38 protein-coding genes (1 of these 38 running past the window's edge) are annotated in these 57,671 nt (G+C 73.2%); 18 read left to right on the top strand and 20 right to left on the bottom strand.

What is annotated here, in order from left to right; all coding sequences use genetic code 11:
* The 5 genes from ACFWTE_RS09755 to ACFWTE_RS09735 form a co-directional block, all read right to left on the bottom strand.
* A protein-coding gene (locus tag ACFWTE_RS09755; RefSeq protein ID WP_378778909.1) for an ABC transporter substrate-binding protein crosses the window boundary here: on the bottom strand, nucleotides 1-238 show its start. It extends 1,277 nt beyond the left edge of the window; only the first 238 of its 1,515 coding nucleotides appear in the window; it begins with the start codon at nucleotides 236-238; the stop codon falls past the left edge of the window.
* Between the two features lie 156 nt (nucleotides 239-394).
* The gene (locus ACFWTE_RS09750; RefSeq protein WP_378778908.1) at nucleotides 395-2,134 is read right to left on the bottom strand and encodes an ABC transporter ATP-binding protein; all 1,740 of its coding nucleotides are present in this window, start codon (nucleotides 2,132-2,134) and stop codon (nucleotides 395-397) included.
* Nucleotides 2,131-3,951, bottom strand: coding sequence for an ABC transporter ATP-binding protein (locus tag ACFWTE_RS09745; protein ID WP_378778907.1), 1,821 nt, complete (start codon nucleotides 3,949-3,951; stop codon nucleotides 2,131-2,133). Before ACFWTE_RS09745 ends, ACFWTE_RS09750 begins: the two co-directional genes overlap by 4 nt.
* Entirely contained in the window at nucleotides 3,948-4,142 is a 195-nt protein-coding gene (locus ACFWTE_RS09740; RefSeq protein WP_378778906.1) for a hypothetical protein, read from the bottom strand. The genes ACFWTE_RS09745 and ACFWTE_RS09740 overlap by 4 nt, the downstream gene beginning before the upstream one ends.
* A 209-nt stretch (nucleotides 4,143-4,351) precedes the next feature.
* Nucleotides 4,352-4,762 carry a Fur family transcriptional regulator gene (locus ACFWTE_RS09735; protein ID WP_378778905.1) on the bottom strand — a complete coding sequence of 137 codons (411 nt, stop codon included), beginning with the start codon at nucleotides 4,760-4,762 and terminating at the stop codon, nucleotides 4,352-4,354.
* A gap of 542 nt (nucleotides 4,763-5,304) precedes the next feature.
* Between ACFWTE_RS09735 and ACFWTE_RS09730 the strand changes: the two genes are divergently transcribed.
* On the top strand, nucleotides 5,305-6,873 hold the full coding sequence (locus tag ACFWTE_RS09730; RefSeq protein ID WP_378778904.1) for a cation:proton antiporter: 1,569 nt from the start codon (nucleotides 5,305-5,307) through the stop codon (nucleotides 6,871-6,873).
* Nucleotides 6,874-7,212: 339 nt separating this feature from the next.
* A complete protein-coding gene (locus ACFWTE_RS09725) occupies nucleotides 7,213-8,640 on the top strand; it encodes an FAD-binding oxidoreductase (RefSeq protein WP_378778903.1) in 1,428 nt (475 codons plus the stop codon).
* A gap of 93 nt (nucleotides 8,641-8,733) precedes the next feature.
* Here ACFWTE_RS09725 and ACFWTE_RS09720 read toward each other — a convergent pair whose 3' ends face one another.
* The gene (locus ACFWTE_RS09720; protein ID WP_378778902.1) at nucleotides 8,734-9,783 is read right to left on the bottom strand and encodes an STM4015 family protein; all 1,050 of its coding nucleotides are present in this window, start codon (nucleotides 9,781-9,783) and stop codon (nucleotides 8,734-8,736) included.
* Nucleotides 9,784-9,952: 169 nt separating this feature from the next.
* Here ACFWTE_RS09720 and ACFWTE_RS09715 point away from each other — a divergent pair, with 169 nt between their 5' ends.
* Nucleotides 9,953-10,747: an SAM-dependent methyltransferase gene (locus ACFWTE_RS09715; protein WP_378778901.1), complete on the top strand. Its 795-nt coding sequence runs from the start codon at nucleotides 9,953-9,955 to the stop codon at nucleotides 10,745-10,747.
* A gap of 182 nt (nucleotides 10,748-10,929) precedes the next feature.
* Here ACFWTE_RS09715 and ACFWTE_RS09710 read toward each other — a convergent pair whose 3' ends face one another.
* On the bottom strand, nucleotides 10,930-11,682 hold the full coding sequence (locus ACFWTE_RS09710) for a class I SAM-dependent methyltransferase (RefSeq protein WP_378778900.1): 753 nt from the start codon (nucleotides 11,680-11,682) through the stop codon (nucleotides 10,930-10,932).
* Nucleotides 11,683-11,707: 25 nt separating this feature from the next.
* Complete coding sequence (locus ACFWTE_RS09705) at nucleotides 11,708-12,499, bottom strand: thioesterase II family protein (protein WP_378778899.1); 792 nt, start codon at nucleotides 12,497-12,499, stop codon at nucleotides 11,708-11,710.
* Nucleotides 12,500-12,720: 221 nt separating this feature from the next.
* Here ACFWTE_RS09705 and ACFWTE_RS09700 point away from each other — a divergent pair, with 221 nt between their 5' ends.
* Entirely contained in the window at nucleotides 12,721-13,941 is a 1,221-nt protein-coding gene (locus ACFWTE_RS09700) for a cytochrome P450 (RefSeq protein ID WP_378778898.1), read from the top strand.
* Here the strand turns inward: ACFWTE_RS09700 and ACFWTE_RS09695 are convergent.
* The 4 genes from ACFWTE_RS09695 to ACFWTE_RS09680 are packed head-to-tail and all read right to left on the bottom strand — an operon-like array spanning nucleotide 13,931 to nucleotide 29,089.
* Complete coding sequence (locus ACFWTE_RS09695) at nucleotides 13,931-15,904, bottom strand: Gfo/Idh/MocA family oxidoreductase (RefSeq protein ID WP_378778897.1); 1,974 nt, start codon at nucleotides 15,902-15,904, stop codon at nucleotides 13,931-13,933. The two genes, ACFWTE_RS09700 and ACFWTE_RS09695, sit on opposite strands and share 11 nt — an antisense overlap.
* Nucleotides 15,901-17,046 carry an NAD(P)H-binding protein gene (locus ACFWTE_RS09690; protein ID WP_378778896.1) on the bottom strand — a complete coding sequence of 382 codons (1,146 nt, stop codon included), beginning with the start codon at nucleotides 17,044-17,046 and terminating at the stop codon, nucleotides 15,901-15,903. The genes ACFWTE_RS09695 and ACFWTE_RS09690 overlap by 4 nt, the downstream gene beginning before the upstream one ends.
* Nucleotides 17,043-22,508 (bottom strand): amino acid adenylation domain-containing protein, encoded by a 5,466-nt coding sequence (locus tag ACFWTE_RS09685; protein ID WP_378778895.1) that lies wholly within the window; start codon nucleotides 22,506-22,508, stop codon nucleotides 17,043-17,045. The genes ACFWTE_RS09690 and ACFWTE_RS09685 overlap by 4 nt, the downstream gene beginning before the upstream one ends.
* Nucleotides 22,505-29,089, bottom strand: coding sequence for an amino acid adenylation domain-containing protein (locus tag ACFWTE_RS09680; protein ID WP_378778894.1), 6,585 nt, complete (start codon nucleotides 29,087-29,089; stop codon nucleotides 22,505-22,507). The genes ACFWTE_RS09685 and ACFWTE_RS09680 overlap by 4 nt, the downstream gene beginning before the upstream one ends.
* Before the next feature lie 168 nt (nucleotides 29,090-29,257).
* On the opposite strand from ACFWTE_RS09680, the gene ACFWTE_RS09675 reads away from it, so the two are divergent.
* The 5 genes from ACFWTE_RS09675 to ACFWTE_RS09655 all read left to right on the top strand — a co-directional run bounded on the left by ACFWTE_RS09675 (nucleotide 29,258) and on the right by ACFWTE_RS09655 (nucleotide 34,618).
* Nucleotides 29,258-30,916 (top strand): (2,3-dihydroxybenzoyl)adenylate synthase, encoded by a 1,659-nt coding sequence (locus ACFWTE_RS09675; protein WP_378778893.1) that lies wholly within the window; start codon nucleotides 29,258-29,260, stop codon nucleotides 30,914-30,916.
* A gap of 170 nt (nucleotides 30,917-31,086) precedes the next feature.
* Nucleotides 31,087-31,284 (top strand): ferredoxin, encoded by a 198-nt coding sequence (locus tag ACFWTE_RS09670; RefSeq protein ID WP_378778892.1) that lies wholly within the window; start codon nucleotides 31,087-31,089, stop codon nucleotides 31,282-31,284.
* A gap of 346 nt (nucleotides 31,285-31,630) precedes the next feature.
* Nucleotides 31,631-32,953, top strand: coding sequence for a salicylate synthase (locus tag ACFWTE_RS09665; protein ID WP_378778891.1), 1,323 nt, complete (start codon nucleotides 31,631-31,633; stop codon nucleotides 32,951-32,953).
* A 59-nt stretch (nucleotides 32,954-33,012) separates the two neighbouring features.
* Nucleotides 33,013-33,870, top strand: coding sequence for a class I SAM-dependent methyltransferase (locus ACFWTE_RS09660; RefSeq protein WP_378778890.1), 858 nt, complete (start codon nucleotides 33,013-33,015; stop codon nucleotides 33,868-33,870).
* 520 nt (nucleotides 33,871-34,390) lie between these two features.
* Complete coding sequence (locus ACFWTE_RS09655; RefSeq protein WP_378778889.1) at nucleotides 34,391-34,618, top strand: hypothetical protein; 228 nt, start codon at nucleotides 34,391-34,393, stop codon at nucleotides 34,616-34,618.
* Nucleotides 34,619-34,758: 140 nt separating this feature from the next.
* Here ACFWTE_RS09655 and ACFWTE_RS09650 read toward each other — a convergent pair whose 3' ends face one another.
* Nucleotides 34,759-36,165, bottom strand: a complete 1,407-nt coding sequence (locus ACFWTE_RS09650; protein WP_378778888.1) for a GH1 family beta-glucosidase — start codon at nucleotides 36,163-36,165, stop codon at nucleotides 34,759-34,761.
* Nucleotides 36,166-36,382: 217 nt separating this feature from the next.
* On the opposite strand from ACFWTE_RS09650, the gene ACFWTE_RS09645 reads away from it, so the two are divergent.
* Together ACFWTE_RS09645 and ACFWTE_RS09640 are read left to right on the top strand one after the other, a co-directional pair.
* On the top strand, nucleotides 36,383-37,984 hold the full coding sequence (locus ACFWTE_RS09645; RefSeq protein ID WP_378778887.1) for a hypothetical protein: 1,602 nt from the start codon (nucleotides 36,383-36,385) through the stop codon (nucleotides 37,982-37,984).
* Between the two features lie 11 nt (nucleotides 37,985-37,995).
* Nucleotides 37,996-38,763: a DUF1266 domain-containing protein gene (locus ACFWTE_RS09640; RefSeq protein ID WP_378778886.1), complete on the top strand. Its 768-nt coding sequence runs from the start codon at nucleotides 37,996-37,998 to the stop codon at nucleotides 38,761-38,763.
* On the opposite strand, the gene ACFWTE_RS09635 is transcribed toward ACFWTE_RS09640, so the two are convergent.
* From ACFWTE_RS09635 to ACFWTE_RS09615, 5 genes are all read right to left on the bottom strand, one after another.
* Nucleotides 38,717-39,781, bottom strand: a complete 1,065-nt coding sequence (locus ACFWTE_RS09635; RefSeq protein ID WP_378778927.1) for a methyltransferase — start codon at nucleotides 39,779-39,781, stop codon at nucleotides 38,717-38,719. The genes ACFWTE_RS09640 and ACFWTE_RS09635 overlap by 47 nt on opposite strands.
* 54 nt (nucleotides 39,782-39,835) lie before the next feature.
* Nucleotides 39,836-40,918, bottom strand: coding sequence for a magnesium and cobalt transport protein CorA (locus tag ACFWTE_RS09630; RefSeq protein WP_378778885.1), 1,083 nt, complete (start codon nucleotides 40,916-40,918; stop codon nucleotides 39,836-39,838).
* Between the two features lie 99 nt (nucleotides 40,919-41,017).
* Nucleotides 41,018-41,671, bottom strand: a complete 654-nt coding sequence (locus ACFWTE_RS09625; protein ID WP_378778884.1) for an alpha-ketoglutarate-dependent dioxygenase AlkB family protein — start codon at nucleotides 41,669-41,671, stop codon at nucleotides 41,018-41,020.
* 104 nt (nucleotides 41,672-41,775) lie between these two features.
* A complete protein-coding gene (locus tag ACFWTE_RS09620) occupies nucleotides 41,776-43,578 on the bottom strand; it encodes a hypothetical protein (RefSeq protein WP_378778883.1) in 1,803 nt (600 codons plus the stop codon).
* Nucleotides 43,579-43,828: 250 nt separating this feature from the next.
* On the bottom strand, nucleotides 43,829-44,845 hold the full coding sequence (locus ACFWTE_RS09615; protein ID WP_378778882.1) for a DMT family transporter: 1,017 nt from the start codon (nucleotides 44,843-44,845) through the stop codon (nucleotides 43,829-43,831).
* Between the two features lie 71 nt (nucleotides 44,846-44,916).
* On the opposite strand from ACFWTE_RS09615, the gene ACFWTE_RS09610 reads away from it, so the two are divergent.
* Complete coding sequence (locus ACFWTE_RS09610) at nucleotides 44,917-45,843, top strand: LysR family transcriptional regulator (protein WP_378778881.1); 927 nt, start codon at nucleotides 44,917-44,919, stop codon at nucleotides 45,841-45,843.
* Between the two features lie 14 nt (nucleotides 45,844-45,857).
* Here the strand turns inward: ACFWTE_RS09610 and ACFWTE_RS09605 are convergent, their stop codons facing one another.
* Nucleotides 45,858-46,787, bottom strand: a complete 930-nt coding sequence (locus ACFWTE_RS09605; RefSeq protein WP_378778880.1) for a LysR family transcriptional regulator — start codon at nucleotides 46,785-46,787, stop codon at nucleotides 45,858-45,860.
* Between the two features lie 314 nt (nucleotides 46,788-47,101).
* Between ACFWTE_RS09605 and ACFWTE_RS09600 the strand changes: the two genes are divergently transcribed.
* The 3 genes from ACFWTE_RS09600 (at nucleotide 47,102) to ACFWTE_RS09590 (ending at nucleotide 51,249) form a co-directional block, all read left to right on the top strand.
* A complete protein-coding gene (locus ACFWTE_RS09600; protein ID WP_378778879.1) occupies nucleotides 47,102-47,644 on the top strand; it encodes a GNAT family N-acetyltransferase in 543 nt (180 codons plus the stop codon).
* Between the two features lie 211 nt (nucleotides 47,645-47,855).
* Nucleotides 47,856-49,064 (top strand): hypothetical protein, encoded by a 1,209-nt coding sequence (locus tag ACFWTE_RS09595; protein ID WP_378778878.1) that lies wholly within the window; start codon nucleotides 47,856-47,858, stop codon nucleotides 49,062-49,064.
* Nucleotides 49,065-49,095: 31 nt separating this feature from the next.
* Nucleotides 49,096-51,249, top strand: a complete 2,154-nt coding sequence (locus ACFWTE_RS09590) for an FUSC family protein (protein ID WP_378778877.1) — start codon at nucleotides 49,096-49,098, stop codon at nucleotides 51,247-51,249.
* A 67-nt stretch (nucleotides 51,250-51,316) separates the two neighbouring features.
* Here the strand turns inward: ACFWTE_RS09590 and ACFWTE_RS09585 are convergent, their stop codons facing one another.
* Complete coding sequence (locus ACFWTE_RS09585) at nucleotides 51,317-51,970, bottom strand: cyclase family protein (protein WP_378778876.1); 654 nt, start codon at nucleotides 51,968-51,970, stop codon at nucleotides 51,317-51,319.
* A gap of 251 nt (nucleotides 51,971-52,221) precedes the next feature.
* Between ACFWTE_RS09585 and ACFWTE_RS09580 the strand changes: the two genes are divergently transcribed.
* The 3 genes from ACFWTE_RS09580 (at nucleotide 52,222) to ACFWTE_RS09570 (ending at nucleotide 57,584) form a co-directional block, all read left to right on the top strand.
* A complete protein-coding gene (locus tag ACFWTE_RS09580; protein WP_378778926.1) occupies nucleotides 52,222-52,905 on the top strand; it encodes a lysophospholipid acyltransferase family protein in 684 nt (227 codons plus the stop codon).
* Between the two features lie 291 nt (nucleotides 52,906-53,196).
* Nucleotides 53,197-54,555, top strand: a complete 1,359-nt coding sequence (locus ACFWTE_RS09575; protein WP_378778925.1) for an FAD-dependent oxidoreductase — start codon at nucleotides 53,197-53,199, stop codon at nucleotides 54,553-54,555.
* Nucleotides 54,556-54,923: 368 nt separating this feature from the next.
* Nucleotides 54,924-57,584, top strand: a complete 2,661-nt coding sequence (locus ACFWTE_RS09570; RefSeq protein ID WP_378778875.1) for a penicillin-binding transpeptidase domain-containing protein — start codon at nucleotides 54,924-54,926, stop codon at nucleotides 57,582-57,584.
* Nucleotides 57,585-57,671: the final 87 nt, after the last annotated feature.

The raw sequence follows: 57,671 nt of genomic DNA, 5'->3' as shown, positions 1-57,671 counted from the left end.
CGGCTCCCTGGTCGTCGGTCACGGTGAGTACGTCGTAGACCATGGCGAAGCGCAGGTAGTCGGCTTCGTTGCCGACCCGGCCGTGGGGGTCGTGGGTGGTGGCGGCGGGTGCCCCCACCGCGGCGTAGCGCAGGGCGGCGCCCGCGGAGGCGTCGGCCTCCTCCCCCGTGCCGCTGCCGCAGCCTGTCGCGGCGAGGGCGAGCGCGCACGCGCCTGCCAGGAGGGATGGTCGTCTCATCGTGGGGCCTTTCGGTTCTGGGCCGTGTCCGTCACGGCCCGGGGGTTCGGTGTCCTGACGCGGGGGTCAGGGGTGTGGCGGGCGCGGCGCCCGGGGGGCGCCACTCGGCCGCTGTCGGGGATCGGTCGCGCACCTGTGCGGGGACGTCGGCGCGGGTCAGGCCGGCTGGGCGCCCAGCCTCCAGCCCTCGGCCCTTGCGCGGGCCCGCACGAACTCGGCGTGGCGCCCCCCGCGTGCGAGGAGCTCACCGGGTGGGCCCTGCTCGGCCACGCGGCCCTCGTCGAGGAACACGACCCGGTCGGCGGCGGCGACGGTCGCCGGACGGTGGGCGATGACCAGGACGGTGTGGTCGCGTGCCAGCGCGCGCGCCGTGGCCGTCACGAGCGCCTCGTTCTCGGCGTCCAGGGCGGCCGAAGCCTCGTCCAGGACGATGACGGGGGCGTCCTTGAGCAGGGCTCGCGCGATGGAGACGCGCTGTTTCTGCCCACCGGAGAGGGCGGCGCCACCCTCCCCGACGCGGGTGTCCCAGCCGTCGGGGAGTTCGGCCAGCACACTGTCCAGGCCGGCTGCGGTGGCGACCCGGTCGAGGTCCTCCTGCGAGGCGGCGGGGTCGGCGAGGCGGATGTTGTCGGCGATGCTCGCGTCGAACAGGTACACGTCCTGGAAGACCACGCAGACGTGCTCGGACAGCTCCTCGCTGCCGATGGAGCGCACGTCGACCCCGCCGAGGCGCACACTGCCCGCGTCGGCGTCGTGGAAGCGCGCCAGCAGGCGCGCGACCGTGGTCTTGCCCGATCCGGACGGTCCCACGAGCGCGGTGAGGGTGGCGGGTTCGGCCCGGAAGGAGACCCCGTCCAGGACCGTGGGCCCGCCCTCGGTGTAGCCGAAGCGCACGTCGTCGAACTCCACCCCCGTGCCCCGGGGAGGGACCGGGTTCTCGGGCTCGGGGAGCGGCCGGGCGTCCAGGACCGCGTTGATGCGGCCCAGCCCGTTGCCGGCCATGCGCAGCGCCGCGCCCTGGTCGGCGGCCCCGACCAGCGGCTGGACGAACCTGGCCACGAGCACGAGCAGCGCGACCGCCAGGGGGGCGTCGATGGTGCCGCCGAGGGCGAGGAGGACCGTGAGGACCAGGACCAGGCCGAAGGACAGGCGCACGGCGAAGGAGTAGCCGAGGAGGGCGGGGACCGCGCGCAGCAGCAGGTGCCGGGAGGCGGCGTGCTCCGCGACCAGGGCTCCGTCCAGGCGCTCGTGGCCGCGCTCGACCCCGCCGAAGGCCCGCAGCACCGCCTGCGCGCGGGCGTACTCCAGCACCCGCCCGGCCGCCTCGTCGGTCACGGCGTCGCGGGCTGCGTCGTTGCGTCCGACCGCCCTGCCGGCCAGGGTGAACACCGCCCACAGCACCGGAGCGCACACGGCGCAGGCCAGGGCCACGCGCCAGTCCCACAGGAACAGGGCGAGCACCGCGACGAGGGGGGTCACCACCGCGTCGGCCAGGGGAGGGTAGAGGTGCACCGGGACGTTCGTGGCGCGGGAGACGCCGTCGGTGGCGACGCGGCTCAGCTCTCCCACGCGGGCGCCGGTGAACCACCCCAGGGGCAGGCGCACCACGTGGTCGCCGAGGCGGTGGTGCAGGGCGCGCGAGATCGAGCCGCCGACACGGAAGCTGAGGAAGAGGCCGGCCGAGCGCAGGAGCGCGTAGAGGGCGGTCGCCGAGAGCAGGAGGAGCGTCCAGGGCACCGCCTCCGAGGGGGTCGGGCCCAGGAGGGCGTCGAGGACGGGGACCAGGAGCGCGAACACCACCCCCTGGACCGCGGAGACCAGGGCGGTGAGCGCGAGGCTCGCGCGCACCGGTCCGGTCCGCTCGGGTCCGAGCGCGTGGAGGAAGGCGCGGATCACAGGGCTTCTCCCTTTTCGGTGCGGTCGTCGCTGTGCTGGGCTTGCCACAGGTGCGCATAGCGCCCGCCGAGGTCGAGGAGTTCTGCGTGGGTGCCGAACTCGGTGATGCGCCCGCCCTCCATCACGGCGATGCGGTCGGCGCCGGTGACCGTGGCCAGGCGGTGGGCGATCACCAGGACGGTGCGGCCGTGCGCGAGCTCGCCGAGCGCGTCCTGGATCGCCGCCTCCGAGACCGGGTCCACGGCGGCGGTGGCCTCGTCCAGGACCAGGACCGGGGTGTCGGCGAGCAGGAGGCGTGCGATGCAGACCCGCTGGGTCTCACCGCCGGACAGGTCGGCGTCCTCGCCCACCACGGAGTCGTAGCCGCGGGGCAGCGCCTCGACGCGATCGGCGATGCGGGCGGCGCGTGCCGCCGCCTCGACCTGGTCCCGCGTGGCACCCGGGCGGCCCATGGCGATGTTGTCCGCGATCGACTCGCGCAGCAGCCGCGCGTCCTGGAAGACGAAGCCCACGGAGCGGTACAGCTCCCGCGCGGGGATGTCGCGCACGTCCGCCCCGCCGACGGTGACGGCCCCGCCGGTGACGTCGTGGAAGCGCGCGGGCAGGGTGGCCAGCGTGGTCTTGCCCGCGCCGGAGGGGCCCACCAGGGCGGTGACGGTGCCCGGTTCCAGCACCAGGTCCACTCCGCGGAGCACCTCCTTCCCCGGTTCTCCCTCCTCCTCGGCCGGGTAGGCGAAGCGCACCCCCTCGAAGGTGACGCGCGCGCCCCGGGGGACGGCTCCGCTGCCCTCCTCCAGGCGGGGCACCGCCAGGAGCCCCGCCACCCGGGTCGCGGCGGCGCCCGCCGCCTGGATCTGCTGGGCCCGGGAGCCGATGACGTTCACGGGGGCGCACAGGGCCGGTGCCAGCAGCGCGAAGGCGACCACCGCCACGGGCTCGCTCCAGCCGAGCGCGGTGGTGGCGACCCCGGCCGCGACGACGGCGACGGTGACCATGGGCGCGGACAGCAGGAGGAAGGATCCGACCGTGACGGGCGTGGTGCTGCGCGACCACGCGAGGAAGAAGTCGGCGAAGGCGTCGGAGGAGCGGGTGAAGCGCTCGTGGGCCCGGCGGTGTCCGCCGAAGTGCTTGACGACCTGGATCCCGTCGACGAACTCCACCGCCGAGGTGTTGATGTCGTTCATGGCCTCGGCGTAGTGGGCCATCTTGCTCCTCGAACCGGCCATCGCACGGGCGAACAGGGCGACGCCCGCCGCGACCAGGGCGACGGAGAGCAGGGCGAGGCGCCAGTCGACGGCGAAGAGGTAGACCAGGGCGACCACCGGGACCGTGACCACGGCGGCCAGGTCGGGCAGGGTGTGGGCGACCAGGGAGTGCACGTCCTCGATGTCGTCGTGCAGGGCCTTCTTGACCCGGCCGGACCCGCGGCCGGAGAACCAGCCCAGCGGGACGCGGCCCATGTGGTGGGCCAGGGAGCGCCGCACGGACAGCTGCATGTCGTTGTCGGCCAGGTGGCCGACCAGGGTGGACGCGGCGCTCGCGGCGAGGGCGGCCACCGAGCCGGCCAGTCCGGCCGCGACCAGCGTCCACACCAGTGCGGTGTCGGTGGGTCCCGCGGCGAGCAGGGCGCCGGCGATCTCGACGAGGCAGATCAGCGGGACGAGGCCGAGCGCGCTCGCCGCACCCTGCAGGGCCACGGACGCGCGGACGCGCCCCCGGACGGGTTCGAGGAGGACGCCGAGCGGGGAGGCGGCGCGATGGTCCCCGGTCTGCGCGGCCTCGGACGTGCGCGGGGCGGTCTCCTGTGCCGTGCTCACCTGGCCAGCGCCCCGGTCCCGGGGGTGGCCACCGGGCTCGTCGCGGGTTCACCGCCGGTGAGGGGGTCGAGGAGGTAGCGCTGCACGTGGTGGACGGGCAGGACGCGGTGGTCGGGGTCCAGCGACCAGCACAGGCGGTTGTCGGGCGGGGTGCCCGGCACGGGACGGGGCTCGATCGGGGGAAGCGGCATCAGGGGTGTCCTCCGGACGGGGTCGGAACGGGCGCGGCCGGCACGCCGGGCACTGCGGGCACTGCGGGCACTGATCCGGGGGTGTTGGGCACGGTGCGGAACCCGGCCCCGGTCACCGGGGCCGCACCGGTGCCTCCTCACCACGGGTCGTGGACACGACCCTCCTCTCATCGGGGTACGGCAGCGGGAACAGCGGGGGTGCGCGCCCCTCAGGCCGGAGTCCTCCGGGTACAGGGCGGGCACACGCCCGAGAGCTCGAAGGAGTAGTCCAGGGAGCCGAAGCCGCTGTCGCGCCGCACGCGGTCGGCGACCGCCGCCAGCTCGTCCGCCTGCGCGATGTCCTCCACCCGACCGCAGACCCTGCACAGCAGGTGGTGGTGGCGGAAGGAGGTCCTGCACAGCCGGTAGAGGCGCTCGCCTCCGGGCGAGTGGACGGTGTCGAGGACGCCCTCTCCGGCGAGCCGGTGCAGGGTCCGGTAGACGGTGGACAGGCTGGGCGGCCTGCCGGCGCGGGAACGCCCTCCGCGGAGGGCGGCGTGGATCTCCTGGCAGCTGCGGAAGTGTGTGCTCCGGCCCAGCGCACCGAGGACCACGTCGTCGTACTGGGACACCCTGGGCATCTCAGCCGACCATCCGGGAACTTCTTACGGCGAACGGCGCGCCCGCCGGCCCCGGCGCACGACGCCGCTCCCTGCCTCCGGACACGTCACGATCCTCCGGTCATGTGACACAACCTGAATGGAAATGATTTTCATAACCATAGCATGGGCATGCCCCTACCCCCTCAAAACCTCCCGAAAGGCACGCCTGCCACCCCCGCACGCAGCCGCCGCAGGCGTACCGTCCACGGGCCCGTGGACGGGGCGGGCGACGCCGGGGTCCCGGCCGGTGAGGCCCCGCCCGGGGCCGTGGAGGGACCGGCCCGTGACGGGGTGCGCCCGGGACCTGTTCCGGGCGCGCGTTCCGTGGCCTCGCGCAGGGACGCGGGTACTGTGTCCTTCTATCCGCGGAAGGTGTGCCCCCGCTGTTCAGAGGGGACGGGCGTCCCGTCCGCGCGGACCCGTGCGGGCACCGCGCCCTTCGACGGCGCGGGTGCCCGCCGGGAGGACCGGCGGTGGCCGTCCCGGTCCGGGCCGCTGCGAACGAGGCGAAGGGCGCGCGCATGGAACCTGCCTTCATCGTGGCCGCGTTCGCCGGAGGGCTCGGGGCCTCGGTACTGCGGCTGCCTCCGCTGGTGGGGTTCCTCGCGGCGGGCTTCGTCCTCAACGCCCTCGGTTACGGGCCCACCCCGGCGCTGGAGACCGCTGCCGGCCTCGGCGTGACCCTGTTGCTCTTCACCATCGGTCTGAAACTGGACGTGCGCTCCCTGCTGCGCCACGAGGTGTGGGGCACCGCCACCCTCCACATGCTCGCCTCCACGCTGCTGATCGCCCTCTTCGTCGGGGCGTTGCGGTTCACCGGACTGGCGGTGCTCCAGGACCTCGGCTGGCCGACCCTGCTCCTTTTGGGGTTCGCCCTGTCCTTCTCCAGCACGGTGTTGGCGGTCAAGGTCCTGGAGGCCCGCAACGAGTCCGGGTCGTTCTACGGGCGCCTGGCCATCGGTGTACTCATCACCCAGGACGTGTTCGCGGTCGTGTTCTTGTCCGCCTCCTCCGGTGAGCACCCCAGCCCCTGGGCGCTGCTCCTGTTCCTGCTGCTGCCGACGGCCCCGCTGCTGCGGCTGCTGCTGGACCGCATCGGCCACGGGGAGATGCAGGTGCTCTTCGGTGTGGCCGCCGCGCTCACGGCGGGCCACGCCCTGTTCGAACTGGTGGGTGTCAAGGGCGACCTGGGCGCCCTGGTCGTCGGGGTCCTGCTCGCCCCCTCCGCCAACGCCGCGTCCTTGGCCAGAACGCTGCTGTCGGTCAAGGACCTCCTACTGGTCGGGTTCTTCCTCAGCATCGGCCTGACGGCCCTGCCCAGCGCCGAGTCACTGCCCGCTGTGCTACTCCTGCTGCTCGTCCCGTTGAAGGGGGCGCTGTTCACGGCGCTGTTCCTGCGCTTCAGGCTGCGCGGGCGCACCTGCCTGCTGGCGGGGACGGCACTGAGCAACTTCTCCGAGTTCGGGCTCATCATCGGTGCCATGGCGGCGTCGCAGGGCCGGCTCCCGGACGAGTGGCTCGTGACGCTGGCGCTGGTCGTGGCGCTCAGCTTCGCCTTGTCGGCTCCGGTGAACTCCGTCGGCGAGGCGCTCTACCGCAGGCTCGGGCCCCGGCTGGCCCGCTACGAGCGCCCCGGGCCTCCGGAGGGGGACCGCCCCATCGACGTCGCCGGAGCCCGCGCGGTGGTGCTGGGCATGGGGCGGGTGGGGCGCGGCGCCTACGACCGGCTGATCGAGGAGTACGGCGTCCCGGTGGTGGGGGTGGAGCACGATCCGCTCACCGTGAGACGGCTGAGGGCGCGGGGGTACCGGGTCGTGGAGGGGGACGCCACCGACCCCGACTTCTGGGAGCGCCTGCGCCCCGACCCGCAGGTGTGGCTGGTGGTTCTGGCCATGCCCCACCAGCGGGGCAACCTGGCGGCGTTGGAACAGCTGCGCGGAGACGACCGCCGCGCCACGATCGCCGGTGTGGTCACCCACGAGGAGGAGATCGAGGAGCTGCGGTCCCGGGGCGCCGACGCCGTCTTCCACCTGTACGGGGAGGCCGGGCGCGCCCTCGTCGACGACGCGGTCGGGCGCCTCGGCGGCTGAGGGCGGTGGGGGCGGTGGGGACCCGGCGCCCGGCCGGGAACTCGGGGCCCGACCGGGCACACCTGGCGGAACCGCGGAGTCCCGGTTCCGCCATGGCCGGGCCACCCCCCGGCAAACCCTCTTCTCTGACGAATCCCCCGGCCAGGGGGGCCTGGCCGATCACGCACAGGTGCAGAACAGTTTCCGGCAACGATCCGCCAAAACAGGGTTATCCGAGCGGCGGCATCCGTCCTACGCTGCCCGGAAGGGGCGTTGAACGCGCGTCGCGCTCCGGCGGCGCCTTGGCGTCCGAGCCCTCCCGGGCCCCGGAGCGCGCCCCGCGCCACGAGGGAGGCAGGCATGACCCAGATCAAGGTGCAGCCCGTGTCCGACGCCGCGCTGGCCTCGCTGAGGTCGGGTTTCAGCGGCCGGGTGTTCGTCCCCGGGGACAGCGGATTCGAGGAGGCGCGCACACTGTTCAACGCCATGATCGACCTGCGACCCGGTGTGATCGCCCAGTGCGCGACCACCGACGACGTGCGCCGCTCGGTCGAGTGCGCACGCGAGGAGGACCTGGAGATCGCCGTGCGCGGCGGCGGCCACAGCGTCGCGGGCATGTCCCTCACCCCCGGCGGCCTGGTCATCGACCTGCGCCACATGAACACCGTGGCCGTGGATCCCGGGGCCATGGCGGTCCGGGTCGGCGGGGGCGCCCTCATGGGCGACCTGGACGCCGCGACCGAGCCGTACGGCCTGGCCACCACCGGCGGCCGGGTGTCCACCACCGGCGTCGGCGGCTTCACGCTCGGCGGGGGGTCCGGGTGGCTGGAGCGCAAGTTCGGTCTGGCCTGTGACAACCTGCTCGGCGCCGACCTGGTCACCGCGGAGGGCGACATGGTGCACGCCGCCGCCGACGAGAACCCGGAACTGTTCTGGGCGCTGCACGGAGGCGGGGGCAACTTCGGTGTGGCCACCCGGATCGAGCTCCGGCTGCACCCGCTGCCGGAGTTCTCCCTGGCCCTTCTGCTGTTCCTCCCCGAGGCCGGGCCCGAGGTCGCCCGCGTCTGGCGCGACATCATGGCGACGGCGCCCGACGAGTTCGGCGGAGGCCTGATCTACCTGGTCGCCCAGCCGGAGCCGTTCATCCCGGAGGAGATGGTCGGCAAGCTGGTGTGCGGTGTGGTGGTGACGTGTGCGGGCGCCGAGTCCGCGCTCCGCGATCTGGCGGCCCCCCTGCTGCGGATGGGGCCGAAGGCCTCGATGCTCACCGACATGCCCTACGCCGCGGCGCAGAAGGCGCTCGACGACCCTCCCGGGTACCGCAACTACTGGTCGGTGGAGTTCCTGGACTCCCTGCCCGATCCCGCCCTCGACATGTTCTGCGCCCAGGGGGAGGGCGTCATCGTCCCCTCTCCGACGGCGAACGCCCTGTTCCCGCTCGGCGGTGCCATGGGGCGGTCCCGGGCCGACTACCCGGTCCCGTGGCGCCACGCCCGGTGGGGCGTGCACCCGCTGGCGATGTGGGAGGACCCCGACGACGACGCCCGCGCCATCCAGTGGGTGAGGGACATCCGGTCGGACATGCGCCCCTGGTCGACCGGTGACGTCTACCTGAACTTCACCGCCGACGAGGGCGAGGAGCGCACCGTCTCCGGGTTCGGCGCCGACAACTACCGTCGGCTGAGCGCGGTCAAGGCCGAGCTCGACCCCGACAACGTGTTCCACCGCAACCACAACATCCGTCCCGCGGGGGCCGCGCCCACGGCCCCCCGCCCCCGACGGGGCTGAGGCGCGGGGACGGGCTCGATCATCTGCAGGCCCCGGCCGATCACGGTTTGACCGACGACCTGTGGGGGCACGCGGTGCGAGGCCGGGGCGTACTCACTCGCCGACAGCCGGGTAGTGGTCCTCCTCCTCAGAGGCCCCCTGCCGGTCGGAGACGTCGACCTCCACCCCCGCCCGCGCGAAGGCCGCCCGTACCCGCTCGGTGGCCTCCTCGCTCAGGTAGTGGTGGTGCAGGTCCAGGCTCTCCAGGTGGGAGAGCACCGGCACGGCGGCGAGCAGGTGCTCGACGTCGCCCTCGCGCAGGGTGCCCAGGGACAGGTCGACCGAGGACAGGCGGGCGGTGATCGGGGCCCCGGCCAGGGCCCGCACCCACTCCCCGGTGCGGCGGGAGTTGCGCAGACCCAGGTGCCGGAGGCCGGGCAGGGCCGCCCCGGACAGCAGGGGTGCCAGGTCGTCGGGGGTGGTGTCGCCGCCGTAGTGCTCCACGCCCAGCCACAGTTCCAGGCGCTCCAGTGCGGGCAGCCCCGAGGCCAGGACCTGGCGAACCACCTGTCCGGGCAGGCCACCGCTCTGGAGGGTGAGCGAGCGCAGGGCGCCGTGTTCGGGCACGTGCAGGGAGAGCATGTCTCCCCCCTGGTAGGTGTCGCCGACCCCGCGAACGGCGAGCTCCTCCAGGCGGGGGTAGGCGGCGAGCAGCGGAGCCAGGTCGCAGTGGTGGATCCAGGAGATCTCGTTCTCCTCGAACGTGATGTCGCCGAGGAAGAGCGAGCGCAGCGCGGGCAGGTCCGCGGCGTGGGAGATCAGGGCGTCCCGGAGCTCGCGGGAGGAGATGTCGCTGCCCTCCTCGAAGCCCCAGTCACCGATCACCAGCGCGGTCACCCGGGAGGTGTCCACCTCCTCGACGAACCTGGCCAGGTAGGGGACCAGCTCCTCGGTGTAGCTGGAGAGCCGGAGCCGCCACGCCGCCGAGCCCGGGTCGAGCCCGGCCTTGTCCATCCTCTCCCGGTGCGGGGTCGAGGCCGGGGCCTCCACCTGTTTCCCGCGCGCGTCGAAGGCGGCCCTCTGGAGGTCGTGCGCCTCCGCGTCCCGGTCGAGGAACTCGACCACGGGGAGCCCGGCGTACTCGGTGAGGTGTTCTCGGATCATGATGTCTCTTCCGTGCTGGCCCGGGGGTGTGCGACATGTCTAGCAGCGCGCACGGACAGGCAGCGGTGCCGATGCCCGCGAAAACCCTTGCGCACAGGGGTTTCCCGTTTGCGAAGAAGGTTCGGGAACGAGGAGAATGACCGATCATCCGCCCATCCGGAAGGCGCTCATGACGAACACCCCGCGTGTCCCCCTGGACACGACCGTCCCCCACTCCGCACGGGTGATGAACTACTGGCTGGGCGGCAAGGACCACTACCCGGTCGACCGCGCCCTGGGGGAGCAGGTCGAACAGGCCTTCCCCGAGATCGTCGAGCTCATGCGCGCCGACCGCCAGTTCATCGTCCGCTCGGTCACCCACCTGGCCAGGGAAGAGGGCGTCCGGCAGTTCCTGGACATCGGCACCGGCCTGCCCACCGCGAACAACACCCACGAGGTCGCCCAGGCGGTCGCCCCCGATTCCAGGATCGTCTACGTCGACAACGACCCCCTGGTGCTCACGCACGCCCGGGCGCTGCTGACCAGCGCTCCGGAGGGCGACACCCAGTACATCGACGCCGACATACTCGACCCGGAGACGCTGCTGGCCCAGGCCCGCGAGTACCTGGACTTCACACAGCCGATCGGTCTGGTCATCATGGGCACGTTCGGCCACTTCCCGGCCGACGAGCGGACCTACGCCGTGGCACGCGCCTACGTGGACGCCCTGCCCCCTGGCAGCTTCCTCGCCCTGTGCGACAGCACCGACACCAGTCAGCAGATCGTGGAGGCGGCCAAGGCCTGGAACGAGAACGCGGCCCAGCCCATCCACCTGCGTACCCCGGAACAGGTCAGCGCCTTCTTCGACGGTATGGAGCTGTTGGAGCCCGGCGTGGTCTCCGTCCCGTTCTGGCGGCCCGAGAAGACCCAGGTGGGCACTGCCAAGGAGGTCGCCCAGTACGGCGGCGTCGCCCGCAAGCCCTGAGCCCGGGCACGGCCCCCTGCGCCCCGCACACGACCCCGAGCGCCCGGAACGCCGACGGCGCAGGTCTTCCCGGCCATACGTGAGGGGTCCCGTGCGCCACCCCCTACCGCACGGGACCGCCTGGCACCACGTGGCTCCGCGGTGCGGACGCCTCCGCCGATCGCGGCGGCAGGGGATGGGGCTCAGCGCCCCCGACCGGACGCCGAAGGGGTGAGAACACCGATCTCCGGTGCCCCGGGCAGATCGGGCTCGCTGAACAGACGCCCGGTCATACCGGCCTCCTCGGCCAGGCGGGCGATGCTGAGGTTCTCCCACAGGTAGGTGTCGCGGGTGCTGCGCACCACCGCGCCGTCGTGGAGGACCTTCCAGGTCGTCTCCCAGCGAAGGACGTCGCCCTCGACGGGTTCGGCCTGCGTCCACCATTCGTAGGTCTGCTCGCCGATGCGTTCGCTGAGCATGCGGAAGGGGGGGATGGCTCTGGTGGAGCCGGTGCCCATGAGTTCCACGACGATCGGGGCGCCGGGTGGGACGTGGTCGCGCAGCTTGTGCCAGAGTGCGATCCGCTCGTCCTTGGTGAGGTGCCCGAGCACACCGAAGACGACCACCGCGCTGACGCGGTCGGGTAGCCGCAGGCGCTGGGCGGGTTCGGCGCTGATGGTCACGCGGTGGCGCAGGTCGTCCTTGCCGACGACGCGGCTGGTGAGCATCGCCCGCATGGGCGTGGACGGCTCCGCGGCGATGATCGAGGCGCTCGGCAGAGCCGATGCGATCACTTCGGTGATGCGGCCCGTGCCCGCTCCGATCTCGACGACGGGGCCGGTACCGGGGTCGACACCGGCCAGCGCGGCGCGCAGTGGTCCGGCGCTGGTGCGCACATGGCGGGCGGCGACCATTTCGTAGAACTCGGCCGAGGCCGTGTAGTAGTCCGCAACCATGGTGATCTCCCTTGTCGTGACGGCGTCAGGGTGTGCTGGGCCAGGTGGGTGCTGTCTCGGTCGGCTCGTGGCCCAGGGCCTGGGCGATGGCCGCTGCGACCAGGCGGCGCTGCTGCACGAGGAAGAAGTGCCCACCCGGGAACACCGCGGTCGTGACCTCACGGGTCGTCGTGGTCCTCCAGGTCGCCGCCGCCTCCTCGGAGCACTCCGGGTCCTGGGCGCCGACGAAGACGTGCACGGGGACGTCGAGCCGTTCCGCCCGGGTCGGGTGATAGGTCTCGATCAGCCGGTAGTCGTTGCGCACATAGCGCAGCACCGCGGTCCGCAACTCCTCGTCGGCCAGGACCTCTGGCGGGGTGCCGCCCAGTCGGGTGAGGTCGGACGCCAGGTGGACGTCGTCGCGCAGGTGGACGTCGCCGCGCTTGGCGTGGTGGGGGGCGGGCCGCCCCGACGCGAACAGTCGGACCGGCGGCGGGATCGACCTGCGACGTACTTCCACGGCCACCTCGTAGGCCACGGCGCTTCCCATGCTGTGGCCCAGGAGCGCATAGGGCCGGTCCAGGAGAGGGTCCAGCGCGTCGACGACGGCATCGACGACCTCGGGCATCGTGTCGACCATGCGGTCGCCGAAGCGGTCCTCGCGCCCGGGATACTGCACGGTCAGCGCTTCGATGCCGGGCGGCAGCAGGTACTGCCACGGTCGCAGCGAGGACGCCGATCCGCCGGCGTGGGGCAGGCAGATGAGTCGCACGTCCGCCCGGGGGCGGTGCTGGGGCCGACGCAGCCACGGGCTGAGTGGCGAATACCGCGAATCCATGGAAATGCTGCTCCTCGCGATCTTTTCAATGAAAAGAGAATGGCTTTAAATGGCGTCGCCATTGGCGGCGCCGGTGACATTGGTCTCGGTTCGCGGATTAGCGATAGTGTTGGAAATCGAATCCGGGCGCTGTAAAGTTATCGCTGAAGATCAGCTGATCCCTCCGTTTTCCCGAGTTTTCTCGTGGTATTTATTAACTGCTCAGAAGGGCTGGTGTTCCTATGTCCGACGCCGACCGCGTGAAGCTCCCGGCTTTTCCCATGCCGCGCGAGTGCCCGTTCTCGGCACCGAGCGCCTATGCCGACCTGCGCCGGCGGGGGCCCGTGGCCCGGGTGCGCCTGCCCACCGGCCGTACGGCCTGGGTGGTCACCGGCTACCAGGAGGTGCGCGCGGTGCTCGCCGATCCCCGCGTCAGCGCGGACATCCGCCGGCCCGGTTTTCCGGCACTGGTGGAGGGTGAGCAGGAGGCCGGCACGAAGACGACGCCGTTCATCCGAATGGATCCGCCCGAGCACTCCCGGTTCCGCCGGATGCTGCTGGCCGAGATGACGGTGCGCAAGGCCCGCCGGATGCGTCGCGACATCCAGCGGATCGTCGACGACCGCATCGACGAATTGCTGGCCTACGGTCCGCCGGCCGACCTGGTGACCCATTTCGCCCACGTGGTCTCCAGTACCGTCATGTGCGAGCTGATCGGACTGCGTCGCGGCGATCAGCTGTTCCGGCGCGTCACCGAGACCCTTGGCTCCCAGGTCTTCGGCGGGGGCTCCAGTACCGCCGAGGGGGCCAGCGAGGGGATCGGCGCCCTGGGAGCCGTGGTGGAGGAGGCCGTGCGCGCCCGGGAGAGCGACCCCGGTGAGGACCTGCTGAGCCGGCTGGTCCACGAGCGGTTGCCCTCGGGCGAGCTGACCCGGCAGGAACTGGTGACCACGATCAGCATTTTGATCGTCGCGGGGTGGGAGACCACCACCAACCAGATCGCGCTGAGCGTGCTCGCGCTGCTGCAGCGGCCCGACCTGCTCGAACGGCTGCGGCGCGACCCCGCGGTGCTCCCGCAGGCCGTCGAGGAGCTCCTGCGGTCCCTGTCCGTGGGCGACTCCATCGCGCTGCGCACGGCCGCGGAGGACATCGAGGTCGGCGGGACCGTGATCCCCGCCGGGGACGGGATCATCCCCCTGCTGGCGGCGGCCGACCACGACCCCGCGGTGTTCCCCGACCCCGAGCGGATCGACTTCGACCGCACCGGCAGGACCCACGTGGCGTTCAGCTACGGGATCCACCAGTGCGTCGGCCAGAACGTGGCCCGCCTCGAACTCGGCGTCGCCATCGGCACCCTGGTCGACCGCATGCCCGGGCTCCGGGCGGCGGAGCCGTTCGAGTCGGTCCGGTTCCGTCACGACGGCATCGCCTTCGGGCCCGAACGGGTACTCGTCACGTGGTGACCTCCCCGTCCCCCGGCACCGTGAGCGTGCCCAGGTAGGGCACGCTCACGGCGTGGGGCGCGGGCGGCGGCGCGACGTGCAGGCCGCTCTCCCGGGCGAGCTGGTCGAGCTCCAGCGTGTACCAGCGGTACTGCTCGCGGACCTCGCGGACGGGCTCGCCTGCCCGGAAGACGCGCCACGCGGTGTCGAGCCGCATCCGGTCGGGACCGTCGGGTTCTCCGGACATCCACCACTCGTACCGCTGTTCGCCGAGTTCGGCGTGGCGCAGCAGGGTGGGGCGGATCCTCGTGGGTTCGCGCATTCCCGTCAGTTCGACCACGATCGGGGCGCCGGGGGCCAGGCGCCGTGCCAGCCCCCGTAGAAGCTCCCGCCGCAGGTCGGGTTCGAGGTGGCCCAACACCCCGCAGACCACGACCCCGCACAACCGGTCGGGCAGCACCCCCGGCTCCAGCAGTCTCTCCGCGGCGTGGGGAAGGACGGTCACCCGTTGTGCGAGCCCGGGGTCGTCGCCGACCCGCGCGGTGAGCAGGGCACGCATTCCCGCAGCGGGTTCGGTGGCGATCAGCCGGCAGTCGGGGTAGGCCGCTGCGACCTGCCGGGTGACCAGCCCGCTGCCCGCGCCGATGTCCACCAGGGGTCCGGTCCGCGGGTCGATCCCGGTCAGGCACGCGACGACCGCGGGGCCGGTGCGCGCGGTGTGCTCGCGCGCACCGAGGTCGAAGAACTCCGCCGCCTCGTTGTAGTCCGACAGGTCCGCCGCGTGCGGGCGGTTCGGCTCGCCGGGAAGGGCCGTGTCCGACTGCGCGGTCGGCGGGGCCGGGGCCGCGGGGCCGGCGGGCCCCGCCGGGGCGTCGGTGCCCGGTGCCGCGAGCGCGGCGGGCGCCAGGGGCTCGGGGTCGGGGGGACGGATCAGCTCCGGCGGTCCCAGACGTGCCATCAGGTCCCGCCAGACCGCGAAGACCGCGAGGTCGTGCTGGGCCGACCGGAGCGGGTCCCCGCCCGCGGCGATCGCCGCGGCGAACCCGTCGAGGGCTTCCCCGATCGCCGCAGGCCACAGCTGCGAGAAGATGTCGGCGATGCGGGGAGGCGGGTCCACCTGGCCCAGGGTCGCCGACGCGGGCAGCCGCAGTGCCTCGGCTCCGGGTTCGGGCGTGAACACCAACCGGTGCCCGGAGTCGCGGGGGGAGTGCATCCGCGGGTGCCACAGCACGGGCCCGTGGGTGTCGGCCAGGGTCAGGACCCCCCCTTCGGTCCCCACGGCCACCCGGTGCCAGAAGAGGGAGTGGTTGTCGCGGTCGCCGGGGTGGATCTGGTTGTGCACCCGCAGTGTCAGCGGGGCACCGGCGATGGCCCCGTGCAGCAGACGCAACGGCGCCTCACCGTTCGCGGCCGCGACGACGTCCTCCGGCAGTGGAGCGGGATCGCCCAGCCGCCAGGGACGGGTGCCGCCCAGGGCGCGCGCCAGGATGTCGATCAGGGGGGCCAGGACGTGGACCGGGGCCGCCGCGTCGACGAACAGGACGCGCTGCCGCTGCCGCAGCCTGCGCGCCGCCTCGATGAACTCGCGCACCGGGGCCACGTGGGGGTAGTGGGTGTTGACCTGGAACTGCCGGTTGGCCCGCCGCGCCGTACGGAGGGACTCCGCCAGCTCGTCGGGGTGCAACGGGTGCTCCTGGAGCACGTGCACGCCCCTGTTGAGCAGGGCGCGCGCGAGCTCCGACCCCTGGCCGCCCATCACCGCCGCGGGAACCGCCACGAAGGCGGCGTCGGTGTCGCCGGGGAGGTCCTCCGGGGAGGTGTGGCAGGGCACACCGTACCGTTCGGCCAGTTCCCGGGAGTAACGGCTGCCGGTGGAGAGGATTCCCGCGAGGGTGAACCCGGGATGGCACTGGACGGCGTCGATGTAGAGGCGGCCGAAATTCGTGCCGCAGACGACGGCGCGCAGCGGCGCCGACGCGCTCACAGCTCACCGTCCTCGACGGCCGCGTCCGCCTCACCCGGGGCGGGTGGCGCGGCGGCGTGCGAGTGGACCGCGAACTCCGCGTCCCCGTTGGCGCGCAGTGCCGCGACCGTGGCTTCCGGGTCCATCGCCTCGGCGGCGAAGTGCAGTCCCCTGCCGATGCGGCCGGCCAGGACGTCCTCGACCGCGAGTGCCGCGACGGCGCCGGTGAGCCGGTAGCTGTTGTCGCTGTACACGACGCAGGTACGTGCCCAGTCCTGGCCCGAGAGGCTGAACACCAGCCGGTAGTAGGGCACGCTGCCCGCGGCGTCGACCTCGGCGGCGCGGCGGATGCGCTCGGTCGCCGCGTCGCGCTGCTCGTCGGTGTCCAGCGGCAGCGTCGGCAGCGAGGTGAACAGCTCGCGCACCTGCGTCCCGGGGAAGACGTTGTACCAGTCGGCCTCCGCCAGGCCCATGCGCGCGGCCAGGCGCTCCACCTCGGCGGTCAGGAGCGGGTGCAGTGCGACCTGCTGGGGGAAGTAGGGGACTTCGGCGCCGTCGGCCACCCGCAGTACCCTGTCGGCGCGGCGGCCGTGCCGCCAGGCCGCCAGGGGGTGGCCGAAGCGCTCGCCGCCGGCCCCTCCGGTGTCCAGGGAGAGCACGATGTCGGCCGCCACACTCGCGGTCGCGTGTTCGAGCCCGCCGGCGTAGCCGGTCATCCTCCGCGCCGGACCGCCCGCGGGGTCGGCCCCGGCGAGCCAGAGGGGGATGAGGCCCGCCAGGCCGGGCACGGTCCCGGCCGACAGGACGACGCAGCGGTCCGGCCCCACCGAGCCCGACTCCGTCAGGGACTCGTGGACGGGGTCGTCGCCGAGGACGTCGACGACGTCGGCGCCCGCGGCCAGTCCGGCCCGCACGACGGTGTCCTTGAGGAGGTAGCTCGGCCCGGCGCAGTTGACCACCAGGGTGCAGCCCGCGCTGAACCGGGCGAGTGAGTCCGGATCCAGCGCGTCGACCGCGACGGTCTCGCTGCCTGCGGGCCACGGCCCGGCGGGGATCGCGGAGGGTCGTCGGGCGCCCAGGCGCAACGGGCCGACTCCGGCTTTGGCCAGGGCGGCGGCGGTGTGGCGCCCGACCGCGCCCGAGGCTCCGATGAGGCCGATCATGACGTCTTCCCTTCGATGATCTCGCGCAGGTGGTCGTCCACCGTGGGGACGTTGTCACCCGTCATGCAGGTGAAGTGCTCGCCGGGGATGTCGCGGGTGCGCAGTTCGCCGAGGCAGATCCGCGCCCAGTGGTCGGCGATGGTGTCGGCGCTGCCGGGGAAGGGGTAGGCGCCGTTGTGCCGTAGGAAGGTGATGTCACCCGCGTAGGGCTCGGCCCGGTGCCGGCTCAGCGCGAAGGTGCTCTGCTGGTAGGTGCGCAGCGCCCTCAGCAGGCCCTCGGGCTGGTAGGTGTCGGCGAGCTCGGGCGGCAGAGCCTCGCACATGCGGCTCACCCGGGCCATGCGCGGTACCGCCTCCAGTGCCGCGAAGGAGGCCGCGACGTCGGCGAACTCTCCGTCCAGGTCGGCGATCGCACCGTCCAGGACGGCCTCGGGAGAGCGGTCGAGTGCGGCGGACACCGCCGCGCCGACGCGCTCGGAGTCGGCGGGGAACCCGATGTGGGCCGGGTCCATGCCCATCATGAGCGCGAAGGAGTACTCGGAGAGCAGCTCGTCGTCGATACGGAAGGTCGGGCTGTGGCTGCTGATGACCGTGAGGCTTCGAACGGTGGCGCCGGCTTCGGCGAGCCCCCGGGCCACCTCGGTGGCGATGACGCCGCCCACGCAGTAACCGACGACGTCGACCCGCGTGTGGCCGGCGTCGAGCAGGGCGCGCACGTATTCGGCGGCCGTGCGGTCGATGAGTCCGTTCGGGTCGGCGTTGCGGAAGTTCTCGGGCACCGGGAGCTCCAGGCCCACCACCCCGTTCCCTTCACCGGAGCGGGCGCGAAGCCGGGTGACCAGAGGCCGGTACGGCAGCAGGGTCCCCGTTCCGGCGTGCACGAGCACGGTCACCGCGGCGCCGGGTTGCGGGGCGATGAGCTCCACCAGCGCCGAGCCCTCGGCGTTGGCCGCCGCTTCGGGGGCGGAGAGGTCGCGCAGGTAGGCGGCGAGACCGGCGATGGTCGGTCGGCGCAGCAGGTGGCGCAGGACGACCTCCCATTCGAGGTCCCATTCGTGCCCGGCCAGCCCGTCGCGCAGCCGCCCGACGATGCGGGCCACCAGCAGCGAGTCGCCGCCCAGCGCGAACAGGTCGTCGTCGCGTCCGATGTGCTCTGCTTCGAGCAGCTCGGCCCACAGGTCCGCCAGCGCGCGTTCGAGATCGTCGCGGGGGCTCTGGTCGCCGGCGCCCTCCGCGGGGCCGGTTCCCAGCTGCAGCGCCCGCTTCTCCAGCGCGCTGCGGTCCAGCTTGCCGTTCTCCGTCCTCGGCAGGGTGTCGACGACCTCCCAGTGCGAGGGCACCGAGTACTCGGGCAGCAGCTCGGTGCTGCGGCGCGTCAGGGACGCCACCGCGACCGGCTCCTGCATCGGTTTGGCCTGGACCAGGTACAGGTGCTGGCCGAAGGCTCCGGCCGCTTCGGTGTCCTCGGGGAACGTGGCGGCGATGCGGCGGCCGCGGCCGCCGAGCAGCTCCCGCCACTGTTCGTGGCGCAGGAACGACTGCTCCTGCGCCTGGCGGACGTCGGTGAACGGCCCCGCGTGCTCAGCCATGAACTCCGCGGAGATCCGCAGCGCATGGTCGTCGTCATCGGTGTTGGCCAGCAGGAGCATCCATCCCCCCGGGGCCACCAGGGTGGTGAGCCGGTCCAGGGCCGCTGCCGCGTCGGGGAGGTTGTCCACGACGCCGACGCAGACCAACAGGTCCACGGAGTTGCGCGCCAGCCCCTGCTCGGCAGGGTCCTGCGCGGGGTCGAAGGCCGCGCAGCGCACTCGCGGGTCGTCGGAGAAGTTCTGCTCGAACGCGGACCGGTTCTGCGCCGACGCGTCGGTCGCCAGGTAGTCGATCGAGTGGTCGGCGAGGGCGGGCAGCAGGTCGGTGGCCACGCCGCCGCCGCGCAGCCCGACCTCCATGATCCGCAGCGGGTCGGAGGTCTCACGGGTCCGTGCGATCTCGGTGGCCGCGGCGGCGAGGACCGACCGCAGCGCCGAGGATCCGGCGTTCGCGGTGTAGGCGGCGGTCAGCGCCTGCGGGTCTGCGCCGGAGAACGGCCGGGCCGCTGCCTCCTCCCGCCCGGCGATCAGGTCGGGCAGGTGCTCGGCGCCGGCACGCACCGTGGCGAACAGCTCGGGACTCCACTGTGCCTGGTTCTGGAGCCGGGCGGCCTCGTCCCAGGCGCGAGCGGTGGCCTGCGGGCCGGGGGCGCGCAGACCGCTCAGCAGCCCCTGGGGGTCGCGGTCCACAAGGCCGGCCGTGACGAGCCCGTGCAGCCAGCGCCGCACCAGCCGGTGGTGGGCGGGGGCCGCTCCCAGCGCGGCGGACACCTGTTCCGGTGAGAGGGTGCCGCCGTCGGCGAAGACCTGCGCGAGCGTGTCGGCGATGGACGCTGCGGCCGCCTCGCTGAGCGCGGCGCGGAACGCGGCGAGTGCCGCGATGTCCACCCGCTTCCCGACCTCCCGCGCGGCGTCCCGGACGGCGGGGAGCAGCGTCTCCGGGACCGGGAGGGGGGTGTCGCGGTGGGCGGGTTCGACGAAGGCCGTCAGGCCCGGCCCCGCGCCCGAGGGAGCGGCTCCGCGCCCGCCGGTGAGCACGACCGCCGCCGCGCCCACCTCGGGAAGCGACTCCACCGCGGCCTGGACCTCGCCGAGCTCGATCCGGTATCCGCGGATCTTGACCTGCTGGTCCTCACGCCCGAGGAACTCGATCACCCCGTCGGGCCAGTAGCGGCCCATGTCGCCGGTGCGGTAGAGGCGCTCACCGGTCTCCGGGTGCCGGATGAACCGGGCCGCCGTGCGCTCCTCGTCACCGAAGTAGCCCTGGGCCAGCCCGATACCTCCGATGTACAGCTCGCCCACGACCAGGTCGGGGCAGGGCCGCATCGCCGTGTCGAGGACGTGGAACGTCTGGTTGTCCATCGGCGTGCCGTAGGGGATGCTGCGCCAGGCGGGGTCGACCCGGTCGATCGGGTGGTGGATGGACCAGATCGATGCCTCGGTGGCGCCGCCGAGACTGTGCACCGCCATGTTCGGGGCCCAGGCCCGCACGGCCTCGGGCAGCGCGGTGGGGATCCAGTCGCCCGACAGCAGCGCGACGCGCAGGGACGGCAGGGGCGGGTCGTCGGCGCGCAGGTAGTCGTGCACCATCTGCAGCTGCCCCGGTACCGAGTTCCAGAACGTGACCTGCCTGGTCCGGACGGTCTCGATCCACTCGGAGGGGTCACCTCGGCGCGCGGGGTCGGGCAGCACCACGGCCGCCCCGACCGCCAGCGGGCCGAAGATGTCGTAGACGGACAGGTCGAAACCGAGCTGGGCCAGTGCGAGGACACGGTCGTCGGCGGTCACGTCGAATCTGCGGTTGACATCGGTGACCGTGTTCAACGCTGCGGCGTGGCTGGTCATGACGCCCTTGGGCGCGCCGGTCGACCCCGAGGTGTAGATGACGTACGCGAGGTCGTCGGGGCCGGTGTCGGGCCGCGGCGGTGGGGCGGCCGTCACGGGGAGGCTGTCGACGGCGATGGTCGTGCACTCCGGGGGCCATTCGCCCTCCTCCACCAGCCAGGACTGGGTCAGGACCACCGAGGCCCCGGCATCGGTGAGGATCGCCGTGCGGCGCCGCGGCGGCTGCGTGGTGTCCAGGGGGAGGTAGGCGGCGCCCGCGAGCAGGGCGCCCAGAACGCCCGCGATCTGCTCCCACCCCTTCTCCATCGTGATCGCGACCAGGTCGCCCGCCCCGACCCCGCCGGCGGCCAGCGCACGCGCGACCGCCGCCGCGTGGGCGACCAACTCGCCGTAGGTCAGCGCGCGGTCCCGGTCGAGAACGGCGACGCGCTCGGGGTCGCGCTCGGCGGCCGCGAGCACCCCCTCGTGCAGCAGGGCGCGCGGCACCGGAGCGGCGGTGTCGTTGACCCGCTCGCGGACGGCGCGGGTGGCTTCGGGCAGCTCGATGCGGGCCGGCTCGTTCCAGGCGCCGGGTTCCTCGGCGAGGCGGGTCATGAGGGCGGTGAAGGCGGCGAAGAGATCGGCGGCGGTGTCGCCGCCCAGGGTCCCCTCGCGCACGTCCCAGCTCAGGGCCAGTTCGTCGGCGCGTTCCATGACCTGGCAGTCCAGCCAGACCTGCGGGGTCTGGGTCTGGGCGTGGCGGATCGCCGCCGCGGGCCGGCGGGCCGCCGCCGAGCCGAGTGTGCTGGTGAACACGACCGGCATGAGCACGGTGTCGCTCTCGCTGCGCCGGGTGAGGTCGGCCAGGACCTGGCTCCCGGTGTAGAGGGAGTGTGCCAGGTCCTCCAGCAGGGTGTCGCGCAGGGTGGCCGCGCGTTCGGCGAACGTCTGCGCGGGCCGCAGGTCGACGGCGAGGAGCTCGACAGCGGTGAAGTCCCCCACGAGGCGGTCGACGTCGGCGTGCAGGGGCAGGCGTGTGAAGGTGGGGACGTTGAGCGTGAACTGCGGGCTGCGGCTCCAGCGGCCCAGCACCTCGGCGTAGGCGGCCATCGCCGCGGCCGAGGCGGTGACACCCGCGCGGGCGGCGTTGGCCTCGAAGGACGCGCGCTGGTCGGCGCTCAGCATCTCCTCGAAGCGCCGGAAGGCGCCGACCTGGCTGCCGTCGGCGGGCAGCGGGAGGTCGGGGGCGGGGGGCAGCGTGGGCAGCCGCCGGGCCCAGTAGTCGCGGGCCCGGTCGTACTCGCCGGTCAGAGTCTGGTTGCGGCGCGCGAGAACGTAGTCGCGGAACCCGATCTCCAGGGTCTCGGTCTCCCGGCCGTGGTACGTGTCCTCCAGCTCGGACAGGACCAGCAGCAGGCTGGCGTAGTCGACGATGAGCTGGTCGATCGACAGGTGCAGGATGAGTTCGTCGGCGCAGCGCGTCATGCGCAGCTCGAACAGCGGGGGCACGTCGGTGGGCGGAACCCTGGAGGCGAGTTCCCGGCGCACCAGGTCGACGCGCTCTTCGACCTCGGCGGTGGTGGCCCCGCGCAGATCGGCGGTCGGCACCGGCTTCTCCGGGATCTCGGGCAGTACCTCCTGGAAGCCGTCGGGGTGGACCACGGCACGCAGCATGCCGTGTCGGCGGACGACACCCCACCAGCAGTCCTGGAGCCGCTCCGGGTCGGTGTCGGCCGGGAAGGAGAGCTCGACGTAGACGTGGCAGGCCACTCCGCCGTACCCGTAGGCGCTGCCCCGGCCGACCAGGTAGGCCGCCTGGATGTCGGTCAGCGGGAAGGGGGTGCCTGCCTCCTGGGGATCGGGGGTGATCCGGGTGGCGCGGCGGCGTTCGGTCAGGTGGGAGAGAACGTCGGCGCGGTTCTCGCGCAGCAGGGCCTTGCGCTCGTCGGTCAGCACGCCCTTGGGGGCTCGGAACCGCAGGGCTCCGTCGTCCTCCCAGAGCCGGATGCCGTCCTTCTCCATGTCGGAAACGAGTTCATGGGCGTTCATAGGACTCCGCTTTCTTCGTCGTCGCGGGAGGCGAGTGCGTGGTCGACCTGGCGTGCCAGGTCGGCGAGGGTGGATGCGGTGAGGAAGGAGCGGACCGAGATCTCGACGCCGAACGCCTCGCCCGTGGCTGTGACCAGGCGCAGCGCGCTCAGGCTGTCGCCGCCGGCGGCGAAGAAGTCGGCGTGGCGGTGGTCGGCCCCGGTGCCGAGGAGCTCGGTCCACAGGGCGGCGATCCGGATCTCGGTCTCACCGGTGGGCGGCCCCGAGGCGGCCTGCTCCTCGGCTACGGCCGCTTCGGTCAGCGCGCCGCGGTCGACGGCGCCCGCAGCGGTCAGGGGCAGGCGTGGGAGCCGGGTGAGTCGGGCGGGTACGGCGAAGGGCGGCAGCCGGTCGGCGAGGTGCCGGGACAGGCCGTCCGCCTCTGCGCCGTCAGCGGTCACCAGGAAGGCGTGGAGCCGCCGTTCGCGACCCCCGCCCACGGTGACCACGGCCGCGTGGACGACGCGCGGGTGCGACTCGACCGCGGTTTCGACGGCGCCGAGATCGACGCGGCGACCGCTGAGCACGGCCTGCGGGTCGGGACCGAGGAACTCGACGGCGCCGTCGGGCAGGTACCGGGCGCGGGTACCGGTCGGGCGGAGCTGCCCGACCGGGCCGAACGCCTCGGGTGGGGCCGGCTCCGGCGGGGCGCCGGGACCGCCGATCCACAAGTCGCCGATGACCTGGTCTGGGCGTTCGCGGCCCACGGAGTCCACCACGTGCAACCGGTGGCCTGCCAGAGGCCTCCCGGACGGTGCGGCGCACTCCCCGGCGCCGTCGAGCTCGACGGCGCTCGCCCATCCGGCGCTCCCCCGGCCTCCGTACAGCGCCGCGAGTCGGCCCCCGCCGCCGGTAGCCGTCCGCAGGCGCCCGGGCAGGCCGGTGCTCACGCGATCGCCCGAGACGAGCGCCAGGCGAAGACTGCGCAGCGGCGTCCCCTCGTGCGCCGAGGCCGCTGCGATCACCTCGTCGAGCAGCATCGGCGGACCGTTCCACACCGTCGCGCCGTGCTCGGCGGCCAGCGCGGCCGCGGTGTGCGGGTCACCCGTGCGATCGGCGCCGGGAGAGACCAGTGCGCCGCCGACGCCGAGCGGGCCGAACACGGTGAACGCGCTCACTCCCGCGGCCGGGGGGTCGACCGCGAGCACCCGGTCCCGCGGGTCGATACCGAACCTCTCGCGCACCGCCGCGATCGTCGCCACCGCCGATCGGTGTTCGATGGACTCGACAGTGGCGTCTCCCCCGTCCTGGCCGGGTTCGACGGTGACGTAGGCCGGCGCCCCGGGGTCGGCGGCGACCGCGCGCCGCAGGGGTTCGGCCGCGGCCAGATCCGCGAGGTCGGCCTGGTCCGGACCCTGCGCGCGCCCGGGGCCGACGATCACGGTGCGGGCCCCGGCCGTCTGCTGGTCGTGCTCGCGTCGCGAGCGCGGCGCCCCGGGGTCGCTCAGCAGGTAGGCCGCGCCGGCGGAGAGCACCCCCAGGATCGCGGTGACCTGGTCGGCTCCGGAGGGCAGCGCGATCGCGACGACGTCTCCGGGGCCCACGCCCCGCTCGGCCAGGCCGCCCGCGACACGGGCCGCGCGCGTGGCGAGTCCGCCGTAGGTGAGGGGCTCCTTCCCCAGCTCGCCGAGGACCGCGGGGCGGTCCGGCCGGTCCTGGGCCCGGCGCAGGACCTCGCCGTGGAGTGTGCCCGCGGGAGCCGCACGGACGGCGTGCGCGGCGGGGCGCCGCGTGTTCGCCTGGCTGCCCGGCAGTACCGGTGGGGCGACCGCGGCCCAGTCGTGTTCGGCCAGCCAGGTCAGCATCGAGTAGTAGGCCTCGAACATGGAATCGAGTACGCCGGGGCGGAACAGGTTTTCGATGGCGTCCCAGGTGACCATGATGCCGCCGTGGGACTCGGTGACCTGGTTGTCCAGGAGCACCTGCGGGGTCTGGGAGATGCCCCAGACCTTTTCGGGGAAGCCGTCGGAGAGGTCCTTGACGGTGCGGTCGCCCACCCCGACCGAGCTGCTGAAGACCACGGGCATTGCCGCGTCGACCGCCCCGGTGCGTTTGGCGAGCTCCTGCAGCAACCAGGTCACGGAGGCCTCGCGGTTGTCGAGGTCCTCGCTCATGACGCGCTGCAGGCGGTGGGCGGCGGCCGTCCACGGCTCCCCGGCGCGCGGCTCGAATCCGAGCAGGGAGACCGAGGTGAAGTCGCCCATGATCAGGTCGATGTGGGGGTGGACCGGCTGCCGGTTGAACAGGGTGAGGTTGACCGCCACCTCCGGTTGGTCGCTCCAGGCCGACAGGACTTCGGCGTAGCAGGTGAGAAGGACGACCGACGGTGTCAGGCCGTGGGCACGCGCCTTGTCGGTGATCGCCTTCCACGGTTCGGCGCGGAGGGGGCGCCGGCGCCGGGTGAAGCGCGGGTGCTCCACGGTGGAGGGATCGGCGACCAGCGGCAGCGCTGGAGCCGGCGGCAGCGTCTCGAGCCGGCCCAGCCAGTGCCGGCGCGCGCGCTCGACCAGGTCGGGGTCCGGTTCGGACTGCAGGACGTAGTCGCGGAACGAGACGTCGATCGGCTCCAGTTCCGCCTCGGGGTCGCTGTAGAGCCGGTCGAGCTCTCCGTACAGGGCGATGATCGAGGCGGCGTCGAGGACGATGTAGTCCAGTCCGATCGCCAGGCGCGTGCGCGTCACTCCGCCGCTGGGGTAGCGCACGGCCCGCAGCTCGAACAGGGGCCACCGGGTCAGGTCGATGCTCAGGTGGGAGGCCTCTTCACGCAGTCCGTCCAGGACCGCCGGCGCCTCCTCGGCGGTGGGGACCTCCGTCAGGGCCACCTCGACCGGGGGCGTCTCGGTCAGGATGCGCTGTCGCCCGTCCTCGTCGAAGACGGCGCGCAGCATCTCGTGCCGGGCCACCAGGGCCGTCCAGGCGCGTTCGAACCGGTCGAGGTCGATGTCGGCGCCGTCGAACTCGCTGTAGTGGTAGGTGCCCACCCCTCCGAGGGAGAGCCTGCTGTCCCGCCCGATCCAGAACGCCCGCTGGACGTCGGTCATGGGGAAGGGCTGGTGGCGGTTGGCAGGGTCGCCCTCTCCCAGGGCGGTGCCGGTCGGCGGCGCCTGCCTGGTGAGCGTGGCGGCGAAATCGGCCAGCGCCGGGGAGGAGAACAGGCGTGCGACCCGCGCGCCGCCGGCGCCCCGTTCCCGCAGGGCGCCGATCATCCGGGTCGCCAGCAGCGAGTCACCGCCCAGGGCGAAGAAGCCGTCGTCGCGCCGGATGCCCTTGACGTCGAGGAGCTCGCCCCAGACCTCGGCCACCACGGTCTCGGCCCACCCCCGCGGTGAGTGGTCCTGGGCGCGGTCGCCCTCGGGGGCGCGTCCGACCGCGTTCGCCGCGAGTGCCTCGGCGCGCCGCCGGTCGGGCTTGCCGTTGGCCGTCAGGGGGAGGGCGTCCACGAGCACGAGCTGGGAGGGGACCATGTAGGAGGGAAGGTTGCGCTCCAGGGTGGCGCGGAGCGCTGCCTCGGCGGTTGGCCCCGCCGCTCCGGCCGCCACCAGGGCGAGCCTGCGCGGTGTACCCGTGATGAGCGCCACCGCGGCCGAGACCCCCGGGCACGAGGCGGCGGCCGCTTCGACCTCGCCCAGCTCGATGCGGTGTCCGCGCAGTTTCACCTGGTGGTCGGCGCGGCCGAGGAATTCCAACACCCCGTCGGAGCGGTAGCGCGCCCGGTCACCGGTGCGGTACCACCGGAGGCCCTGGTGGGTGACGAACTTCTCGGCGGTGCGCTCGGGGTCGCCGCGGTAGGCGGTCGCCAGCCCCGCGCCGCTGACCCACAGCTCGCCCGGTACCCAGTCGGGGCGGTCGCGACCGTGCTGGTCCACGACCCGGGCACGCATGTTGGGCAGCGGGAGGCCCCACGGGATCGAGGCCCACGAGGGGTCGACCTGGTCGACCTCGAACACCGTGGAGTGCACAGCGGCCTCGGTCATCCCGCCCAGGGCGGTGAACCGGGCGTCCGGGACCAGAGCGCGCAGGCGCCCGGGCTGGTCGAGACCGACCCAGTCACCGCCGAGCAGCACGAACCGCAAGCGGTCACCGAGACCTTCGGGACGCGACTCGGCGGCGGTCAGCACCATGTCGAGCAGAGCGGGCACGCAGTTCAGGAGTGTGACGCCGTGCTCGCGGATCATCGCGACCCAGTGGTGGGCGTCGCGGCGGGCCTCGTCACCGATGAGGACCACCGACCCGCCTGCCGACAGGGGGGCGAAGAGGTCGTAGACGGACATGTCGAAGTCCAGGTCCGCCAGTGCCAGGCCTCGGTCCTGCGGCCCGACGGCGAAGCGGTCGTTCAGGGCGGCGATGGTGTTCACGGCCGCCCCGTGCGAGACCTCCACTCCCTTGGGGACCCCGGTGGATCCGGAGGTGAAGATGACGTAGGCGGTCGCGTCGAGGGGCTGTCCGAGGTCCGGTGGCGCGGGGGCGAGCCGGTCGGCACCCTCGATCCGCACGACCGGCGGCCCCGGTCGACCGTGCGGTGGAGCGGTGAACCGGTCGGTGTTCGCGGCGTCGGTGAGCACAGCCGCGGCGTCGGCCGCAGCGAGGACGCGCCCCGTGCGCTCCGCGGGCTGGTCCACCCCGATGGGGATGTAGGCCGCGCCTGCCGCGAGGACTCCGAGCACCGCGGCGACCTGTTCCACACCGCGGGGCAGGCTGACCACCACCGCGTCGCCCGGTGCCACGCCCGCCTCGGCCAGCAGCGCGCCGACACGGCCCGCGCGGTCGGCGAGCGCGGCGTAGGTCACCGGCTCGCCGGTGTCGGGGACCAGGGCGGGGGCGTCGGGCCGTTCACGGGCAGCGCGGAAGAAGCCCTCGTGCAGCCGGTCGGTCACGGTTGGCGCGTCGGTGGCGTTGACCGCTTCGCGCACGCGTGCCTGGGAGGCCGGCAGCGGCAGATCCGCCGGCCTGGTCCAGGCCGAGGCGTCATCGGTGAGGGCCCCGACGAGGTCGCGGTAGGCCGCGAACGCCGCTTCGGGGACGCCGGGTGCGAACGCGCGGTGCCGCACGTCCCAGTTCAGCAGGAGTCCGCCGTCGAGTTCGGTCACCTGGGCGTCCAGCCAGACCTGGGGGCCCTGGGAGATGATCCACACGGGATCTCCGAAGGCCGCCCTGACCTCGGAGTCGTAGATCTCGCCCAGGCCCAGGGCGCTGGTGTAGACGACGGGGGCCAGGGCCGGCACGCCGTCGGAGGCGCGGGAGAGGTCGCGAAGCACCTCGACACCGGAGTAGGAGCCATGGGCGGCCGCCGCGCGCATGCGGGTCTGCACGTGGCGCGCGGACTCGGTGAAGCTCCGCTCCTCGGTGAGGTCGACATCGAGCAGGATCGAACTGCTGAAGTCACCGACCAGTGCTTCGGCCCCCTCCAGGTCCAGATCGCGGTGGAACAGCGGGAGGTTGAGCAGGAATTTCGGCGAGTCGCTCCAGGCGCCGAGGGTCTCAGCGAAGGCGGCGGCCAACGCGGCGGCAGGGGTGAGCCCGTGGCTGCGCGCGGCGGCCAGCAGCCGCTGCTTGCGCTCGGGGTCGAGCCAGTGGTGCAGCCGGGTGGTCGGGTGGAAGCGCGGTGCGGCCGAGTCCGGGTCGAGCGGGTCCACGACGGTGGGCAGGGCCGGCGGGGGGCTCAGCGATTCCAGGCGCTCACCCCACCAGGCGCGGTCCTCCCGGCGCTCCCGCGCCCGGGTCGTCTCCGCGGCGCCCAGGTAGGCGCGGTAGTCCAGGGGGATCTCCGAAAGGTCCGCGGCGGGGTCGGCGTAGAGGCGCTGGAGGTCGTGCAGGAGGACCCGCATGCTCGCGGCATCGGCCGCCAGCATGTCGAGGTCGATGTGCAACCGGGTGGCCCCGCCGGGGAGGAGGGTCAGCGCGAGATCGAACACCTCGCCCCGCTCGACGTCCATCCTGCGGTGGGTGTAGTGCTCGCGCAGCTCGGCCAGTGCCCGCTCGGCCTGCTCGGCGGCCTCGCCGCCCAGGTCGCGCACGGTCAGCGCGGGCCCGGGCGGGTGGTCGAGGACGCGCTGGCGGCCGTCGTCGAGCACCGTGACGCGGAGCATGCTGTGGCGGCGGCGCAGTGCCGTCACGGCGGCCTCCAGGCGCGCCGGGTCGACTCCCGAGCCGTCGAGCTCGGCGTAGAAGTGCGCGCCGACCCCGCCGAGGGGCTGTCCCGCCTGGCGTCCGATCCAGTAGGCGTGCTGCATCGCCGCGAGCGGGAAGGGCTCGCCGGAGCCCTCCGCGGCGGAGCGGGGCCCCCGGGGCGAAGCGGCCGGTGTCAGGAGCTGCTGCCAACCGCGCAGGGTCGCTGCTTCCGCGAGTTCGTCGAAGCCCACCCGAAGCCCGGCGCGGCGCCACCGCGTGGCCAGGCGCATGAGGGTGATGGAGTCCAGACCGAGCTCGAACAGGTCTTCATCGGGGTCGATCTCCTCCTGGGGGACGTCCACAAGCGCGGCAATCGCGGCTCGCAGCTCCCCCTCCGTCGTGGGCACCGTTGGCGGATCGGCTGGCAGCGACACTCGTGATCGTCTCCTTGGCTTGCGGCGGGCCTGCGGGGGGCGGCCCGGCCCGAGGGGGATCGGGGGGCGGCGGTTCGGATGAAAACGAAAACCGTTATCTTTTTATCCTAAGCGGACCCGCGGGTGCGATCCCCCCCATGTGTGGCATAGAACGCAAAAGGAGCAGAGATGACCGAAAGTGCGAACCGACCCGAGGCGGCCGCGGCGCAGGACTGGCCGGGGTGGCCGGAGGAGGCGCGGCGGCGCTACCGCGCGGCCGGGTACTGGCGGGAGGAGGTCCTGGCCGACCTGCTGACGCGCCACGCCGAGCAGCGTCCCCACGCCGTCGCGCTCGTCGACGGCGCGCGCCGGTGGTCCTACGCCGAGCTGTCCTCGCAGGCGCGAGCGCTCGCGGCGGCGCTGCACCACCGGGGACTGCGCCGGGGCGACCGGGTGGTGGTGCAGCTGCCCAACCGTGCGGAGTTCCTGCTGCTCTGGTTCGGTCTGCAGTACCTGGGCGCGGTTCCCATCCATGCCATGCCCGGACACCGCGCGCACGAGATCTCCCACCTTCTGCGGGCCACCGGGGCGGTCGGCTACGCCGTGGCCGACCGCCACGCGCGGTTCGACTTCCGGACACTGGCCGCGTCGATGCGTGAGAAGCACGAGGGGCTGCGCCATGTGATCGTCGTCGGCGACACCGGCGGTCTCGACGGAGCCGTCGGCTTCGAGGAACTGCGCGCCGACGCCTCCGCGGACCGCGCTCCTGACTTCGGACCGCCCGCCGCCGACGGCATCGCGCTGCTCCTGCTCTCCGGTGGGACGACGGGGACACCCAAGCTCATCCCGCGCACCCACCAGGACTACGCCTACAACGCCCGCGCCGCCGCGGCCGCCTGCGATCTGACCCCGGCCAGCGTCTACCTCGCGGCACTGCCCGCCGCCTTCAACTTCACGATGTGCTGTCCGGGGATCCTGGGCACGCTGACCGCGGGCGGGACGGTGGTCATGGCACCCAGTCCCGCTCCCGAGACCGCGTTCCCGCTGATCGCCCGCGAGGGCGTGACCGTCACGGCCCTCAGCCCGCCGATGGTGCCCGTGTGGCTGGAGGCCTACGCCGACCGGGCTCCGGGTTCTGCGGAACTCGACAGCCTCTCGGTCCTCCAGGTGGGGGGAGCACGGTTGGCCGACGACCTCGCGCGCCGCGTCCGCCCGACACTGGGGTGCCGCCTGCAGCAGGTGTTCGGCATGGCCGAGGGCCTGATCAACGTCACCGGTCTCGACGATCCCGAGGAGCTGGTGTGCACCACGCAGGGGCGGCCCATCTCGGCCGGTGACGAGGTGCGGGTGGTCGACGGGTCGGATGAGCCGGTGCCCGCCGGTTCCACGGGTGAGCTGCTGACCCGGGGCCCCTACACACTGCGCGGCTACTACCGCGCCCCCGAACTCGCCACGACGCACTTCACGCCCGAGGGGTTCTACCGGACCGGCGATCTCGTCCGACTTCGTCCGAGTGGCCACATCGACGTCGTCGGCCGGGTGAAGGACCAGATCAACCGCGGCGGAGAGAAGATCGACGCCACCGAGGTCGAGAGCCAACTGCTCGCGCACCCCGGGGTGACGGCGGTCGCCCTGGTGGCCGCCCCCGACCCGGACCTCGGTGAGCGCTCGGTCGCCTTCCTGGTCTGCGCGGGCACCCCGCCCACGGTCCGCGAGCTCGCCGCCTTCCTGCGCGGGAGGGGTCTGGCCGGCTACAAGGCCCCCGATCGCGTCGAGGTCGTGGACGCGCTGCCGCTGACCGCGGTGGGCAAGATCGACAAGAACGCACTACGCGAGCGGGACCGATGAGGGGTGTGTTCACTCGGCGCCACCGGGAGAGCGCTCAGCGCGGTGCGACCCCAGTCACACGCGCGAACGCTATTTGCGAAAATGATTATCATTTACAGTCATTGCGACGGCGCCGTCGGGCGCTCAGCGGTCCTGTTCGGGCCGCTCCACAGCCAAGAGGACGTCCCCGCGTGCGAATCACCGTCCACCCCGAGGTGTGTATCGGAGCCGGTCAATGCGTCATCGCCGCAGACCGCGTGTTCGACCAGGGCGAGGAGGACGGGCTCGTGCGGCTGCGTACCGACCGGCCCGATCCCCTCGATGTCGCGCACGTGCGCAGCGCGGTCGACCGCTGCCCCTCCGGTGCGATCGAGCTCACCGCGGACTGACTCCTGGACGCGGCACACCCCGCTCCCCCTTCCCCGCTCGAACCAAGGAGAGGCGATGGTCGGCCCCCGCCGACGTGCCCTGGTGTGCCACGAGACGGTCTTCGCGCTCGACTCCCCGGCCGGGGACCGCGTGCCCGTCCTGGCGACCGGGCTTCGAGGGCACACCGGCACGGGCGCCCTTCCCCTCACCCACGATCCGCGGGTCCGCGCGTCCGCCGAAGAGGCGGTCGTCCCCGCGGACCTCGAAAGGAGACCGGAAAAGAATGTTGACCACGGGTAAATCGGGTGCGCCCGCACGGGGCGGGTCCACCGTCGCCTGCGGGTCGTCCCGGGCAAGGAGCCGGTCGTGAGCCTTCGCGAAACCGAATTCGTCGAAGGGCCGCTCGACCCAGTCGCGGCCGCGGCCCGGCTCGCGGGTTCGGGGCTCTTCCCCGAATACGTCGTCTACGAACGCGACGGGGTCTGGCACTTCGGCGGCGGCGTGCGGTGGGGGGTCGACCTCGACAGCGACCGGGTCACGGTTCGCCGCGCCGACGGGACCGCCGACACCCGCACCTACGGCGGCAGCGCGGCCGACGCCCTGGCCGAGACCATGGCAGGACTGCCCGACCCGTCCTGGCGTGCCTACGGCTGGGTAGGGTTCGACTTCGCGCTCCGGTCCGGCGGGGCGGCCCCGGCCTCTGGCGGACGGCCCGCACGGCTCGCCCGCCTCATCGTGCCCCGGACCGAGGTCCGCATCACCGCTGCCGGGGCCCGCATCAGCGGAGCCGGAGCCCAGATGCACCACAAACTGCGCTCCCTACTGCGCGAGCAGGTCGCCGAGCCGCTGCGGCCCCGCGCCGAGATCGAGGCGCGGACCGGCTCCCGGGCCTACCGCGAGCTCGTGGGCGAGGCCCTGGCTGATATCGACCGCGGCGACTACCACAAGGTGATCCTGTCCCGGAGGGTCGACGTGCCCTTCCCGGTCGACGTCCCCGCCACCTACGCGGCCGGCCGCAGGGCCAACACCCCGGCGCGGTCCTTCCTGCTGGATCTGGACGGGCTTCGCAGCGCGGGCTTCAGCCCCGAACTGGTCATCACGGTCGGACCCGACCGCGAGGTCCTGACCAACCCGCTCGCGGGCACCCGTGCGGCGGGGCGCGGTGCGGCGGCCGACGCCGCTGCCCGCGCCGAGCTGGAATCCGATCCCAAGGAGATCCACGAGCACGCCATATCGGTCCGCGAAGCCGTCACGGAGATGCGCTCGGTGTGCGCTCCGGGCTCGGTCGCGGTGTCGGACTTCATGAGCGTCTCCGTCCGCGGCAGCGTCCAGCACCTGGCGTCCACCGTCCAGGGCCGCCTGGACGAGGGCACCAGCCCGTGGCACGCCTTCGAGACGCTGTTCCCGGCGATCACCGCGTCGGGGATCCCCAAGTCACGCGCGATCGAGGCGATCACCCGCCTGGAGGAGGACCGCGGACTGTACTCGGGGGCCGTGGTCACCGCCACGTCCCGCGGCGAGCTCGACGCCGCGCTGGTCCTGCGCGCGGTCTACGAGGAGCAAGGGCGGGCGTGGCTGCGCGCGGGTGCGGGCATCGTGGCCGGCAGCCGTCCCGAACGCGAGTTCGAGGAGACCTGCGAGAAGCTGGCCAGCGTGCTGCCCCACGTCGTGCCCGCCACGCGGCCGTGACCGCGTCGGCGAACGATCACAGCCGTCCCCCGATCCGAGACAGCCGAGGTGGTTGTGCCATGCCAGACGTCCAGCAGACCGGACTGACCCGCTACCTGCTCGCCAACCGGGCGTTCGTCGCCCCGGCCGTCGAAAAGGCGGTCGGGGCGATGGACCTGCCCGGACGCACACGCCTGCTCGACGCGGGAACCGGTGCGGGAGGCGGGCTGGTGGCGCTGGCCCGGGCGGCCGGCCCCGCGGCCCGGATCCTGGCCGTCGACCACAACCCCGACGTGCTGGACCTGGCCCGGGCACACGCGCGGGCGGAGGGGGTGTCGGACAGGGTCGAGGTGCGCGCTGCCGACCTGGTCGATGTGCTCGACGCCGCCGCCGGAGCCGGCGGCGGGTTCGATGCGATCTGGGCGGCGGACGTGGTCTGGCCCGGCAACTTCGACGACCCCCGGGCCCTGGTCGCGCGCGCCGTGCGCGCTCTGCGCCCTGGCGGAGTACTGGGGCTGTTCACCAGCAACTACTACCAGGCCATGTTCCTGCCCGGTCACTCACGACTGGAGCGGGCGCTGCGCACCGCCTCCGAGCTCAACTGGGGGCTCCCCTCCGGGGGACCCACCCACTACGAGCGCCATGCCGGCTGGCTGGCGGCCGCAGGGCTGCTCGACGTGCGTGTCGAGGTCTTCCCCCGGGTGGGCTCACCCGTCGACGCCGACCCGACCGTGCGCCCCTACCTGGAGAACGCCGTATGGCCGGAACTGCGGGAGTCGGCGCGAAAACGCGGCACCGACGCGGGTTTGAGCAGTGACGAGGTGGCCGAGGCCGTCCGGCTCCTGACCCCGGGCCATCCGGACCACATCCTCGACACCGCGGGTTATTACATGGTCCACCCGACCCTGCTCGCCGTGGGGCGGCGGCCCCTCAACTGAGTTCCTCGCAGCGGGCCGGCCCTGTGGCCAGGGGCCGGCCCGCTGCGCGAAAGGCCCACCTCCCCCGACAGCCCAGGCAGCGCGCGGTGTCGCGTCGGCCGTCAGCCCACTTCCTGCCCTGGGGAGCATCCGCGGCCGGCACGGGCCCTGGATCCCCGCCAAGCGGGCGCAGTACCCGGAACGTCTACACAGTAGGGCTTTCCGGGCATCGGCGGCAGGATTCGGCATGCTCCGCGTGCGGCGGACCCGGTGGCCCCGGACCCGCTCGGACCGATCCCGGGGAGCCTGATGCCCACACCTGCGCGGGGTGGCCGGTTCCGGCCAGGACACCGCGACGCCGATGCCGCCCCGGCCCCGCGGTGCCGGTGGTATCACTGGGGTTGCTCCCCGCGCACACCGGAACGGATCCCGGAGCGTGACAGGGCTGGAGTTCCGGCCCGGGAAACAGTGGACCGCTCTGTCCCAGTGGTGCCGTTCCCGCTCGGTTGTATCCGGCTCCGGCCGTAGTGAGGGTTGACGCATGTCCATATGGTCCCGTGGTGACCGCACAGGAAGGGTCGAAGAGGCCCTGTTGATGTTGGAGGGCCAGGGGATCATCGACGGTCTGGAGATCCTCCCCGCCGAGTCCAAGCCCTACCGGGTACGTGTTCCGGCGGGCATCGTCCACATGGACGAGGACGAGGCGTCGATGTTCGCCCTGGGCGCGGTCGTGGGCGCGTTCGGCAGCGTCGCCCGCCAGCACGCCTGAGCCGCGGGTCCGGCCCGCCCCCTCCCCCTGCCCTTCGTCGCCCGCGCACCCGGACCGTGGCGGTCCGAGGGCCGCGCCGGAGTACGGGCCGGGGCTGTGGGTGCCCCGCTCCCCGAGGCCGGGGAGCGGGGCGCGGGCGCTCACGCGCCGTCGCGGGCGGCGGGTTCGCTGATCCTGCGTGCGCGGTGGGAGGTCAGGAAGTCGCGGTACCAGTGGTAGCTGTCCTTGGGGTGGCGTTCCAGGAGTTCGTAGTCGACGCGCACCAGGCCGAAGCGCCGGTCGTAGCCGTAGGCCCATTCGAAGTTGTCCAGCAGCGACCACACGAAGTAGCCGCGCACGTCCACGCCGGCGTCGATGGCGCGGCCCAGGGCCGCCAGGTGGTCGCGCAGGTAGGTGATGCGGCCGGTGTCGCCGACCCGCCCGGTCTCGTCGGGCTGGTCGTCCTCGGCGGAGCCGTTCTCGGTGATGAGGATGGGCGGCAGGTTCGGGTAGCGGCGGTTCAGGTCGATGAGCAGGTCGGAGAAGGTCTCGGGGAGCACCGGCCACCCCATGGTGGTGTGCCGCACCCCCTCGAACGCGACCTGTTCGGTCCGGATGTCCACGGCCGTGCGGTCGGCCGGGTCGGCCTCGGCGTGGGGGGCGTCGCGGAGCATGATCGGCCGGTAGTAGTTGACGCCGAGGAAGTCCAGGGGCTGGGCGATGATCTCCAGGTCGCCGTCGGCGCGGTAGGAGCCGTCGGCCATCTCGCCCCAGACCTCGTCCTCGTTGTCGGGGTAGGCGCCGGTGAAGAGGGGGTCGAACCACACGCGGTTGTGGAGCGTGCGGGCCCGCTCCACGGCGGCGCGGTCGCCGTCGGAGTCCGAGGCGGGCAGCAGGTGGTCGGGGTTGAGGGTGATGCCGACCTCCCCGGCCGCGGCGGCGCGCAGTTCTCCGGCGGCCATGCCGTGGGCGAGGAGGAGGTGGTGCGCGGCGGCGAGCGCCGGCGTGCCCTCGCGGGTGCCGGGGGCGTGGCGGCCGACGGCGTGGCCGACGAAGGCCGAGCAGAACGGCTCGTTGAGGGTGATCCAGCGGTTGACTCGGTCGCCGAGGCGGTCGGCGACGATGCGGGAGTACTCGGCGAAGCGGTGGGCGGTGTCGCGCACCCGCCAGCCGCCCTCGTCCTCCAGTGCCTGGGGCAGGTCCCAGTGGTAGAGGGTGAGGACGGGTTCGATTCCGGCGCCGAGGACGGTGTCGACGAGCCGGTCGTAGAAGGCGAGCCCCTCGGGGTTGGGGCGGCCCTTCCCGGTGGGCTGGACGCGCGGCCAGGCGACGGAGAAGCGGTAGAGGTCCACGCCGAGGTCGGCGAGCAGGGCGACGTCCTCGCCGTAGCGGTGGTAGTGGTCGCAGGCGACGTCGCCCGTCTCGCCCCGGGCGACGCGTCCGGGTGTCCGGCAGTAGGTGTCCCAGATGGACGGTCCGCGCCCTCCCTCGTGGACGCCCCCCTCGACCTGGTAGGCGGCGGTGGCGGTACCGAACTGAAGGTGTGCGGGCAGTCTCGGGGCATCCATGGGAAGTCCTTTCTGGGAGCGCTCCCATCGTAGGTGATGTGACCCCTGGCACCAACCCCTTCTCTGTCACCCCACGAACACCTGGAGTGCACAGGGGCCCCTTGCGTCCCGTCCCGCCGTTCCGCCGCGCGAAAACCCGGAACCGGAGCCCCGCGCGGACCGTCACACCACGCGGCGCGCCACACGGCCCACGGGCGCGCGACGGAAGGGACCGAGGATGAGCAACAGTTGGACCGACTACTCACAGAACCGGAAGATCCGGGAGCTGGAGGAGAGTCTGGGCTCCACGCACGCCCGGATGGCGAGCGAGCGCAGCAGGATGCGCTCGGAGCTGTCGCACATCCGCGGCACGCTCGAACAGCGGCTCGACCGGGTCTCCGCGACCCTCGACGCGTTCATCGAGCTCAGCGACGTCCGCGCCACCCTGTCGATGTTCGACGACGCCGCCATCGCCCGCCACCGCACCCTCCAGATGCTGGACGGGGCGTCCCTCTCCCGGCTCGACCTCACCGACGTCCCCGGGTACTGGCTCGTCCCGGCCGCCCGCGGCCTGCACGCGCTGCTCTCCGACGACGTGGGGACCGCGCGCGCCCGCTTCGACGAGGCCGCCCGGCGCGACGCCTCCCGCGCACGCCACTTCGCGGCCCTGGCCGCCGCCCTCACCCGCGCCGAGCACGCGCGCACCATGGGCGAGGGCGTCACCGCCGACCTCCTCCCCCACCTGCCCGACCCCGACGAGGTGGTGACCCGGGGCCAGCGCGCCCTGTGGCTGCTGACCGCCGACGGGGCCTTCGGGGACGACGCGCGCGACCACCTGATCCTGTCCACCATCCGGAACTGGTCGAACCGGGAGGTGACCGTGCCGCCCGTCCGCGCCCTGGCCGCCGCCGCACCCCGGTCCGCGCCCTCCGTCCGGCCCGCCCGGCGCGGCCGGACCGGCGGGGGCGGGACGGACGCCGGCCGCTCCGCCGGGCACGAGGGGATCGCCAAGCGCGACGCGGCCCTGCGCGAGCTCACCGGTCTGAGGGAGGCCGTCGCCCGCATCACCGCGCTCGGCGGCGAGGAGACGTCCACGGAGGCGCTCGCCCCCGACGAGGCCAGCGCGGAGTTCCTCTCCGAGTCACTGCGCACGCTGGTCGAGGAGGGCAGTGCCGAGGAGGCGCCGCTGATCTCCCGGGCCAACACGCTGCGCGCGGTCATCGAGAGCAGTGGCCGCCAGGGCGCCCTGCCGCTGTGGACCGACGAGGTCGGTACGGTCACCGCCCTGCTGGGTGAGGACCTGACCCGCCAGGACGCCCCGCCCCACCGCCGGACCTTCGCCCTGGTCCTCCAGCGCTCCGCGGTCGTGGACAGTGCCGAGAGCCTGCTCCGCGCGGCGACCGAGCCCGTCGAGGACTCCTCGCGGGTCGTCGTGCAGGGCAAGCAGGTGACGATCACCTCCACCGGGCCCGACCCCCGGGAACTGGCACGCGCCGAGGCCGGGCTCGGCGCCCGCCACGCGTACGAGGGCAACGCGCGCGTGTACGCGTGGGGGTTCCTGGCCCTGGCCGGGATCCTGGCGCTCCTGGGGCTGGTCTCCTCCAGCGGGTTCTGGCTCCTGCTGTGCGCGGCCTCCGCCGTGGGCTCCGGATCGGCCTTCTGGGTCGACCACCGGGAGCGTGCCGCGGCCCGGGAAGCGGGCGAGGCCCAGGTCGGCCGGTTCTCCAGGAGCGTGGCGGAGGCCGCGGAACAGTGGCGGGACAAGCTGCTCGCCTCCGAGCAGGGCACCGAACAGGCCCGAGGTGAGGCGGAGGAGATCCGCCGCCTCCTGAACCCCTGAGGACACGCGACATGGGACTCTTCTCCAAGCGGGCGAAGCTCCTCAGTGACCCCCGAGGGGTCTTCCAGGGGCCGCTGGCACACGCCTTCGCCTCCGGGGCCCACATGCCCACGGCGGCGGGCGGGGTGTGGAACGCCGTGCACTCGGCGTGCGCCTGCTGCGACGCCGACGACGACCGGGCCAAGCTCCGGGACTCCTGGGGCATCACCGACACCGCCGGGTGGGAGGGCGCGCTGCGCCGCCTGACCGACGACCGCGGGCGCGACTCCTCGGTGACGGTCCTGCTGGACCTGCGCAACCAGGCCGTGGCCCGCGCGCCCGGGCACCCCTTCGACGCGGGCCTGTGGCCGGACCTGATCGCCCACTGGTGCCGGGTGCGCGGCGCCGGCGCCCGGGTCTACGAGGAGATGGTCCTCGAAGCCGCCCGCATCTGGGAGTACGAGGAGCGCATGGCCTCGGACGGCGTCCTGCCCCGGGGTGTACCGGTGCGGACCGTGCGCGCCTACGACTTCGGCCGGGCGGTCAACCTCGCCCGGTGGGGGGTCAACGCCGGGTACGCCGACGAGCGGGCCGCGCACGGGTACATCGTCCGGGCGGGCGCGCAGTCCATGCGCCACCACGGCTCGTGGGAGGAGATGTCCGCGGGTTTCGTGCTGGGGCGGGCGATGGCCTTCGACGAGGGCTCGTTCGGTCCCTACTACAAGGACTCGGCGGCGGCGCACCGGGTCCTGGTCAGTGACCCGGCGAGTCCGTGGCTGAACCTCCCCTGGCGGATGTGACGGGGGCGGCCGTGCGCGGGCCGGAACGGCGGGCCGCCGTCCCGGGCACCACGGGGACGGGTCCGGCCACGAGGAGCCGCATCTCCAGCGGCAGGTCGAGGATCTCGCGCGTGGTGAGCCCGGCCGAGCGCAGCAGCTCCTCGTAGCCGCGCTCGGTCCGCTCGGCTCCGGTGGTCATCACCATCATGTGGACGTCGAGCACCAGGGAGAGCCAGGGCCCGTCCCGGTCGGGCAGGATGCGTTCGGCGACGAGCACCCGGCCGTCGGGGGCCATGGACTCGCGGCAGAGGCGGAGCAGCCGCCGCGCGTCGCCGTCGGACCAGTTGTGCAGCACCCGGCTGAGCAGGTAGACGTCGGCGCCGCCCGGCACCTCCCGCAGGAAGTCGCCCTCGACCAGCTCGCACCGTCCGGCGTCCACGAACGCGCCGAGGCGCTCGCGTGCGGCGGCGAGCGCGGGCGGGCGCTCCACCAGCACGCCGTGCGCGTCGGGGGCGCCCGCCAGGACGGTGGCGAGGAGTTCGCCGTCCCCTCCCCCGAGGTCGACCACTGTGCGGGCCCCGCCGAAGTCGTACACGTCGGGAACGGCGGTGGAGAACCGGCCGCCCGCCGCCATGCCGGCGGTGTAGAGCGCCGCCTCGTCGGGGTGCTGCTCCAGGTAGGGGAAGACACCGGTCCCGTGGGCCTGCTCGAACGCGGTCCGCCCGGTGCGGACGGTGTCGGCCAGGTGCCCCCACGCGTGCCCGAACATGTCGGTGTCGTAGAGCAGGGCGAGGTCGGCCATGCCGGAGGGGTGGCCGCGGCGCAGGTGGGAGCCGACGTCGGTGGGCTCGTGGAGGCCGTCTCGCTCGCGGACCACGCCCGCGGCCGCGAGCAGTCTCAGCAGCCGGCCCAGCCGCTCCGGGTGCAGGCCGAGCTTGTCGGCCAGGGCCGCGGTGTCGGCCGGGCCCTCGCCGAGGCGGTCCAGTACCCCCAGCCCGACAGCGGTGGCGACGGCCCTGGCCACCCACGCCCCCGTCATCAGCCGGATCACCTCGCGTTCGGCGGATTCCCCGTCGTGCACCGCGATTCCTCCTCACAGCCAGCCGTTGCGTCGGAACACAACGTAGAGGGTGAGGCTGGAGAGCGCCATCAGAACCAGTGCCACCGGCCAGCTGAACGTCCACTCGTAACCGGGCCGGGGTGCGATGTTCATGCCGTACGCGGAGGCGATGAGGGTGGGCACCACCAGGATGCCGCCCCAGGACGAGACCTTCTTCATGGCCTCGTTCTGGGCCTGGTCGATGAGGGCGCTGTTGACGGTCATGATGTTCTGGAGGATCTGGCGGAAGCCCTCGACGTGGTCGCGCACGGCGGTGACGTGGTCGGTGACGTCGCGGAGGAGGTTGTGCAGGATCCGGTTCTCGACGGGGGCCCGGGGCGGGCCCGGTTCGGTTCCCCCGGGGCGTTCCAGGAGCGTCATGAGGTCGGTCAGGGCGACGTCGAGCGGGTCGACCGCGCGGTGCAGCACGATGACCTGGCGGGCGAGCCGGTAGGTGCGGCGCGACGCCTTCGGGTCGCTGTCCAGGACCTCGGTCTCGACCTCGTCGATGTCGTCCTGGAGGTCGAAGACGACGGGTGCGTAGGCGTCCACGACCCGGTCCAGGACCGCCAGGACGACCGCGAGGGGCCCGTGGGCGAGGACGCGCGGCTCCGCCTCCAGGTGGTCGCGGACGGCCTCCACGTCGACCTGGCCCGTGTGGCGGATGGTGATGACGAAGCCCTCTCCGGCGAAGAGGTGGAGTTCGCCGACCTGGACGGTCTCCCGGTTTTGGTCGTAGCCGACCGGACGCAGCACGACGAACAGGACGTCGCCGTAGGTCTCGACCTTGGGTCGCTGGTGGGCGGCGATGGCGTCCTCCAGGGCGAGCCTGGGCAGGGCGAAGTGCCGGGCGACGTCGGTGAGCTGCTCCTGGTCGGGCGCGGTCATGCTGATCCAGGCCATGAGGCCGCTGTCGGCGGTGGCCGCACGGCGGGCCTCCTCGGCGGTGTCGGCCTCGCGCTCCCGGCGCCCGTCGCGGTAGAGGACGGCGCGCACGGTCCCGGGGGCGGCCTGGGCGGGCAGCAGGGCGGCCTCGTGGCCCAGGGCCATCACGCGTTCGGGTGAGGAGTCGGGCACGGGTCTGCCTCCCGTTCGGTGGGTACTGTGCCCGATCCTGACCGGGGGGAGGGGGCGGGGGCGCGCCGACACGCCACGCTCCGGGCGGACCGGGCGCGTTCAGGCGTCCAGGCCGGAGGCGCGGACGGTGATGTTGAGCCGCCCGGTGAGGCCGAGGGCCGGCGGGGCGGTCCCCGGGCGGGTGCGCGGGACGCCGTGGTAGGCCATCCGGGAGGGGCCGCCGAAGACGAACAGGTCGCCGCTGCGCAGTTCGACGTCGGTGTGGGGGCGGGTGCGGGTCTCGGTGTTGCCGAAGCGGAAGACGCAGGTGTCGCCGAGGCTGAGGGAGACCACCGGTTCGCGGGAGAGTTCGTCCCGGTCCTGGTGCATGCCCATCCGGGCCTCGGCGTCGTAGAAGTTGACCAGGGCCACGTCGTAGGGGTCGGCCCCGGGCCCGGGCGGGGCGCCGTAGGCCGACTCGACGGCGCGGGAGGCCAGGTCGGCGAGGACGGCGGGGAAGGGCTGGACCGGCGTGCCGTCGGGGAGGGTGCGGGAGTAGGAGTAGGGCTGCCAGTGCCAGCCGAGTCCGACCATGCTGACGCTCATCACGCCGCCGCGGGGCATCGTGTGCCGGCGCATCCCGGCGGGTCCGCGCGCCCAGTCGCGGCAGCGCCGGACCAGGTCGGCCTGCTCGTCACCGTCCAGCCATCCGGGCAGGTGCACGGCGCCGGGGGCCACCTCCACCGGCGGGGACCCGAACAACGCGTCGCTCATGCCCCCATCGTCCCCGTCCGGACGGCCGGTGCCAAGCGGGGCCGCCGGGTCGTGGGGGCGCCGTCCCGCCCCCGCGCCGGGGCGCTGGGGCGGGGCGGGCCCGGTCAGCGGCGCAGGAGTTCGCGGATGTTGACCACGAGGAGGAGCACCACGATGACCGCGATGGGGACGGTGAGCGCGATCCGCCAGTCGGCGATGAACGCGGCCACGATCCCGACCGCGAGTCCGATGATGACCGCCGCGACCGCCAGGCCGGTGAGGTACTGGACGAACTTGCGGCGGGCGACGGAGTCGATGGCGGCGAAGGCCACGACGACGCCGAGCATCGCGTACAGGGTGAACTGCCCGTCCAGCAGGAACATGGGCAGGGCAAGCGACACCAGCAGGAGCGGGGTGCTCAGTGCCACCCACAGGTGCAGGAAGCGGGTGGCGCGCTGCTTGCCGGAGGAGTACGGCAGGTGCGGCGCCTTGAGGTGCCCGGTCGGTGTGGGCACCAGGGGCGTCTCGGAGGCCAGCGCCCTCAGGTGGGTGTCGCGTTCGTCCGCGGTCAGCACGCGCTTCTCGTAGACGTCGGCCAGCTCCTTCTCCAAGGACTCGATCTGCTCGGCGTACTCCTTGGCGCCCGGCCGTGAGTGGGCCTCGCGGGAGAGGGCCATGCGGGCGGAGTCGAGCTGGCGCAGCTGGTGGCGGCGGCGCAGGACGTCGGCGTCCATCTCGCGGAGGCGTTCGTCGAGGACGCCGACGTGGGAGCGGAGTTCGGCGCGGGCCGCGGCCTCGGTGGGGGCCACCTTCTGGAGGCCGACCCAGGCCAGGGGGTCGGCCCACGAGCGGCGGATGGTGCCGTCGCGCTCGTAGCGCGGGCCGCTGGGCGCGCGTTCGCCGTCGAAGAAGTCGCCGGTGTCGCGCCCCCACAGTCCGCGGAAGCCCTTGAGCCAGGGGGTCTCGTCGTCGATCAGGACGACGTACCACTCGCGGTCGCCGCCCGGGCCGAGGCGTTGGCCGTCGCCGCGCGCGTAGTCGACGAAGGGGACGCCGATGCCGTGGCGGTTGATGGCCCTGTCCGCGCGGAAGACGCGTTGTGTGAGCCACTGCCAGGCGAGGATGGGGCCGCGCAGGAAGGACGGGTCGACCTGGATGAGGTAGTCGCCGGGGAGCATCTGGTGGGAGTGGGAGCCCGCACCGACGTAGACCATCGGGTGCTCGCCGTCCCTGTGCAGGTCGGGGTCGTCCCAGCTGCGTCGCAGGTCGTCGCCGTGGTACTCGTGGGAGGAGGCCCCGATCCAGGCGGGGCGGGTGGTGCCGTCCGGGTTCTCCACGGCGTAGACGGTGACGCGTTCCCAGTCGGCCTCGTGGTCGTTGACGCCGCCGTAGATGGTCCGCCAGTCGTTCATCGCGTAGAAGAACCAGTACTGGAGGATGATGTAGCCGCCCTCGCGGGTCACCCGGCCGTAGTAGGTGGCGCTGCCGTTGTCGACGCGCTCCCGGTACCGGGTCACCGCCGCGAAGGTGACGCCGCCGGGGACGGCGCCCCGGATGAGCAGGGAGAGCTTCATCAGGATGTCGAGGACACGGCCGAGGACGCCGACGGCGGCGAGGCGGCCGCTCTTGGGGATGACCGAGCGGGCGATGCCCTTGTACCGGCGTGCCTCCTCGCGCAGGGTCTCCTCCTGGACGAAGCGGAGGTGCTTGTGGCGTTCGGGCCACTCCTCCTCGGCCTGTGAGAGGCGGTCGAGGGTGAGCTCCCCTGCGGGGACCAGGACGCGTTCGCGTCCGCCGGGCTCCTCGATCCACAGGCTGCAATTGCGTACGTAGGCGTCCACGTCGGTGGGGAAGAAGAGTTCCCCCTTCGTGCACATGAGCACGGGTTCGTGGGCGCGCAGGAGTTCGAGATCAGATTTCGCGGCCATGATCGCACCAAGCTAATGCATTCGGACTGTCCGATTCACGGTACGAAGTCCCAGCTCAGCGCCGGTTCCCGCACGCAATGTGACGGTATCCGCTGCTCAGGAGCCCTGTGGTGGTGCGATGGCTGCTGGTTTCCGCCCGAAACGGACCACTTTCCCACCTTGGAAGTGGTACGGATCACAGGCCGCAAGCGGGGAGAAAACCCCTGGAACCACGCGTATCCAGAGCACCCGCGCCCGGGGCGGGGGCGGTTCAGGCCGCTCTGGCGGCCTCCCCCGCCCCCACCGGTTCCTCCACCGACGTCCCGGTGCCGACCCCGGCAGGGCCCGCGGCAACGGCCTCCTCCGCACGGCGCCGGAGCACGGACACCGGGTCGGGCGCGGCGGGCCGGTCGCGCCGGTCCCCCCGCGCCGCACCCACGCCGGCGACCACCACCAGTGCCATGCCCACGACCTGGACGGACACGGGCGCCTGGCCGATGACGACCAGGCCCATCACCAGGCTGACCGCGGGCTCCAGGCTGGAGAAGGTGCTGTAGGCGGTCCGGCCCATCCGCTGGAGCGCGACCATCTCCAGCAGGAACGGCACCATCGGGAAGAGCAGCGCGATCACCAGTGTGAACAGGATCAGGTCGATGTCCGGGGCGGCGAACGCGGCGGGCGCCCCGAAGGGCGCGCTGACCAGCGAGCCCACGGTCATGGTCAGTGCCAGGCCGTGGACGGCGCCGAAACCGGCGCCGACCCTCTGGGTCAGCACGATGTAGACCACCACGCAGACCGCACCGGCGAGGGCGAAGCCGACCCCGGTCAGGTCGAGGTTCCCCTGCCAGGGCCGGGTCAGGCACATGACCCCGACCACGGCCGCGGCGATCCACACGAGTTCGCGCCGGCGGCGCATGGCGGCCACGGCCACCACCAGGGTGCCCAGGAACTCGATGGAGGTGGCGGCGCCGAGCTCGATCCGCGCCGTCGCCTCGGAGTAGAACAGCATCATCCCCGCGCTCGCAGTGCCCAGGATCACCACGGCCCCCAGTTCGCGCCGCGTCGAGGCGCGCACGGCCCGCCACAGGGAGCGACCGCCGAGGGCCAGCAGCAGGACCGCGGCCCACGTCAGCCTGAGCCAGGTGACGGTGGCGGGGCTCGCGTGGGCGAACGCGGTGACGGCCAGGGCGCTACCGGTGTGCAGGGTGAACATGCCGATGAGCAGCATGATGGGCGCCGGGACCTGGAAGCGGGCACGGCGAAGCGGGGACACGAATGAGGGGATCACCCGACCATTGGAGCCGAGAGGTCCGTTTCTGTCCACGGACCAGTGGTTGATGAACCATGTAGTTTCGGTGGATGGATTTCACCCGGTTGCGCCTGCTCGTCGAACTGGAACGCCTGGGCACCATGGCCGCAGTGTCCGAGGTCACAGGGATGAGTACCTCCGCGGTCTCCAAACACTTCGCCGTTTTGGAGAAGGAGGCCGGTGTCCCCCTCCTCGCCCCCGACGGGCGCCGCGTGCGCCTCACACCGGCGGGGCTGCGCCTCTCGGAGCACGCCGTGGACATCCTGGCGCGGGTCGAGGCGGCACGGGCCGAGTTCGAGGGCGAGGGCGAGCCCGTCGGCCGCGTCGAGCTGGTGATGTACACGAGCGCGGCACCGGTGGTGCTCCCCGCCCTGCGCGCTCTGCGGCGCGACCACCCGGGCATCGAGGTCCACCTGACCGAGTACGAGTCGGAGCAGGCCCTGACCCTCCTCCAGGCCGGGGGCGCCGATCTGGGCGTGGTCTACCAGTACAGCCTTCTCCCCCGGGATTTTCCGGGAACCCTGACGGTGCGCCCGATCGGCCGCGAGGACCTGCTGCTGTCCCAGCCCTCCGAGGGCGCGGACAGCCGCACCCTGACCCGTCGGCGCCTGCGGGAGCTGTCCGGGGCCGCGTGGATCGCCAGCCCCTACCGGGGGGACGAGGAGGCACTGGTGCAGCGGATGTGCGCCGACGCCGGTTTCACGCCGCGGATCGCGCACCGCGTCGACACCCTGGAGCTGTTCGAGGAGCTGGTCGCGGCGGGGGTGGGCATCGGCGTGGTCCCGCGTCTGGCGGCGGTGACCCGCCGCGGGGTGGCGCACGCCCCCCTCGGCGAGCTGGGCGGGGTCAGGGAGGTCTTCCTGGCCGGGCGCACCGGCGGGTGGGCGTGGCGCCCGATCCAGCTGGTGGCGCGCTACCTGCACCAGGCGGCCGGGGAGGTCCTGGACGAGGTCCCGCCCCTGCCCGACTCCCCCTGAGCGCGCGGTCCCCCTCAGCCGGCGATGGCGAAGGGGCCCACCGACGGCACCGGGACCTTGCTGGCGGCCTCGCGGACGGCGGTGAGCAGGGGTTCGGGGGTGGAACCGGCCCGGGACAGGGCGACGATGTGCCTGCGCGCGGTCTCGCGCACGCCCCGCACCACGATCTGCGGCGCGTGCAGCCCCGTCCAGGCCAGGCGCGGCATCAGGGCGATGCCCAGACCTGCCTGCACCAGTGAGAACACGGCGCTGAAGTCGTTCACGGTGTGGACCACGCGCGGCTGGAAGCCCGCCTGGTTGGCCGCGCCGGACACGCACTCGTGCCAGGCGGTGCCGGGTGCGGACATGATCCAGTCCTGGTCGGAGAGGTCCTCGGCCAGGTGGAGGCTGGTGCGGGTGGCCAGCGGGTGCTGGTACGGCAGGATCGCGTCGAGCAGTTCCACCATGACGGGGTCGACCCGGAAGTCGGGGTCGCCCGCGGCGGGCAGGTGCCGGGTGGACATCGTCAGGGCCACGTCCAGGCGCCCGGAGCGCACCATCTCGGCACTCTCCTCGGGTTCGGCCTGGACGACCTCGAACGACCAGCCCGGGTGGCTGGTGCGCAGGCGCGCGAGGGCCGGGGCCACGAGGTCGCTGATGCCCGTGGAGAAGGAGCCGACGCGGATGACGCCGCGGTCGCCCCCGGTGTACTCGGCGAGGTCGGCTGTGGCCCGCTCCATCTCCGCGAAGATGACGTGCGCGCGCTGGAGGAGCACCCGCGCGGCGCCGGTGAGCAGGAAGCGGCGGCCCTGGCGTTCGACGAGGGGGACCCCGGCCTCCCGGGCCAGCACGGCGAGCTGTTGGGAGACCGCCGACGGGGTGACGTTGAGCGCCTCCGCCGTCGCCGCCACCGTGCGGTGGTGTTCGAGTGCTTGGAGGAGCTGCAACCGCCGAACATCGATCATGTGCTCCAAGGTAGGGCAGTACGCACAGGTTTCCGGGTGGTTTCCATCCTGTTGCACCAGCTCGGGTGGTGATTCCGTGCACACCGTCCAGGCCCCCTCCCTTGCCCGTGAACCCCACATCTCCAGAGGAAAGAATCGCACTAATTCTTACCTTGCGATCTCATGCACCTCTTTCCTTGTGTCACGTCTGTTCCGGTCGACACCGGAACGTACAGTCGGAGTCACAGCTCAACCACGGGCCCCTCTCTTGGGGCCCGGGGAATCAGCACCCAATGCTGGTGGGAACGGGTGAGAAGAACATGCAAAATTCGCTTATGACCAAACCTCGTCCGACTGACGTCGGCGTTCTCAGCTTCCGCTACCTGGGAGCACACGAGGTGGAGGAACTAGCGGACCTGTGGGGCGCCCTCCACCAGCAGCACACCCTGAGCTCCTCGCACCTGTCGGACATCATCAGCGCCACGAGCCCGGACGAGTCCTGGCGGCGGCGCCGGGCCCAGTACCTCGCCTGGCTGTCGGACCCCGACACCATGGCGATCCTGGCCGAGAGCGGCGACGACCTGGCCGGGTACGCGATGGTGACGATCCGCGAGAACGCCCAGGGCAGCTGGGACCGGGGGACGCGGATCGCGGTCGTGCAGACCTTCGCGGTCGACCCCGAGTACGACGCCGGCGGCACCGGTTCGAAGCTGCTGGAGGAGGTGCGCCGCCAGCTCGCCTCCATGGGCATCCGCGACATCGAGTTCTCCGCGCTGGCCACCGCTTCCGAGGACATCACCTTCCTGGAGCGGGAGGGCTTCCGACCCTTCGTGACCACCATGGTCTGCCGCGTGGACGGCTTCGGCGCCCACGACTGAGCCACTCCCCGGTGTGCTCCGCCGGCGCCTCCGGAGCGTCCGCCCCACGGCGCGGACCCCCGGCCCACGCCCCGGAGGCCACCGCGCGTCACGCCCCGCACCGACCCTGTCCGGTGCGGGGCGAGACGCCTTTCCCGCCGGGCCCGCGCGGACCCGGCGGGAGTGCGACACGCCCCGGCGGCGGGCGGGGGCGAACCGCTACGCTCACCCCGTGGCCTCCTCCGACTCCAGCACCTGCAACTTCCCCGGCTGCGACCGGCCGGTACCCCGCGCGTCCTCTCCCGGGCGCCCTCCCCAGTACTGCGGTCTACCGGAACACACCCGGTGGCGCGCCTGGAAGGAGCGCCAGCGCCAGGCGCAGGAATCCGAGCGCCAGGAGGAGGAGACCCGGGCCGCCCAGGAACCCGCTCCCGGTGCCTCCCCCGCTGTCGGCGCCGAGCCCGTCACCGCCGCGCGCCTGCGCGCGGACGACCTGCTCACACGGTTCGCCGTGCAGAGCGAGCAGCTGACCGCCACCCTGAGGTCCGCGACCGAGGCCTTCTCGACCATGACCGACCCGGCCGCCGCCGAGGCACAGGTCGAGGCGGCCCGCCTGGCGGGGGCACGGCACGCCGCGGAGGCCGACGGAGCCCGGCTGGAGGCGGAGAACCGCCGCCGCGAGGCCGAGACCGCGCGCCGGGTGGCGGAGGAGGCGGCCTCCTCGGCCGTGGCCGCCACGCAGGAGGCCGAACGGATGGCCGAGGAGGCCCTGGCCGCCCGGGACTGCGCCGAGGAGGAGCGCGACCGACAGGAGGCCGTGGCGCGCGCGGCCGTGGTCGAGCGCGACGCCGCCGTCTCCGAGGCCAACGCCGGCCTGGCCTCCGCCGAGCGCCGGATCGCCGAGCTCACCGCCCGGGCCGGGGAGGAACTCGACCGCGAGCGCGCCGACGCGGCCCGGCGCGTCCAGCACGCCAGGGCGGAGGCGGAGGGGTTGCGCGCGGAGGCCGCGGAGCACGCCCGCCGCCGGGACGAGGCCGTCCTCGCGGCGGAGAGCGCCCTGGCCCGTGCGGAGCGCGCGGAGGCGCAGGCGCAGCGGTCGGCCGAGGACCTGGCCGGTGAGCGGGAGCGGTTCGGCGCCGAGCTGGCCCGCGCCCAGGAACGCCTGGAGTCCGACCGCGTGGCCGCCGCCGCCGACCGGGAGCGCCTCACCGCCGAACTCGACCGGTCGACGGCCGGCCGCGACCGGCTCGCCGCGGAGCTCGACGCCCAGCGCCGCAACGCCGAGCTGACCCTCGCGGAGTCCAGGGAGGCCGCCGCCGCCCGCCTGTCCTTGGCGGAGGAGGCCCGGGACAGGGCCGTCGAGCGGGCCGAACGGGCCGAGGCCGAACGTGACGAGGCTCTCGGCTCGGCCGCGACTGCGGTACAAGATTCGTCCAAGTAGTCACCTAAGCACCGGTTCATCCCGGTCTAGGATGGAAATCGTGCGAGATCTGGGAACCACAGGAGACACAGGGCCGATGGACCTGGACGGTTCCCGCGGCTCCGGGGACGGCACCGACGCGGGCTCGCACCCGGGGCCCCGGCGGGCCCAGGTCGGTGAGCGCCCCCGCCCCCGCGTGGACCTCAAGGCCGTCTTCGGTCTGGAGGCCGGAGCGTGGGCGTGGACCACCGCCGCGCAGGCCACCATCGCGATGACCGTGTCGTTCGCCCTGGCCGCGCTCGTCTTCGGGCCGCAGATCGGCACCCTGGCCGCCCTGGGGTCCATGACCGTCCTGTACGAGAAGAAGACCCCCTACGCCTACCGCTCCGCGGCCCTGGCCCTGGTGGGCCTGGGCTTCGTCGCGGCCGTCGCGGCCAACTCCCTGGCTGCCTCCCTCTCCCCGTGGGCGGCGGTGGCCTCCATCGGGCTGACCGCGGGGGTCGCCACCTGGGTCTGCGCGGCTTGGCGGGTCGACAAGCCGGGACCGATGTTCTTCGTCCTGGTCGCCACCATCTCCACCATCGCCCCCGGCACGCTGGCCGACGTGCCCCTGCACGCGCTGGTCGCGGCCGTGGGCGCGGCGGTGGGGTGGGCCGTGTCCATGTCGGGGGCCCCGCTGCGCGCCCGCCACCCCGAGTACCAGGCGGTGGCCGCGGCGTTTCGCGCGCTGGCCGCACTCCTGCGGTCCGTGGGGACCCCGGACCTGGACCACGCCCAGCACAAGGCCTCGACGACCCTCGCGGACGCCTGGCGGATCGTCCTGCTGGGCCAGACCCGCGGCTACCGCACCACGGCCGAGGCGGCCCGGCTCCGCGCCCTGCTGCGCTGGGTGTCCGACATCCACCTGGTCGCGACACAGGTGTGCATGGCGCGCCCCACGCCCCTGCCGGAGGAGGTCTCCGGGTACGCCGACGAGCTGGCTCTGGCGGTGGCCGACCCCGGAAGGGCCCCGGACCCCGACGCCCTGGACGAGCTGCGGCGGGGCATGCGTCCGCGTTCGCTGGAGGCCAGGCTGTACTCGCTGCTCTCCCGTGCCTCGCAGTCGGCGCGCCGCGCCGGCCAGGGCGAGGACGACGACGAGCGCACGGAGACCCTCCACGACGAGCGCTACCCCGCGCTCCTGGGGGCGCTGCGCTCCAGCCTGAGCGGGGACTCGCTGATCCGGCCGACCGCGCTGCGCATGTGGGTGACGGTGACCGCGGCGGGCGCGTTCGGCCTGTGGCTGGGACTGGACCACTACTACTGGGTGGCGCTGACCACGACGGCCGTCCTGCAGGCCGGAAACGTCGTGCTGACGATGAACCGCTCCCTGCAGCGTTCGCTGGGCACCCTGGTGGGCGTGGTGGCCGGGGTGGGGCTGCTGATGGTCGACCTGCCGCTGGCCGTGGTCATCGTGCTCGCGGGGGTTCTGCAGGGCGCCACGCAGCTGGTGGTGGGGCGCAACTTCCTCTACGCCTCGGTGCTGCTGACCCCGATGGCGCTGCTGCTGTCCTACACGGCCTCGCCCTACCCCATCACCGAGCTCGCCGGGTCGAGGATCATCGACACCCTGGTGGGCTCCGCGTTCGGTATGGCGGGCTCCCTCCTCCTGTGGCGCAAGGCGTCGGCGACCCGGCTGCCGCAGGCCATCGCGGGCGTGCTCAGGACCACCCGCCAGTGCATGATCGCGGTGCTGGACCAGGAGGTCGAGATCGGCCCCGAGCGCCGCTACCGGCTGCGGCGCGACATGCGGGCGGCCCTGGTGAGCCTGCGCGGCGTGTACGAGAGCGCCATCGGCGACGTTCCGCGGGCGGCCTCCACCCGCCCGCTGTGGCCCGTGGTCGTGGCCACCCAGCGCATCGGCTACCTGGCGCTGGCCGCCCTGGCGCACGACCGCAAGCCCGAACCGGTGGGGGTCATCACCCTCCAGAGGGTCGACCTGGCGTTCGACGAGCTGATCTCGGCGATCGAGGAGCGCCGCACGCCGCGGCTGGGCGCGCTGCCCCGGCTCGCCGCCTATCCGCGGATCAACATGGAGCTGCGGGCCCTGTCCAACTCGATGACCAGCGCGGTCGCCCAGGACGAGCGCTCCGCGCAGCAGGAGGTCGAGCGGCGGGCCCAGCGGGAGCGGTACCGGGCCCAGAAGGACGTGGACGCCGACCTCTGACCCGTGGACCGGGGGCGGGCGGGCCCGCCCGCCCCCGGCCGGGCCGGGGGCGGGTGTCCGGCACAGGTCAGTCGGTGAGGGCGAAGGCCCGCACGGGGAAGGCCGCCATCCCGCGGACCTTGGCCGGCGCGGCGAAGAAGGTGAACCCCTCCTCGGGGAGCTGGTCGAGCAGGCACAGGTGCGAGACGACCGGGATTCCCGCGGCGAGCAGGACCGCCAGCGCGGGCCGCGCGCCCTCCGCGGAGGGCGAGGTGTCGTCGACGCCGATCGAGTCGGTACCCACCAGGACGGCCCCGCCCTCCACGAGGGCCTTGGCTGCCGTCTCGGTCAGGTGCGGGTGGTCGAGCCGGCCGTAGGCCTCGGTGCGCCAGTGCCTGTCCCACCCCGTGCGCAGCAGGACCGCGCGGCCGCGCAGGTCCAGGCCGCTGAAGGCCTCCGGTCCGATCTCGTGGGAGGACGTGGCGGTGACGACCGTCCCCGGCAGGTTGGCCACGCGGGCCAGGTCGAGGTCGGCGAGGTCGGCGCCGTCCCGGTAGCGGTGGGCGGGCATCTCGACGTAGGTGCCGGTGGCTCCCACCATCGTGACGCGGCCGCTGCTGTCCCCGTGTCCGGGGGTGGCCCCGGGCACGGCCGTTGCCTCCCGGACGACCGGTTCGGGGATACCCGGACAGGTGGTCATCCCGTCGGTGATCTGGTGGCTGACGTCGACCAGTTTCGGCATGGCAGTTCTTCCTCGCTTCACGAGCGCGTCCGGATGCTGGGCCCCCGACCTGCGCCAGAGGTCTAGACCATCAGCCTAGCGCGTGTGACCCACACCACGGCAGTGTCCGACCGAACAGGACCGGTCGCACCTCGGCCCCGCTCCGCGCTCCGGCGCCCCGCTAGGCTCGAAGGCGCGCGGACCACCGGGGACCCTCGGGACGTCCGTACACCCCACAGGCCGACTACCCACCGAGAAGAGGTGACCTCATGGTGTCACTGTACGCGGCCGCCAAGGCCGTCATCGCGCCGGCCTCCCGGGCGGTGTGGCCGCAGCGCGTGGAGGGGCTGTCCAACGTCCCCCGCCAGGGGCCGGTGATCCTGGCCTCCAACCACCTCGCGCTGATCGACCCGCTCTTCATCGGGGTGGCCTGCCCCCGGCCGGTCCGTTTCATCGCCAAGCAGGAGCTCTTCGACGAGGGCACCCTGCCCCGGCGCCTGTTCACCCGCGCCCTGCGCGCCATCGGCCAGCTGTCGGTGGACCGGCGCCCCGGCGAGAGCGCCCAGGAGGCCATGAACAACAGCCTGGCCGTCCTGGAGGGAGGAGAGGTCTTCGGCATCTTCCCCGAGGGGTCCCGCTCCCCGGACGGGCGCCTGTACAGGGGGCAGACCGGACTGGCCTGGCTGGCGTTGACCACGGGCGCACCGGTGGTGCCGGTCGCGCTGACCGGAACCGAGCGCATCCTGCCCCGGGGCCGTAGGCTGCCCTCCCTCAACCGCGTGGGGATGCGCTTCGGCGAGGCGGTGGACCTGTCGCCGTGGAAGGACCAGGCGCACAGGGCACGCCCCCGCCGGGAGGCGACGGACGCCATCATGGCCGCCATCGCCAAGCTCTCCGGGCAGGAACAGGTGCCCCGGTTCGCCGCCTCGGTCAAGGCCGAACTCGAACAAGGGTGACTTTCCCCACAGCAAACCGGGGGCTGATTCGCCCGTGACGGGGCGTTGACCCCTGGTTGAGGACCACGGAAGACATCCGTCGGGCGCCTCGGAGTCCGCCCCCACCTGGGGCCCGGCTCCGGGACTTCCAGCGCGCGCCTCCCCCGCCCCTGGAGGCGGGAGCGGAATTGTCTACCATTATAGTGGGTTTTCCCGGTGCCAACACCGGATAGATTAGGCAAGCCTTACCTCTTGATGGCGTCCGACCCTGGCGCAAAGACTTGGAGCTGTGCGATGACGCGACCACTGCGAGTGGGAATCGTGGGTGCGGGGCCTGCGGGGATCTACGCCGCGGACCTGCTCACCAAGGACGAGACCCTGTCCGCGTGCGGCACGTCCGTCAGCATCGACATCCTCGACAAGCTGCCCGCCCCCTACGGCCTGGTCCGCTACGGCGTCGCACCGGACCACCCCCGGATCAAGCAGATCCAGGGGGCCCTCCACAAGATCCTCGACAAGCCGCAGGTCACCTTCTACGGCAACGTCGAGTACGGCGTGGACCTCAAGCTGGAGGACCTGCGCCGCCACTACGACGCGGTCGTCTTCTCCACCGGCAGCGACCGCGACCGGCCGCTCGACATCCCCGGCGTGGACCTGCCCGGCAGCCACGGCGCCGCCGACTTCGTCTTCTGGTACGACTCCCACCCCGACGTCTCGCCCTCCTGGCACGTCGAGGGCACCAGCGTCGCCGTGATCGGCGCGGGCAACGTGGCCGTCGACGTCGCGCGGATCCTGGCCAAGAGCGCGGACGACCTCCTCGACACCGACATCACCGACAACGTGTACGAGGGCCTGCGCGCCAAGCAGATCACCGACGTCCACGTGTTCGCCCGCCGCGGCATCGCCCAGTGCAAGGCCACGCCGATGGAGCTGCGCGAACTCGACAAGCAGCCCGGCGTCGAGGTCATCGTGTACCCCGAGGACTTCGACATGGACGAGGGCAGCCTCCGGTCCTGCGAGAACTCCAACCAGGTCAAGACCAACGTCAAGGTCCTCCAGAACTGGGCGATCCGCGACCCGCGCGGCGCCGAGCGCCGCCTGCACCTGCACTTCCTGCACAGCCCCGTGGAGATCCTCGGCGAGGGCCGGGTCACCGGTCTGCGCACCGAACGCATGGAGCTGACCGGTGACGGCAGCGTCCGGGGGACCGGCGAGCACGTCGACCACGAGGTGCAGGCCGTCTACCGCGCCATCGGCTACCTGGGCTCGCCCCTGGCCGACCTGCCCTTCGACGAGGAGCGCGGCGTGGTCCCCAACTCCGGCGGACGCGTCCTGGACCTGGACGAGAACCACATCGACGGCGTGTACGCCACCGGGTGGATCAAGCGCGGCCCCGTGGGCCTCATCGGCCACACCAAGGGGGACGCGCTGGAGACGATCACCCACCTGGTGGCCGACCGCGGGTCCTTCACCCCCGCCCCCGAGCCCGACCCGGTCGCCTTCCAGGCACTGCTGGAGGAGCGCGGTGTGCAGTACACCACCTGGGAGGGGTGGCAGCGGATCGAGGCCCGCGAGGAGGAGCTGGGGGCCGAACGCGGCCGCAAGCGCCTCAAGCTGCGCTCCCGTGAGGAACAGACCAGCATCGCACGCCAGGTCCAGTCGGGCGTGTGAGCTTCCCCGGCCGGTCCCGCGCCCCTCTGCGGGACCGGCTCATCCCCCTTTCCGCCGTGATCGGTTTCCCGTCGTGAGATTGCGCATGCCGATCACCGCCGGGTACCGGAACAACGGTGAGCGCGGATGGGTTAGAGTCACTGTTGGTCGGTGTGGTAGCAAGTGTCCCCCGGGCCTCAACTATTGCCTTCGCGGAATACCGCGTCCGGCCCCGCCCTCGGGCGGGTGACCGTACGGCCAGGAGCCCCGTTGTGCCCCGCGCCGAGAGGCGACCGCCATGCCGACCTTCATCCTCGTGCCCCGCTCCCACCGAGGTGGGAGCGGGGCATCGTGGTATCTCCAGGAAACGTAGCGAAGGACGGTCAGGCGTGGACGAACGGTCCCCCCGGCAGTCGGATTCCTCCGGGCCGCCCGAACAGTCGGACGAGACCCCGGTGCGCGATCCGCGCCCCGAGAACCCCTACCGCATCCCCCAGCGGCCCCCGGCGGAGACCCCGTCCGAGACCGGGGGGTTCGGTTACGAGCAGCCGCGTCCCACGGACCCGGTGCCCTCCGACCAACCCGGGACCGCTGCTCCGGTCGAGTCGTGGGACCCCCCGCCCGACCGGTACGGACGCGAGGCGGACGAGGCGGAGGCTGACTCCTTCGACCGGTCCGCGTCGGCCTGGGACAACCCCTACCGGGACCGGGAGGCCGACGGCCGGGACACCCCCGCGCACGAGGCCGCGCCCAGCGGGTGGGACTCCCCCCGGCACGGCGCCCACTCCACGGAGTCGTGGGACACCCCCGCCGCCGGGACCCCCTCCGCCGAGTCGTGGGACACCCCCGACGCGGACGCGCTCCCCCAGAACTCCTGGGACGCCCCCGCGAGCCCCGACCGGCCCGAGTCCTGGGAGACCCCGTACCCCGCCGCCCAGGGACCCTCGGGTGACTGGAACGCCTCCCGCGAACCCAGTGGCACCCACGCCGCGCACGACTCCTGGCAGGAGCCACAGCAGGCCCGGGAGGCCGTTTCCGGCCCGGGCGACAGCTGGGGCGGCGACCCGTACGGCAGGTCCGACGAGCAGGGGTGGCAGACCCACTCCGCAGGTCAGGGCCCCCCGGACGAGGGCCGGCCCGACGGCTGGGACGACGGCTGGGACGACGAGCCCTACCGGGGCCAGGCCGTCCACCACGGCGACACCCCCTACCCGGGGAGCGAAACGCTCCGCGAGGGCCCGGAGAACCGCGCCGCGGCGGCCCCCGCACCGGGCGAACCCGGCGCGCAGGGCTTCGAGTACCTGTACAACGGCGGTTCGGGGCCCGACGGCCCGGACGACCCGGACGGCCCCGACGACGCCTACGACCCCGGCCCCCCTCCGCCCCGCAAGTCGCGGCGGGGCCTGCTCATCGGTGTCATCTCCGCCGTGGTCGTGCTGGCGCTCGTCGGCGGCGGCGTCTCCTGGTACGTGCTGACCATGCCAGAACCGGAGGAGGCGACCGCCGAGTACCAGGCCTCGTGGGAGGCCCAGGACTACGAGCGCCTGGCCGCCGTCACCAGGGGCGGCGATGCCGCCGAGGTGCTCGGCGGCATCGATGCGGGCCTGGGCGTCGACGCCATCGAGGTCGAGGTCGGCGCGCCCACGACCGACGGCGGCACCGGCAGCGCGCCCTACGAGGTCACCATGTCGCTGACCAACGCCGAGGACTGGGGCTGGGAGGGCGAACTCCCCCTCCTGCGCGAGGACGGCGAGTGGTGGGTCGACTTCACGTCCGAGGTCGCCTACCCCGGGCTGGGCGAGGGCCAGGTCCTGGCCCGCACCGCCGTGTGGGGTGAGCGGGGCCAGATCCTCGCCGCCGACGGCACCGCCCTGGACGGGCCCGAGGTCTCCGGCTCGCTCCAGATGATCGCGGGTTCACTGGGCGAGGCCACCGAGGACGACATCGAACGCCTCGGCCCCGCCTACGACGTCGGCGACACCGTCGGCGTCGACGGCCTCCAGCGCACCTATGAGGAGCAGCTGGCCGGTGAGGCCGCGACGACCATCCTGATGGTCGACGCCGCCGAGGCCGAGGACTCCGCGTCCTTGGAGGCCACCGAGGAGAACACGGTGGCCACCCTGGACGGTTCCGACGGCGTGGACATCACCACCAGCATCGACATGGGGGTCCAGAACGCGGCGTCGAGCGCCATCATCGCCTCCGACGACCCCGCGGGCCTGGTCGCGGTCCGCCCCTCGACCGGGGAGGTCCTGGCCGCGGTCAACGTGCCCGGCGGGTTCAACCGCGCCTTCGAGGGCCAGTACCCGCCCGGTTCGTCGTTCAAGATCGTCAGCTACAGCGCCCTGCTGGACAACGGGATGGGCGTGGACGCCTCCATGGACTGTCCCGAGGAGTACGACCTGGGCGGGTGGCCGTTCCGCAACGCCGGAGGGGCCGAGTACGGCGCCCAGTCGGTCACCGAGGCGTTCGCGACCTCCTGCAACACCGCCCTGGTGGAGCGGGTGGGCGCGCAGCTCAGCGGCGAGACCCTCCAGGCCAGCGCCGAGCAGTTCGGCATGAACGCGCCCTTGGACATCGGCGTCCCCGCGTTCGAGCCGAGCTTCCCTGCGGTGGACAGCAGCACCATGCTGGGCGCGCAGAGCATCGGCCAGGGCCAGATCCTCACGTCGCCGCTGCACATGGCGACGGTGCCCGCCGCCGTCGCCGACGGTTCCTGGCGCCACCCGGTGCTGGTGACCGAGCCCGCCGCCACCGAGCTGCCCGAACCGCGGCCGATCGACCACGCGGAGGCGCTGCGGGGGATGATGCGCGCGGTCGTCACCGACGGCACGGCGAAGAGCGTCCCCTTCGAGGGCGAGGTGTTCGGCAAGACCGGTACGGCCGAGTACGGGACCGCCGAGGACGCCGACGAGGACGACGAACTGCCGAGCCACGCGTGGATGGTGGGATACAAGGGCGACGTGGCCTTCGCCGTGGTGGTCGACGGCGGTGGCGGCGGTTCGGCCGTGGCCGCGCCCCTGGCCGCCGCGTTCACCAACGCCCTCTGACGGGAACGGCGGGCGGCCCCATCCGGGTGGTGGGCGTCGGCCCTTCGTGGGAACGACGGCACGGACCGGCCCGATACGGGCCGGTCC

This window comes from Nocardiopsis sp. NPDC058631, assembly GCF_042716955.1.
In the GTDB taxonomy this organism is placed as follows: domain Bacteria; phylum Actinomycetota; class Actinomycetes; order Streptosporangiales; family Streptosporangiaceae; genus Nocardiopsis.
The sequence above is the reverse complement of the archived record's forward strand: the minus strand, read 5'-3'. Positions and strand labels throughout refer to the sequence as shown.

Coding starts and splice junctions, on each gene's coding strand:
- ACFWTE_RS09740 (WP_378778906.1), bottom strand. CDS start 4,142: ATGCCGCTTCCCCCGATCGAGCCCCGTCCCGTGCCGGGCACCCCGCCC.
- ACFWTE_RS09735 (WP_378778905.1), bottom strand. CDS start 4,762: ATGCCCAGGGTGTCCCAGTACGACGACGTGGTCCTCGGTGCGCTGGGC.
- ACFWTE_RS09730 (WP_378778904.1), top strand. CDS start 5,305: ATGGAACCTGCCTTCATCGTGGCCGCGTTCGCCGGAGGGCTCGGGGCC.
- ACFWTE_RS09725 (WP_378778903.1), top strand. CDS start 7,213: ATGACCCAGATCAAGGTGCAGCCCGTGTCCGACGCCGCGCTGGCCTCG.
- ACFWTE_RS09720 (WP_378778902.1), bottom strand. CDS start 9,783: ATGATCCGAGAACACCTCACCGAGTACGCCGGGCTCCCCGTGGTCGAG.
- ACFWTE_RS09715 (WP_378778901.1), top strand. CDS start 9,953: ATGACGAACACCCCGCGTGTCCCCCTGGACACGACCGTCCCCCACTCC.
- ACFWTE_RS09710 (WP_378778900.1), bottom strand. CDS start 11,682: ATGGTTGCGGACTACTACACGGCCTCGGCCGAGTTCTACGAAATGGTC.
- ACFWTE_RS09705 (WP_378778899.1), bottom strand. CDS start 12,499: ATGGATTCGCGGTATTCGCCACTCAGCCCGTGGCTGCGTCGGCCCCAG.
- ACFWTE_RS09700 (WP_378778898.1), top strand. CDS start 12,721: ATGTCCGACGCCGACCGCGTGAAGCTCCCGGCTTTTCCCATGCCGCGC.
- ACFWTE_RS09690 (WP_378778896.1), bottom strand. CDS start 17,046: ATGATCGGCCTCATCGGAGCCTCGGGCGCGGTCGGGCGCCACACCGCC.
- ACFWTE_RS09685 (WP_378778895.1), bottom strand. CDS start 22,508: ATGAACGCCCATGAACTCGTTTCCGACATGGAGAAGGACGGCATCCGG.
- ACFWTE_RS09675 (WP_378778893.1), top strand. CDS start 29,258: ATGACCGAAAGTGCGAACCGACCCGAGGCGGCCGCGGCGCAGGACTGG.
- ACFWTE_RS09660 (WP_378778890.1), top strand. CDS start 33,013: ATGCCAGACGTCCAGCAGACCGGACTGACCCGCTACCTGCTCGCCAAC.
- ACFWTE_RS09655 (WP_378778889.1), top strand. CDS start 34,391: ATGTCCATATGGTCCCGTGGTGACCGCACAGGAAGGGTCGAAGAGGCC.
- ACFWTE_RS09650 (WP_378778888.1), bottom strand. CDS start 36,165: ATGGATGCCCCGAGACTGCCCGCACACCTTCAGTTCGGTACCGCCACC.
- ACFWTE_RS09645 (WP_378778887.1), top strand. CDS start 36,383: ATGAGCAACAGTTGGACCGACTACTCACAGAACCGGAAGATCCGGGAG.
- ACFWTE_RS09640 (WP_378778886.1), top strand. CDS start 37,996: ATGGGACTCTTCTCCAAGCGGGCGAAGCTCCTCAGTGACCCCCGAGGG.
- ACFWTE_RS09635 (WP_378778927.1), bottom strand. CDS start 39,781: ATGACGGGGGCGTGGGTGGCCAGGGCCGTCGCCACCGCTGTCGGGCTG.
- ACFWTE_RS09625 (WP_378778884.1), bottom strand. CDS start 41,671: ATGAGCGACGCGTTGTTCGGGTCCCCGCCGGTGGAGGTGGCCCCCGGC.
- ACFWTE_RS09620 (WP_378778883.1), bottom strand. CDS start 43,578: ATGGCCGCGAAATCTGATCTCGAACTCCTGCGCGCCCACGAACCCGTG.
- ACFWTE_RS09610 (WP_378778881.1), top strand. CDS start 44,917: ATGGATTTCACCCGGTTGCGCCTGCTCGTCGAACTGGAACGCCTGGGC.
- ACFWTE_RS09605 (WP_378778880.1), bottom strand. CDS start 46,787: ATGATCGATGTTCGGCGGTTGCAGCTCCTCCAAGCACTCGAACACCAC.
- ACFWTE_RS09600 (WP_378778879.1), top strand. CDS start 47,102: ATGACCAAACCTCGTCCGACTGACGTCGGCGTTCTCAGCTTCCGCTAC.
- ACFWTE_RS09590 (WP_378778877.1), top strand. CDS start 49,096: ATGGAAATCGTGCGAGATCTGGGAACCACAGGAGACACAGGGCCGATG.
- ACFWTE_RS09585 (WP_378778876.1), bottom strand. CDS start 51,970: ATGCCGAAACTGGTCGACGTCAGCCACCAGATCACCGACGGGATGACC.